The sequence below is a fragment of the Dulcicalothrix desertica PCC 7102 genome, assembly GCF_003991905.1.
In the GTDB taxonomy this organism is placed as follows: Bacteria; Cyanobacteriota; Cyanobacteriia; order Cyanobacteriales; family Nostocaceae; genus Dulcicalothrix; species Dulcicalothrix desertica.
In genome coordinates, this window is the sequence record NZ_RSCL01000003.1 from 264,106 (window position 1) to 321,776 (window position 57,671).

The 57,671-nt window shown below is 38.9% G+C and carries 54 protein-coding genes and 1 pseudogene (2 of these 55 only partly in view); 29 read left to right on the forward strand and 26 right to left on the reverse strand.

What is annotated here, in order from left to right; genetic code table 11:
- Positions 1-31: the final stretch of a hypothetical protein gene (locus DSM106972_RS07835; protein ID WP_127080171.1), read on the forward strand. Its footprint begins 329 nt before the window's first position; 31 of the gene's 360 nt are visible here — the last part of the coding sequence; the start codon falls outside the window, past its left edge; the stop codon is at positions 29-31.
- A 123-nt stretch (positions 32-154) separates the two neighbouring features.
- Here the strand turns inward: DSM106972_RS07835 and DSM106972_RS07840 are convergent, their stop codons facing one another.
- The 5 genes from DSM106972_RS07840 to DSM106972_RS07860 form a co-directional block, all read right to left on the reverse strand.
- Positions 155-337 carry a type II toxin-antitoxin system HicB family antitoxin gene (locus DSM106972_RS07840; RefSeq protein ID WP_127080172.1) on the reverse strand — a complete coding sequence of 61 codons (183 nt, stop codon included), beginning with the start codon at positions 335-337 and terminating at the stop codon, positions 155-157.
- A 27-nt stretch (positions 338-364) separates the two neighbouring features.
- Positions 365-526 carry a hypothetical protein gene (locus tag DSM106972_RS07845; protein WP_233787736.1) on the reverse strand — a complete coding sequence of 54 codons (162 nt, stop codon included), beginning with the start codon at positions 524-526 and terminating at the stop codon, positions 365-367.
- A gap of 60 nt (positions 527-586) precedes the next feature.
- Positions 587-877: a nucleotidyltransferase family protein gene (locus tag DSM106972_RS07850; RefSeq protein WP_127080414.1), complete on the reverse strand. Its 291-nt coding sequence runs from the start codon at positions 875-877 to the stop codon at positions 587-589.
- Positions 878-958: 81 nt separating this feature from the next.
- Positions 959-1,300 carry a type II toxin-antitoxin system PemK/MazF family toxin gene (locus DSM106972_RS07855; protein WP_127080173.1) on the reverse strand — a complete coding sequence of 114 codons (342 nt, stop codon included), beginning with the start codon at positions 1,298-1,300 and terminating at the stop codon, positions 959-961.
- Positions 1,287-1,511: a ribbon-helix-helix domain-containing protein gene (locus DSM106972_RS07860; RefSeq protein WP_096691085.1), complete on the reverse strand. Its 225-nt coding sequence runs from the start codon at positions 1,509-1,511 to the stop codon at positions 1,287-1,289. Before DSM106972_RS07860 ends, DSM106972_RS07855 begins: the two co-directional genes overlap by 14 nt.
- Positions 1,512-1,894: 383 nt before the next feature.
- Between DSM106972_RS07860 and DSM106972_RS55695 the strand changes: the two genes are divergently transcribed.
- Both DSM106972_RS55695 and DSM106972_RS07870 read left to right on the forward strand, forming a co-directional pair.
- Positions 1,895-2,149, forward strand: coding sequence for an element excision factor XisH family protein (locus DSM106972_RS55695; protein ID WP_233787798.1), 255 nt, complete (start codon positions 1,895-1,897; stop codon positions 2,147-2,149).
- Positions 2,134-2,472, forward strand: coding sequence for a XisI protein (locus tag DSM106972_RS07870; protein ID WP_096691087.1), 339 nt, complete (start codon positions 2,134-2,136; stop codon positions 2,470-2,472). The genes DSM106972_RS55695 and DSM106972_RS07870 overlap by 16 nt, the downstream gene beginning before the upstream one ends.
- A 476-nt stretch (positions 2,473-2,948) precedes the next feature.
- Here the strand turns inward: DSM106972_RS07870 and DSM106972_RS07875 are convergent, their stop codons facing one another.
- The gene (locus tag DSM106972_RS07875; protein WP_127080174.1) at positions 2,949-3,290 is read right to left on the reverse strand and encodes a type II toxin-antitoxin system PemK/MazF family toxin; all 342 of its coding nucleotides are present in this window, start codon (positions 3,288-3,290) and stop codon (positions 2,949-2,951) included.
- The gene (locus tag DSM106972_RS07880; RefSeq protein ID WP_096691088.1) at positions 3,277-3,501 is read right to left on the reverse strand and encodes a ribbon-helix-helix domain-containing protein; all 225 of its coding nucleotides are present in this window, start codon (positions 3,499-3,501) and stop codon (positions 3,277-3,279) included. The genes DSM106972_RS07875 and DSM106972_RS07880 overlap by 14 nt, the downstream gene beginning before the upstream one ends.
- 464 nt (positions 3,502-3,965) lie before the next feature.
- Here DSM106972_RS07880 and DSM106972_RS07885 point away from each other — a divergent pair, with 464 nt between their 5' ends.
- On the forward strand, positions 3,966-5,165 hold the full coding sequence (locus DSM106972_RS07885) for a type I restriction endonuclease (RefSeq protein WP_127080175.1): 1,200 nt from the start codon (positions 3,966-3,968) through the stop codon (positions 5,163-5,165).
- Positions 5,166-5,686: 521 nt separating this feature from the next.
- On the opposite strand, the gene ahcY is transcribed toward DSM106972_RS07885, so the two are convergent.
- Positions 5,687-6,964, reverse strand: a complete 1,278-nt coding sequence (ahcY, locus tag DSM106972_RS07890; RefSeq protein WP_127080176.1) for an adenosylhomocysteinase — start codon at positions 6,962-6,964, stop codon at positions 5,687-5,689.
- A 473-nt stretch (positions 6,965-7,437) separates the two neighbouring features.
- On the opposite strand from ahcY, the gene DSM106972_RS07895 reads away from it, so the two are divergent.
- The 4 genes from DSM106972_RS07895 to DSM106972_RS07910 all read left to right on the forward strand — a co-directional run bounded on the left by DSM106972_RS07895 (position 7,438) and on the right by DSM106972_RS07910 (position 11,323).
- The gene (locus DSM106972_RS07895) at positions 7,438-8,658 is read left to right on the forward strand and encodes a mechanosensitive ion channel family protein (protein WP_127080177.1); all 1,221 of its coding nucleotides are present in this window, start codon (positions 7,438-7,440) and stop codon (positions 8,656-8,658) included.
- Positions 8,659-8,763: 105 nt separating this feature from the next.
- Positions 8,764-10,359 (forward strand): mechanosensitive ion channel family protein, encoded by a 1,596-nt coding sequence (locus DSM106972_RS07900; RefSeq protein ID WP_127080178.1) that lies wholly within the window; start codon positions 8,764-8,766, stop codon positions 10,357-10,359.
- Positions 10,360-10,590: 231 nt separating this feature from the next.
- The gene (locus DSM106972_RS07905; protein WP_127080179.1) at positions 10,591-10,854 is read left to right on the forward strand and encodes a hypothetical protein; all 264 of its coding nucleotides are present in this window, start codon (positions 10,591-10,593) and stop codon (positions 10,852-10,854) included.
- Between the two features lie 97 nt (positions 10,855-10,951).
- Positions 10,952-11,323, forward strand: a complete 372-nt coding sequence (locus DSM106972_RS07910; protein WP_127080180.1) for a hypothetical protein — start codon at positions 10,952-10,954, stop codon at positions 11,321-11,323.
- 69 nt (positions 11,324-11,392) lie between these two features.
- Here the strand turns inward: DSM106972_RS07910 and DSM106972_RS07915 are convergent, their stop codons facing one another.
- The 6 genes from DSM106972_RS07915 to DSM106972_RS07940 form a co-directional block, all read right to left on the reverse strand.
- Entirely contained in the window at positions 11,393-12,943 is a 1,551-nt protein-coding gene (locus tag DSM106972_RS07915; protein WP_127080181.1) for an ATP-binding protein, read from the reverse strand.
- 152 nt (positions 12,944-13,095) lie between these two features.
- Positions 13,096-13,548 (reverse strand): hypothetical protein, encoded by a 453-nt coding sequence (locus DSM106972_RS07920; protein WP_127080182.1) that lies wholly within the window; start codon positions 13,546-13,548, stop codon positions 13,096-13,098.
- A gap of 144 nt (positions 13,549-13,692) precedes the next feature.
- Positions 13,693-14,829 (reverse strand): glycosyltransferase family 4 protein, encoded by a 1,137-nt coding sequence (locus tag DSM106972_RS07925; RefSeq protein WP_127080183.1) that lies wholly within the window; start codon positions 14,827-14,829, stop codon positions 13,693-13,695.
- Between the two features lie 211 nt (positions 14,830-15,040).
- Positions 15,041-16,177 (reverse strand): CO2 hydration protein CupB, encoded by a 1,137-nt coding sequence (cupB, locus tag DSM106972_RS07930; RefSeq protein WP_127080184.1) that lies wholly within the window; start codon positions 16,175-16,177, stop codon positions 15,041-15,043.
- 108 nt (positions 16,178-16,285) lie between these two features.
- The gene (locus DSM106972_RS07935) at positions 16,286-17,767 is read right to left on the reverse strand and encodes an NADH-quinone oxidoreductase subunit M (protein ID WP_127080185.1); all 1,482 of its coding nucleotides are present in this window, start codon (positions 17,765-17,767) and stop codon (positions 16,286-16,288) included.
- Between the two features lie 128 nt (positions 17,768-17,895).
- The gene (locus DSM106972_RS07940) at positions 17,896-19,752 is read right to left on the reverse strand and encodes an NAD(P)H-quinone oxidoreductase subunit F (protein WP_127080186.1); all 1,857 of its coding nucleotides are present in this window, start codon (positions 19,750-19,752) and stop codon (positions 17,896-17,898) included.
- Between the two features lie 647 nt (positions 19,753-20,399).
- Here DSM106972_RS07940 and DSM106972_RS07945 point away from each other — a divergent pair.
- From DSM106972_RS07945 to DSM106972_RS07980, 8 genes are all read left to right on the forward strand, one after another.
- Positions 20,400-20,708, forward strand: a complete 309-nt coding sequence (locus DSM106972_RS07945) for a carbon dioxide-concentrating mechanism protein CcmK (RefSeq protein ID WP_010995042.1) — start codon at positions 20,400-20,402, stop codon at positions 20,706-20,708.
- A gap of 204 nt (positions 20,709-20,912) precedes the next feature.
- On the forward strand, positions 20,913-21,257 hold the full coding sequence (locus tag DSM106972_RS07950) for a carbon dioxide-concentrating mechanism protein CcmK (protein ID WP_019494518.1): 345 nt from the start codon (positions 20,913-20,915) through the stop codon (positions 21,255-21,257).
- Positions 21,258-21,288: 31 nt separating this feature from the next.
- Positions 21,289-21,591, forward strand: a complete 303-nt coding sequence (gene ccmL, locus DSM106972_RS07955; protein ID WP_019494517.1) for a beta-carboxysome shell vertex protein CcmL — start codon at positions 21,289-21,291, stop codon at positions 21,589-21,591.
- 70 nt (positions 21,592-21,661) lie between these two features.
- Positions 21,662-23,416, forward strand: coding sequence for a beta-carboxysome scaffolding protein CcmM (ccmM, locus tag DSM106972_RS07960; RefSeq protein ID WP_127080187.1), 1,755 nt, complete (start codon positions 21,662-21,664; stop codon positions 23,414-23,416).
- Between the two features lie 233 nt (positions 23,417-23,649).
- Positions 23,650-24,474, forward strand: coding sequence for a beta-carboxysome scaffolding protein CcmN (gene ccmN, locus DSM106972_RS07965; RefSeq protein WP_127080188.1), 825 nt, complete (start codon positions 23,650-23,652; stop codon positions 24,472-24,474).
- Positions 24,475-24,527: 53 nt separating this feature from the next.
- Positions 24,528-25,292 (forward strand): beta-carboxysome assembly protein CcmO, encoded by a 765-nt coding sequence (ccmO, locus tag DSM106972_RS07970; RefSeq protein ID WP_127080189.1) that lies wholly within the window; start codon positions 24,528-24,530, stop codon positions 25,290-25,292.
- A gap of 862 nt (positions 25,293-26,154) precedes the next feature.
- Positions 26,155-27,084 (forward strand): LysR family transcriptional regulator, encoded by a 930-nt coding sequence (locus tag DSM106972_RS07975; protein ID WP_127080190.1) that lies wholly within the window; start codon positions 26,155-26,157, stop codon positions 27,082-27,084.
- Between the two features lie 149 nt (positions 27,085-27,233).
- A complete protein-coding gene (locus tag DSM106972_RS07980) occupies positions 27,234-28,841 on the forward strand; it encodes a mucoidy inhibitor MuiA family protein (protein WP_127080191.1) in 1,608 nt (535 codons plus the stop codon).
- 96 nt (positions 28,842-28,937) lie between these two features.
- On the opposite strand, the gene DSM106972_RS07985 is transcribed toward DSM106972_RS07980, so the two are convergent.
- The gene (locus DSM106972_RS07985) at positions 28,938-30,287 is read right to left on the reverse strand and encodes an alkaline phosphatase family protein (protein WP_127080192.1); all 1,350 of its coding nucleotides are present in this window, start codon (positions 30,285-30,287) and stop codon (positions 28,938-28,940) included.
- Between the two features lie 76 nt (positions 30,288-30,363).
- Between DSM106972_RS07985 and DSM106972_RS07990 the strand changes: the two genes are divergently transcribed.
- The 3 genes from DSM106972_RS07990 (at position 30,364) to DSM106972_RS08000 (ending at position 32,677) form a co-directional block, all read left to right on the forward strand.
- A complete protein-coding gene (locus DSM106972_RS07990) occupies positions 30,364-30,930 on the forward strand; it encodes a YdcF family protein (RefSeq protein WP_127080193.1) in 567 nt (188 codons plus the stop codon).
- A gap of 174 nt (positions 30,931-31,104) precedes the next feature.
- Positions 31,105-31,581, forward strand: coding sequence for a hypothetical protein (locus DSM106972_RS07995; protein ID WP_127080194.1), 477 nt, complete (start codon positions 31,105-31,107; stop codon positions 31,579-31,581).
- 58 nt (positions 31,582-31,639) lie between these two features.
- Positions 31,640-32,677, forward strand: coding sequence for an aldo/keto reductase (locus tag DSM106972_RS08000; RefSeq protein WP_127080415.1), 1,038 nt, complete (start codon positions 31,640-31,642; stop codon positions 32,675-32,677).
- A gap of 22 nt (positions 32,678-32,699) precedes the next feature.
- Here the strand turns inward: DSM106972_RS08000 and DSM106972_RS08005 are convergent, their stop codons facing one another.
- From DSM106972_RS08005 to DSM106972_RS08040, 8 genes are all read right to left on the reverse strand, one after another.
- Positions 32,700-33,563 carry a hypothetical protein gene (locus DSM106972_RS08005; RefSeq protein WP_127080195.1) on the reverse strand — a complete coding sequence of 288 codons (864 nt, stop codon included), beginning with the start codon at positions 33,561-33,563 and terminating at the stop codon, positions 32,700-32,702.
- A gap of 2 nt (positions 33,564-33,565) precedes the next feature.
- Positions 33,566-34,627, reverse strand: coding sequence for an AAA family ATPase (locus DSM106972_RS08010; RefSeq protein WP_127080196.1), 1,062 nt, complete (start codon positions 34,625-34,627; stop codon positions 33,566-33,568).
- Positions 34,628-34,741: 114 nt separating this feature from the next.
- Positions 34,742-35,029 (reverse strand): hypothetical protein, encoded by a 288-nt coding sequence (locus DSM106972_RS08015; protein WP_127080197.1) that lies wholly within the window; start codon positions 35,027-35,029, stop codon positions 34,742-34,744.
- 51 nt (positions 35,030-35,080) lie between these two features.
- Entirely contained in the window at positions 35,081-35,980 is a 900-nt protein-coding gene (locus DSM106972_RS08020; protein ID WP_127080198.1) for an ADP-ribosylglycohydrolase family protein, read from the reverse strand.
- Between the two features lie 198 nt (positions 35,981-36,178).
- Entirely contained in the window at positions 36,179-37,636 is a 1,458-nt protein-coding gene (locus DSM106972_RS08025) for a TolC family protein (protein WP_127080199.1), read from the reverse strand.
- Positions 37,633-40,107, reverse strand: coding sequence for a metallophosphoesterase family protein (locus tag DSM106972_RS08030; RefSeq protein ID WP_127080200.1), 2,475 nt, complete (start codon positions 40,105-40,107; stop codon positions 37,633-37,635). Before DSM106972_RS08030 ends, DSM106972_RS08025 begins: the two co-directional genes overlap by 4 nt.
- A 135-nt stretch (positions 40,108-40,242) precedes the next feature.
- Complete coding sequence (locus DSM106972_RS08035; protein WP_127080201.1) at positions 40,243-42,132, reverse strand: serine/threonine-protein kinase; 1,890 nt, start codon at positions 42,130-42,132, stop codon at positions 40,243-40,245.
- Between the two features lie 153 nt (positions 42,133-42,285).
- Positions 42,286-43,779 carry a multicopper oxidase family protein gene (locus DSM106972_RS08040; RefSeq protein WP_127080202.1) on the reverse strand — a complete coding sequence of 498 codons (1,494 nt, stop codon included), beginning with the start codon at positions 43,777-43,779 and terminating at the stop codon, positions 42,286-42,288.
- Between the two features lie 866 nt (positions 43,780-44,645).
- On the opposite strand from DSM106972_RS08040, the gene DSM106972_RS08045 reads away from it, so the two are divergent.
- Positions 44,646-44,861: a hypothetical protein gene (locus tag DSM106972_RS08045; protein WP_127080203.1), complete on the forward strand. Its 216-nt coding sequence runs from the start codon at positions 44,646-44,648 to the stop codon at positions 44,859-44,861.
- On the forward strand, positions 44,858-45,142 hold the full coding sequence (locus DSM106972_RS08050) for a type II toxin-antitoxin system RelE/ParE family toxin (protein WP_127080204.1): 285 nt from the start codon (positions 44,858-44,860) through the stop codon (positions 45,140-45,142). The genes DSM106972_RS08045 and DSM106972_RS08050 overlap by 4 nt, the downstream gene beginning before the upstream one ends.
- 48 nt (positions 45,143-45,190) lie before the next feature.
- Here the strand turns inward: DSM106972_RS08050 and DSM106972_RS08055 are convergent, their stop codons facing one another.
- Both DSM106972_RS08055 and DSM106972_RS08060 read right to left on the reverse strand, forming a co-directional pair.
- Positions 45,191-46,219: an ABC transporter permease gene (locus tag DSM106972_RS08055; RefSeq protein WP_127080205.1), complete on the reverse strand. Its 1,029-nt coding sequence runs from the start codon at positions 46,217-46,219 to the stop codon at positions 45,191-45,193.
- On the reverse strand, positions 46,219-47,850 hold the full coding sequence (locus tag DSM106972_RS08060; protein WP_127080206.1) for an ABC transporter substrate-binding protein: 1,632 nt from the start codon (positions 47,848-47,850) through the stop codon (positions 46,219-46,221). The genes DSM106972_RS08055 and DSM106972_RS08060 overlap by 1 nt, the downstream gene beginning before the upstream one ends.
- A gap of 504 nt (positions 47,851-48,354) precedes the next feature.
- Between DSM106972_RS08060 and DSM106972_RS08065 the strand changes: the two genes are divergently transcribed.
- Entirely contained in the window at positions 48,355-50,340 is a 1,986-nt protein-coding gene (locus DSM106972_RS08065) for an SdrD B-like domain-containing protein (protein WP_127080207.1), read from the forward strand.
- Between the two features lie 147 nt (positions 50,341-50,487).
- On the opposite strand, the pseudogene DSM106972_RS55700 reads toward DSM106972_RS08065, so the two are convergent.
- Positions 50,488-50,559, reverse strand: a pseudogene (locus tag DSM106972_RS55700) (hypothetical protein); the annotation flags it as partial.
- Positions 50,560-50,626: 67 nt separating this feature from the next.
- Between DSM106972_RS55700 and DSM106972_RS08075 the strand changes: the two are divergent.
- The 7 genes from DSM106972_RS08075 to DSM106972_RS08105 form a co-directional block, all read left to right on the forward strand.
- The gene (locus tag DSM106972_RS08075; RefSeq protein WP_127080208.1) at positions 50,627-51,337 is read left to right on the forward strand and encodes a DUF4058 family protein; all 711 of its coding nucleotides are present in this window, start codon (positions 50,627-50,629) and stop codon (positions 51,335-51,337) included.
- Between the two features lie 256 nt (positions 51,338-51,593).
- Positions 51,594-51,917 (forward strand): hypothetical protein, encoded by a 324-nt coding sequence (locus DSM106972_RS08080; protein WP_127080209.1) that lies wholly within the window; start codon positions 51,594-51,596, stop codon positions 51,915-51,917.
- A 432-nt stretch (positions 51,918-52,349) separates the two neighbouring features.
- Complete coding sequence (gene psbB, locus DSM106972_RS08085) at positions 52,350-53,879, forward strand: photosystem II chlorophyll-binding protein CP47 (protein WP_127080210.1); 1,530 nt, start codon at positions 52,350-52,352, stop codon at positions 53,877-53,879.
- A gap of 109 nt (positions 53,880-53,988) precedes the next feature.
- Complete coding sequence (locus DSM106972_RS08090) at positions 53,989-54,096, forward strand: photosystem II reaction center protein T (RefSeq protein ID WP_073617404.1); 108 nt, start codon at positions 53,989-53,991, stop codon at positions 54,094-54,096.
- A gap of 349 nt (positions 54,097-54,445) precedes the next feature.
- On the forward strand, positions 54,446-55,540 hold the full coding sequence (locus DSM106972_RS08095; protein ID WP_127080211.1) for a 30S ribosomal protein S1: 1,095 nt from the start codon (positions 54,446-54,448) through the stop codon (positions 55,538-55,540).
- Between the two features lie 682 nt (positions 55,541-56,222).
- Positions 56,223-56,903 (forward strand): hypothetical protein, encoded by a 681-nt coding sequence (locus tag DSM106972_RS08100; protein ID WP_127080212.1) that lies wholly within the window; start codon positions 56,223-56,225, stop codon positions 56,901-56,903.
- 192 nt (positions 56,904-57,095) lie between these two features.
- On the forward strand, positions 57,096-57,671 hold the 5' portion of the coding sequence (locus tag DSM106972_RS08105; protein ID WP_127080213.1) for a hypothetical protein. The gene runs 102 nt beyond the window's last position; the window shows 576 of its 678 coding nt (coding positions 1-576); it begins with the start codon at positions 57,096-57,098; the stop codon falls past the right edge of the window.

The following is a 57,671-nucleotide window of genomic DNA, read 5'->3' on the forward strand; positions in this document are numbered from 1 at the left end:
AGTTACTCTCGCGCGTAAACGAGTATCTTAATGCATTTGCCCTTTTACTTTACCTGTTAATCCATACGTCCCTAAATAAACCCGTCACGTAAGCTGTGCTGTACTTACATTATAGCCTTTTACAAAATGGCAGCAGTCGAAACTCAACAAACAGTCACAATATATAAGGCGCCTCTTCTAAATACATTTCTATTACTTCTTCTCCGTCACCAATGGCTTCTTCACGAGTTTTTCCGTGGGTACAAGGCATAACGACGCGCTCGTTAAACTCTGGGATAGTAACTAGAAAAAGCTCATCTTCATCACTCCACTGAATAATCATACTATATTGATTCATAAATCTTCTCTAAGTTCAGGCAGGGAATCATCGTGACTCAAAAGCATCAGCTTGAAAGATTTTTAATGCTTGACCTAGTTCGTGTATTGCCATCTCTTCTTTTAATTGTGCTTTTTTCTCTGCTATTTTTGCAATTCTTGCAGCAGAAAAATCTTGAGTAAGACGTGAAAATTTATGATGTCCTGCCATATTAAGCCTAACTCTCTTTAATACAACTAGAAAAAATACCTTCGCGCAGACAGCTTGAGATTACATGACATAAATTAGCTCTTTCTTTACAGACTCACGGATTTGAGGCTTTAAGGTTTTCCAGGTTACTAAATCTACCCTACTTCCCAGTTGTTCCTCCAAGTAAAACTTTATATCCATGTAACGGTCAAAAGTTATAGGTGGTTCTAAATCAATTAATATATCGATATCGCTATCTGTAGTTGCTTCATCCCTAGCAGCAGAACCGAATACAGCTAGAGAGTGAACGCCTAAGCTTTTCAAATTTGCTTTTATGCTGACTAATATATCGATTACTTGGTCGCACGGCATAAAGTTTATCGATAATCTTACGCGCTTCGTCAATGTTACCACAATACATAAGGGAGAATGTGGCGCCACAAGTCGCGCATATTATAAACCGAGTCCCAAGTGTAATTTTAGCGCAGCATCAACTAAAACCATCAACTCTTCGCTTAAGCTACCTACAACCTCACCAGTTATACGTTCTTTAGAAATTGTCCGCACTTGTTGCGCTTGTACTTTAGAAGGTCTGGATAAATTGCTATCTTCTGAGGAAATCAAAACTTCAAATGGATAAACGCGCGTTACGTTAGAAGTAAGCGGCAAAATTGTTACTGTGGTGGAAGTACGATTATTTGCATTATTGCTTACTATCAAGACCGGACGACGTTTACCCATTTCTGAACCCACCACAGGACTAAGGTCGGCGTAAAAAATATCACCACGTTTCATCTGCCAATCCATCCGCAACTGTCACATCCCAAGCACTGTCAACCTCAGCAGAAGCTAATCGTAATCGCTCTTCTAGTTCCCGGTTTCGCAGTAACTCCAATGCTTCCTCAATTACTTGAGAACGGGACTTACATCCTTTGCTCAGTTTATAGTTTTCAATAAACTCTACTAAAGATGGTGGCAAGGATATAGATAATTTCTCTACGTTCATATTCCTACTATTGGTAGTAAAACTTTTCCTACCAACATAGTAGCTTAGTTTTTGACCCTGAAGTCAAAATAGGTTAGCTAGTATATCAACTTCAGCTTAAGAATTGGAAGCTCATCTACTACGGCACTATGCTATTCTCCTACAGTGAGGTTAGCCAAGCGACCTTAACGTAGTACAACTGAAGATAAATGTATATAATAATGAATATTTGAAACCCATATGCCAAGAAAAGATATCTACCATGATACAGTCAAAGTAGCTTTACAAAAAGCAGGCTGAACAGTTACCCGTGAGCAGTTTCCTCTTAAAATAGGTAATAAGCGTTTATCTATTGATTTAGGAGCAGAACGTTTAATTAGTGTGGAAAGAGGAATTAAAAAATTCTGGTTGAAGTCAAGAGTTTTGTTGGTGAATCAGATGTTAAAGATTTAGAGCAAGCTCTAGGGCAATATGTTTTATATCGTCAAGTTTTAAATGAGATGGGTGATAATAGAGAATTATATCTAGCCGTAACTGCAACAATTTTTAATAGTGTATTTAATATAGAGTTAGGACAAGTACTATTAAGGAATAAAATTATCAAATTAGTTGTATTCGATGACATAACGGAGGAAATAGTTCAATGGATACCAGATTGAAGTACCAAGAGATAATCAAAAAAATATTAATAGAAAACGCCGAATATCGCGCATCAATACCAGATTGCTATGATTCTCAAGTTTTATTTGACGATGAGCGAGGGCGTTATTTAGTTTTAGATATTGGTTGGGATAAAGATAGTTACTTACACACCACTCCTATACATATTGATTTAATTGGTAATAAAGTTTGGATTCAATATGATGATACGGAGGAAGGTGTTGCTAATGATTTACTAGCAGCAGGAATTCCAAAAAACGATATTGTACTTGGTTTCCGCAATCCTAGAGTCAGGGAATATACAGGTTTTGCAACGAAATAGTGTTTAGTATAAGTATTGTGTGGCGCCCTTCAAAATGGAAGGGTGAAAAATTATTCAAACAAGCTTTTGAAGCAGACATGACACTAACTATATTAATCTTATGCACTCTTTAACAAGTTTACTAGAGTAGCCAGTTCAATTTTGCCGTCTTTATAAATTCCTTCAATGGTTTGTAGCATTATTGTTAAACTCCTGTCTAAATTGCAGGCTTATTATATTTTAGGCTATTAACCAATATCTCAAAGTAAAATTTTATATTTATGTATTAGTCAAAAGTTACCTGTAACTGCATCATTGCTAGCAACAGAACTAAATACAGCTAGAGAATAAACACAATCGCTATTCAAATTTGCTTTTATGCTGACTAAACATATCGAGTACTTAATCGCGCGGCATAAAGTTTATCGATAATCATATGCACTTCGTCAATGTTACCACAATTTATAAGGGAGAAGCGGCGCCACAAGTCGCGCATATTATAAACCGAGTCCTAAGTGTAATTTTAACGCGGCATCAATTGATGACATCAACTCTTCACTTAAACTACCCACAACGTCGCTGGTTAAACGTTCTTTAGAAATTGTTCGCACTTGTTGCGCTTGTGCTTTAGATGGTCTAGATAAATTGCTATCCTCTGGCATAATCAAAACTTCAAATGGATAAACGCGCGTTACGTTGGAAGTAAGCGGCAAAATCGTTACTGTGGTGGAAGTACGATTATTTGCATTATTGCTTACTATTAAGACCGGACGACGTTTACCCATTTCTGAACCTACCACAGGACTAAGGTCGGCGTAAAAAATATCACCACGTTTCATCTGCCAATCCATCCGCGACTGTCACATCCCAAGCACTGTCAACCTCAGCAGAAGCTAGTCGGTAAGCTTCTTCTAGTTCCCGGTTTCGCAGTAATTCCAATGCTTCCTCAATTACTTGAGAACGAGATTTACATCCTTTGTTCAGTTTGTAGTTTTCAATAAACTCCACTAAGGATGGTGGCAAGGAAATAGATAATTTCTCTACGTTCATGTTCTTACCATTGGTAGTAAAACTCTTCCTACCAATATATTAGCTTAGTTTTTGACCCTGAAGCCAAAATGCTTTAGGTCAAAAATAATGATGTGGGAAACTGTCTTCACATCCGCACTTGCGGCATAAAAACTCAGCTTCTCCCTAAAATACCAATTTCTAAGTAGCTAAATATACACAACTAGGCAGTGATATAACTGAAATTTTATAAATAGTGTTGCTGATGTCTTTAAATTGGGAATCTTGAAATTAGAGCAACTTTTTCAAATTTGAGTTTGCTAGCCATGACACAGCAAAATGTTTTGGAGCTTGTGAACTAGAGTGATGCTGTAGTACATAAATATATGCTGGCTATATATTTTTTCATGGTTATAATTGACACAATTATTTCTAGGCATTTAAGTTTTTCTCTTAATGCCTGAAAGCTAATGTACTTATATTTCAATTATATATTAGGGTTTAAAATGGGATTCACAGAAGATATTGCTAAGTTGTCAGAAAGAGTCCGTAATAGAGCGGAGCAGGTTGTAGGAGAAGAAGCGACAAAAATGGCGCTTATCGTACCTTTTTTAAGCACTCTTGGTTACGATGTTTATGACCCAAGCGAAGTTAAGCCTGAATATATAGCAGATTTTGCTATTAAAAAGGCAGGACAATTTGAGAAGGTTGATTATGCAATAGCCATTAACGGTAGTATTGTAATGCTTGTAGAAGCAAAAGCTCGCGGACAAAAAGCAGAAGCTCATGATGGTCAGCTTAGTCGTTATTTCAATGGTCTTATAACTACTAAGGTTGCTATAGTAACGAATGGTGTTGAATATCGCTTCTTTACAGACTTGCGTGACAAAAATGTCATGGACAAGGAACCATTTTTTACTTTTAATATTCTTGAATATGATACTAAAGATATAGAAAATCTTAAGTTATTCCATAGAGATAATTTTGATGTTGCATCGATTAATCAGTATGCAGAAGAAATGGTTTACGTTAAAGGAATGACCCAGTTAGTTGGTCATCTTTTACGTTCTCCATCTGAAGAATTTATTCGTTTCTTAGTCGCTGAACTAGGTAAGGTGGCGCCTAACTATCAGATTCAAGGTAAAATTACCAATAAAGTGATTGAAAAGTTTAAGCCGATTGTTAAAAAATCTATTCAAGGTAGCTTAGTGGAATTAATGACACGCTCATTAAGTCAAGAAATTATTCAATTGAGCGAAGTAGCTAACACAGAAGAAGTCGAGGAGTTAGATGCTTTAGAAGCGAATGATACTAAAGTTACCGAAGAATCGAAAATTATAACAACAGAAGAAGAACTCAAAGCTTTTGATAAAATTAGGAGTATTGTAACCACCTCCAAAAATTATCACCATGATGTGTACTATAAAGACACTGAGTCTTACTTTAGTATTAATCTTGGTAAAGCTAATTGGTGGTTCCTCCGTTTCTACTTATCTTCTTCTAAAAAGACATTTATCGCTCGATTAAGCCTAGAAGAAGCAAAATATCTAGCACCAGAATTTACAATTCAAGAAGTGCCTTCTTCAGCTTCAGAAGTTATATCTAAAATTACTATTTCTTCTGTAGACGACTTGGATAAATTATCGCAAATTATCATTAAAGCTTATGAAGCAGAAGCTTCTAAGCACTCACTTCAGAAAGTGTAAACACGATGTTGGGTTACAGCAGGTTAATAAACGCAGTTTATGTTAGAAGTAGTGTTGAAATCGTTACCGTAGTAGAAGTACGATTATTTTGCGTTATTACTAACTATCACTACTAAACCGCGTTTATCCATCTCTGAACCCACTGTAGTAACGTGTCTAATCTAAAATGTCGGGTAGAAGTACGACTAATAATTAGTACTATAAATATAAATTAGGAATTTAACTCACTAAAATTATTGATTTTGACTTCACTATCTTTCTTAGTCCTCTTTCAGAGGACTTGCGCCCCGCCGCATAGGGGTTTTCAACCCTATGCGGGTAGGAACGAAGCCAGTAATCTACAAATGCACAATATTATATGTCTAGTTTAATTAATGTTGGGTTTATGTTGGGTTGCGCTGTCGCTCCACCCAACCTACGGATATTACAGATGCTAAAAAAGGATGAGCTGGCGCCCATCCTTAAAATTGCGTATTGTAGAGACGCGATTAATCGCGTCTCTACATTATGTCGTGTGCAAATTATGTTCCTGATGTCCAGGAGTTGGTGTATTCGATTTGGTCGGGGGTGAGGGTGTCTACAGTGATACCCATTGCTTGGAGTTTCAACCGCGCGATTTCTTTGTCTACGTCTGCGGGGATGGAATGGATACCTGGTTGCAGTTTACCTTTGTTTTTAACTAGGTATTCGGCGCCCATTGCTTGGTTTGCGAAGCTCATGTCCATTACAGCGCTGGGGTGTCCTTCTGCTGCTGCTAGGTTGACTAAGCGACCTTCACCTAATACTACTACTGACTTACCGCTCTTTAGTTTGTATTCTTGGGTGAAAGGACGAACGTCTTTAACTTCTGTTGCTTTGCTTGCAAGTGACTTGAGGTCAATTTCAATGTCGAAGTGACCGGAGTTACAAACAATGGCGCCATCTTTCATAGCGTCGAAGTGTTCGCCACGAATGACGTGCTTGTTACCTGTTACGGTGATAAATAAGTCACCCAAGGGAGCAGCTTGTGCCATTGGCATTACACGGAAACCGTCCATTACAGCTTCAATTGCTTTTACTGGGTCGATTTCGGTGACAATTACATTGGCGCCCATTCCGGAAGCGCGTTGTGCTGTACCTTTACCGCACCAACCGTAACCTGCAACTACTACTGTTTTACCAGCTAGTAATACGTTGGTTGCACGGATGATACCGTCTAAGGTAGATTGACCTGTACCGTAACGGTTATCGAAGAAATGCTTTGTGTCAGCGTCGTTGACGTTCATTGCTGGGAAGGTAAGAACGCCATCTTTTAACATCGCTTGTAAACGTACAATACCTGTGGTGGTTTCTTCTGTTGTACCAATCAGGTCAGCGATTTGATGGGGACGCTGTTGAATTAATGTTGCTACTACATCACAACCGTCATCAATAATGATGTTTGGACGGTGGTCTAATGCGATTTGTACGTGACGACTATAGGTTGCTTCATCTTCGCCTTTAATCGCGAATACAGGAATACCATAATCTTCGACTAAGCTCGCTGCTACGTCGTCTTGTGTCGAAAGTGGGTTACTAGCAATAAGTATTGCATCGGCGCCACCTGCTTTTAAGGCAATTGCCAAATGTGCTGTTTCGGTGGTTACGTGGCAACAAGCTGAGATACGAATACCAGCGAAAGGCTTCTCTTTTTCAAAACGGTCGCGAATTTGTTTGAGAACTGGCATTTCACGTCCAGCCCACTCAATGCGCTGTCTTCCCAAGGAAGCGAGGGCGAGGTCTTTAACCTCGTGCTTTAGTCGGGGAGATGTTGCAGTCATTAAAAACTTCCTCAATTAAAAAGTAAAAACAAAGCGTAATAGTTACGCCCTCTACTAGGGTAATCCATGATTGAGAAAGTTAGTAGTACTTCACTCTTTCAGCCAATGGGTTCCTTGCACTAGCTTGACGGGGAGATAGTTGTATTGTCAATGTTATCTAAGCATCTTTTTGATAAATTTAACCTTGTATACGTAATTATACTTAAGATTTCTCGCAACGGATACAACGGATGTAACGGATAGTTGATTTTAGAAAACAAGTAGGCGTTTTGTAACTAATAACTCATCTGTTACATCCGTTCATCATCCGTTGCCATTTTTCATCTTTCTAAAGGTTAATAAAGTATTGACTTGTTGTGAGTATAATTACTAGAGTCGATTTTGAAGTATGGTTAGTTCTGAGGTTATGGGCACGCTACAAACCGAAAGGCGCCACTAGTCATACTCCATAACTCGTTAATCAGGGGGGAGTAATGCGTTTTAGATTTTTGGCAGTTGCGAGTTCAATCGCTGTTGTAATTGGCTTGGTTGTGCCAAAAGCTACAGGTCAACTAAATTTGCTATCTACTTTACAAGCTCCCAGCAATACCCAAACTGATTTTTTGATTCGCCAAGGTCTAATTGCAGTTGGTATTGGAATAAGTGTAATTTGTATTAGCTTGGGGCTTTATAACTGGCAACGTCGCTTAAAGAGGACTTCGGAGTTAACGACGGATGCACCAACTGAGGCGCCGATGCCCGCACAGGTAGAACAACAGCAAATTCAAAATTTCACAGAAATCAAGCTTAAACTGCTGACTGTCGCAATTGCTGGAGTGTGGGGAGGTGGCATAGTTGCTATTTTAGGCTTATTTCCTCAAACACAAACGCTACAAGCAAGTATAATTAAAGCTGCACAAATTCCTTTAATATTGGTTCTTATCGCACTTGGTACTTATATTGCGATTAATTTAACGTATGCTTTTATTGACCGCTTTACTTCAGCTATCGGCAAAAGCGGCAATTTATTAACCCCAGAAAATTCTCAGCGTCTTCATATACGTGTTTCCACTATATCGGCTGTGACTAAAAGTCTTGTCACAATTATTTTGATTGGATTTGGTGTTATCTTAAGTTTAATGTCTTTGGGTATTAATATTCTTCCCTTACTAGCTGTTGTTAGCGTAGCTAGCGTTGGTATATCCCTCGCCTCACAAAATATCATCAAAGACGCAATTAACGGGTTTCTGATTATTTTGGAAGACCAGTATGCTCTGGGCGATATGATTGCATTAAATAATGTGGGTGGTTTGGTAGAAACTTTGAATTTGCGTATTACTCAAGTGCGCGATGCAGAAGGCCGTTTAATTACCATTCCCAACAGTGAAGTAAAAATAGTTGCCAATCTTTCTAGTCGCTGGTCGCGCGCTGACTTAAGTATCCCTGTTCCCTACGAAACCGATATTACTCACGCTATACGGTTAATTGAAACCGTAGCAGTTGAAATGAGCGTTGAACCTACATGGCAATCACGAATCCTTGAAACTCCACAAGTATTAGGTGTTGATAATTTTGGCGAACGTGGTCTAATTATTCGCGCCCAGTTTAAAACACAGCCACTTAAACAAATGGATGTTGCCAGAGAATTTAGGCGCCGTCTTAAAATTGCTTTTGATGAAGCAAAAATATCTATTCCCCATTCTTTAACAAGCTAATATTAAAACACTCAGAAAATATACTATTTCATCTCTCTGAGGGTTGGTGAAGTTTCGACTTGTTATGACTATATTTACTAAAGTCAATTTTGGAGTAGAGGAGTAATGCGGTATAAATTTTTGGCAGTCGCTAGTTCAATTGTTGTTGTAATCGGCTGCACTATACCAAAAGCTACGGGGCAGATCAATTTATTACCTAATTTACAAACTCCTGCTAGCTCGAATAATGATGAAAATAGAATTGTCAATGGCTCAGTTTACTTAGATGGTCGTCGTTTATTTCGATTAGCAGCAACAAGAGCTACTATTACAGAGCGTTTAGATAATGTGCAGCAAAATATCAACGAAGCTAGTCGTAGTTTTTTTGAATCATCCGCAACAGAACCGAAGGTAGAATCTAGGATTCTCAATGGGTTGCCAGTTATTTATGTCAACGACCGCTATTTGATGACCATTACTTCCAATGATGCTGCGTTATTACAGGTAGATGTGATGACGGCAGCAAATCAAATTACTCAAGTATTGGAGAATAATTTTATACGTGCCAAGCAGGAGCGCTCAAGAGATTTCTTGGTTCAACAAGGTTTTATTGCAGTTGGAATTGGCGCCAGTGTAATTATTGTTAGCTGGGGTATTCATTCTTGGCAACGTCGTTTAAACAAAAAAGCTTCATACTCAACGATACCTCCATTAAATGAGGCGCCAATATCTACACAGCTAAAACAGAAACAACATCAAAATCTCCAAGAAGTTAGGCGGCGTTTGTTTCAGTTAGCACAAACAGGAGTATGGGGAAGTGGCGCCTTTGTGATTTTAGGCTTGTTTCCTTACACACGAATGCTACAGGTTATTGTTCTTAGAGTTGCACAAATTCCTTTGGCATTAGGTGTTGTTGCACTTGGCGCCTATGTAGTTACTCGTCTTAGCTATGCTTTAATTGACCGCTTTACTTCAGCTATAGTTAGTACTTCTTTATTAAACCCAGAAACTCCCGAACGTTTACAGCTACGAATTTCTACTATATCTGGTGTTGCCAAAAGTATTATTACCCTTGTTTGGATAAGTGTTGGAATTCTCTTAACTTTAATTTCTTTAGGTATTGATATTGTTCCTTTACTAGCTGGTGTTAGTTTAGTTGGCGTTGCAGTATCCCTTGCCTCTCAAAATTTAATTAAAGACGCAATAAACGGTTTTCTGATTATTCTCGAAGACCAATATGCCTTGGGTGATGTTATTGCCTTAAACAATGTCAGTGGTTTTGTAGAAACTTTGAATTTGCGTATTACTCAGATACGTGATGCAGAAGGTCGTTTGATTACCATTCCCAATAGCGAAGTAAAAATCGTCGCAAATCTTTCCAGTCGTTGGTCGCGTGCGGACTTAAGTGTCCCTGTTGCCTACAACACCGATGTTAGCCAAGCTTTAAAATTAATCGAAACTGTCGCAGTAGACATGGACTTAGACCCAGCATGGCAAGCGCAAATCCTCGAAACTCCCAGAGTCTTGGGTGTCGAGAACTTTGGCGAACGTGGTCTAATTATTCGTGTCTGGATAAAAACACAACCACTCAAACAATGGGACGTTGCTAGAGAATTTCGGCGCCGTCTTAAAATAGCCTTTGACGAAGCAGGAATTTCTATCCCCATTCCACAACAAGCTGTTTGGATTAACGACACCCACACATCAAACGGCAATCATTAATATTGTGGAGCAGGCATCCGAAGCTGCCCCGGAACAGGCAAGGATGCCTATTCCACAAGAGACACCATATGTAACCTTCCCACACTGAAAAAATAATTCTTATTATCCCACACACTAAGGTAATTTTGTACTATAATATAAGAGTAGTGAATATAAAGCCTAAAAACAGCGAAAGCTTTGTAGCAACTGCATTCACAAGCTCTAAGACAAGGTGATGCGAGGGTTAGTCCGATGATAAAGCACTATATTCTTAGCCTCAATCCCATAGCCAAACATGAATGGGATAGATGTATATTACGCGACCCGCTAACTGCTAAACGTCCGGATATAGCCAAACTAATCGCCGATGCAGTTGGTTCAGAAGCGGGAAGTTATTTAGTTAGTGTCAATATAGACGTGCAGGTTTTAGAGCAAGCAAACGCTCCCCAAGTAGAACAATTATCTATCAACCTTGCAGAAGTTACCGAAAAACCACAATTACGCGAAGCAGCTTAAATAGTGCTGAGTTGAAAGTGCTGAGTGCTGAGTTAGTACTTCTTACTCTTAATTAAACTCAGCACTCAGCACTCATTACTTTTTACTTATTATATATATGATGCAACTTAGTCATTATCCATCTGCTATTGCTCAAGCATCTCAACGAGTTAATGAGATAGACTCACAGCTAATGGCAGTACAATTACAAATTAACCGTTTTGAAGGTGGCGCCGATCGAATTTCCTCATTCGATATGGACATGAAAAACGATGCTCAACGTAAAGCACGCCGCTTTGAAGTGTTGCTCGTTAATCAAGAGTATCAAAAAGCACTTGATGCTCAAATTCGGTTAGCAACAGAAAAAGCAAATGCTCTCGCGCATCTAGAATATCTACGAAATCAATTTAGCGTTGCCAAGTTAGAAGCACGTCTAAAGATAGCACAGCAACTTACCGATTTAGAATCGCGCGAGTTTGTTGGTTTGTAAAACTTTAAATTAAATTACCTAGATATTTAGATTCCCGACTTCGCCGAAGTTATCGGGAATTTTCACATTTTAGGCGCGCACAACTGCGATATGGCGCCCGTTTTTTGTGGTTGCAGTTTTAGTTGATAATCGTTCTTGAATTGGGGGTGCCTTTGAGCGTCGGTCAAAAATGACTAACCACCCGGAGTTTTCTTCTATTCGGGCTAAATATGAGTCTATTTGCTCAAGACCTTCTTCTTCAGGGTCGCCTTTTTTATTTCGCCAAACTTTTAATTCTATACCTAATGTTGTGCTTCCATATCTTAAACATAAGTCCATGCGGTCATTTCCTATCGCATACTCGCGTTCTAAGGTTCCACCTCCATTTACAACACGATGTAGAAATGCCATTAGTACTAAATGGGGTGCTACTTCATGATATCCCGTAGTACCAAGTAATGGTTCACCATGCTGGCGCCAAAACTTTAAAAATGCTTTTAGTAAACTTTCGGTGTTTAATTCTCCTTCTTCGGTCAGCCAAGTTGGCGATATGTGAGGCAGTGAAGCCATTGGTGTAATTGTTAGTACTCGCGGTAAGATTTCGCGATAAATTGGATTTGCAATTCTTAATCCGCCTTGTGGGTCAATAGTGCATAAACCTAAGTCTATAACAAATTGAATATCATCTGAAGGTACATTTCCTAGTTCCAATCCAGCTAACATTGGTTCAATAATAGCTTTGACTCTGGGTTCTTGAAGTCTTTCTGCAAGTGAGTCTAAATGGGTATCTTTACGGGCAATTAATATTTCTTTAGCTTTTAAAATATGTTCATGTGTAATTGTAACGCTTGTCTCTTTAACCATGTTTTCAACAATTTCTTTTGCTAACGCATTGACTAACCAAGGTTGCCCTTGAGTTAAATCAAATGCCATTGCTGCCGCATCAGATGTAAAAACTTGTCCTGTATCGTCAGTATGTTGCTGATAAAGTTCTGCAACTTCAGCGGCATTAAAATTTCTTAATGTGATGGAACTAACTTTAATATTAAATGGACTTGATGTGTTTAATCTCTTGCTTCCTCCAGAAGCGTATTTATAATCGCGTACATCTCGTAAACCAATTAGCCCTATAGATTGTGGAAAGTTTTTAGGACGGCCACGATATCCTTCACGTAATTGCCGCAAAAATGATATTAGCGCATCGTTTTCTAAAGAATCAATTTCATCTATTAATAATACTATTGGTCGCTTGCAAGCTTGTGCCCAAGCCCTTAAACTAGCTCTTATTCTTTGCCCAGGCTCTGGGTAATTCCAAGTAGGGGGTTGCAAATCTTGCGGTAGAGTATCTTCAATTGTATCACGCCAGGTTGGAAGAATTGCAATTTCTGCGGCACCTGGGTCATTATTATAAGCACTTCCAACTTCTACTGATACCATTACTGCTGCGTAACGTCCACTGGAAGTCAATTCTTCTGCTAACGATATCATTGCCGTTGTTTTACCCGTTTGTCGGGGTGCATGAATCACAAAATAGTTTCTTTGTTCTATTAATTGCTTCAAGTCTGGCAATCGACTACTAGGCGACAACATGTAGTGAATGTCGGCTTGACAATGACCTGTAGTGTTGAACCAACGACGCATGAGCAATAAACGTGATTGTAAGTTGCACTTAACACTGTTATTGAGTATAGCTTACAAACTAATTTTAAACACACCTGATTTCAGATGTTGTTAAATGTTTTGGTTACGGTTGTAAATGCCTCTACTTTTTAGAGATTCATATGCTTCACAAACTATTTATACTGAACAAATGGAAAATCACCACGTCTTCTGTCTCTGTAACTTTTTTCTTCGAGTAACGCAGCAATCTTTAAAAGTTGGAAATATATTAGTGTAGAAAGTTGTTTCTTCTTTATTTCAAACGTAACTATTACTTTCTCTTTCTCTTTGTCGGCTTTTGTGAAAAAATCTGAAATTTCTGATATTGTAATAATGACTTTATGATGTTGCTTATCATTTATTCTTAGCCACCATCTATATCCACTTGGTTCTCCAGGAAATATAAATTCTGATTCTATGGCGCCTTTGTTTATTAGCATGATGGCTTCTATCATGTCGGCTATTGGGCATGAAAAAGCATGTGTGATTGCAAAATTATAGATATCACCGTTGATATAAAGTAAATATGTACTCCAACCATGTGGTTGTAAATTGTACAGAAAATCAATATCATCACCGTCGTACATTTCTTTACTGTGAGCTTTAGTATTGTGGGATGGGCATCCTTGCCCGTCCTTTTATATAAGGTTATATGAGGCGGGCAGGGATGCCCGCTCCACAAGAACAAGAACAAGAACAAGAACAAGAACAAGAATAAGAGCAAGAATGAATTATATTTTACTGAGTACTTGGGTAATTTGCTGATTAATTACTTCTACATCAAATCTTGAGCGCGCGCTACGAAGTGCGTTGTCTGCTAATGTGGCGGTTTTTGATGGTTCTTTAAAACAGGTTTTAATAATTTGGGCAAGTTCTTGGGGTTCTCCTGGTGTGACGAGATAGCCATTTATATTATTTTCGACTATTTCTATGGCACCACCTGCCGATGCTGCAACTACTGGTTTTCCACATAACATTGCTTCTACTATAACTCTACCAAATGGTTCGGCGGCAATTGAGGTGTGTGCTACTAGGTCACATGCTGACATTAGTTGCGGTATGTCGGAACGGAAACCTAGAAATTTGACACGGTTTTGAAGTTGATGTTTTTCTACTTGTTCGTGTAGTTGTTTGACGTATTCTTGTTCTCCGAATAATGCATCACCGACTAAGATGGCTGTAACTTCTTGGGATGACTGTGCTATTGCTTCTATTAATATATGTTGTCCTTTCCACGGTGACAAACGGCTAAAGTGTCCTATTACAAATTTGTCTTCAAGTTGTAATTCTTGACGGAGTTGTTTTATTTGAGCTTCATTAACTTGATATGATGTTGAGTCAAAGCCGTTATATACTACTTCTACTATATCCGCGCGTCCACCTGCTTCAATAAAAGCGGTTTTGCTTGCTTGCGAGTTGGCTATAATTAATTTGGCAAAGCGGTTTGCTAAGGTTACGGCAATAGTACGGTTCGTTTTGCTGAAGTGTTCGGGAGATAATATATCGTGAAGATGATACACTAATGGGCGCCGACTCAGAAAACTCGCAATGGCGCCGATAACTAGTGCTTTTTGTGTGTTAGCGTAAATTAAATCATAGTCACTGGCAATTTTTGCTACTTTGTTAATTAAGGGTAATAACTGAGTTAAACTTGCTAAACCTTGTATTAATGTGCTTTCTTTACGAACTTGAATTGCTTGGTTTGTTAAAATTTTTACGGGTATTTGATTTTTTTCTAGTAAGTCGCGAAATGAACCGTCAGCAAATAAGCCTACTAAGCAGTTAGAGCGATATGGTTTTGCTATGTCTATTAAACATAATTCGGCGCCGCCCGGTTTGCCGCTTTGGTCTAAAAATAATATTTTCATATATATAAAGCATGAATGTATCGTGCCCCTACAATATCCTATTGTTTTATCTAGATTTACCTAATTACAATATTTAAATGAAAAATTTACAGTAAAAAAATATTAATTGTCATTCTGAGCGTAGCGAAGAATCTCGTTTAACTTGATGTCTCGCGAGATGCTACCCTTCGGGAAAACTGCGCCCTTCGTTCCTCAGCATGACATTATTCGCTTATGAGTCTTTGTTTACGTCTAGTAAGCGTGAGTTTTGTAATCTATCGAGCCATTTTTGGAAATAGACTTGGTTAGCCATTTGCTCGTTGGGGTTTTGGGTATCGGCATGATGGGGCATTAGTCCTAATATTGTTGCTGAGGTTACACAAAACATCGATTTTTGGAAGCTGATACATATTTGTACCCGCAGGTCGTCTTCTCCTCTGAGACTTTTACGGTATATTTCGTGCAGGTATTCGGGTAAGAAGTGCCGCATGTCTTGCATTAGCAATGTTGGTGGTATACCGGCGCCTCCTATGGGTAACGGGTCTGCGTATAAGGCGCCGTATTGAAAGCGCGCTTGGTCTGCGGGTATTTGATATGCTTGAGCGTTATATGAAACTGTACCTGGGAAGGGTGTTCCTCTAAAGAATACTGCTTCGACGTAGGGTATAGCGGTGTCTACTAAGAAGGTTAAACCTAATGATTTGGGTAGAATGCTGTAAGTTTTATCTTTGATTTTGACTGAGTAAGTAATTGGTCTTGCGGCATCAAAAACTAAACCGTCTTTTATATGGTTGACGACTTCTGGAATTGTTTTTATCATTCCCATGTCGTAGTAGTCTGATAATGATAGGAATATATCAGCCATGACGCGCCAAAATTGTCCTAAACCACTGTAGTATGCAGAAACTCGCAGTTGTTCGGTTAAAAAATCAGGAAATAAGCTATTTAAACCTAAGACAAAAGGATTATTTCCAAATTTTGCTTGTATTATAGCGTTGGCTCGCTCTTGAAATTCTAGAGTGTCTAAATAACTATCTAAACCGCCGCCACCGTGCCAATACATTGCTTTCATGCAATATTCGGCATATTCAAAGTTTATACGGTCGTGCCACCAATGTTTAAATAGTTTTTTTCTATTGATGTCACCGTTGAAGTATTTGAAAAAGGGGAAAAATACTAAGAATTGATTTTCTGCAATGTAAATGAGGTTTTTAGAATATTCGTCTAAAACAACTCCGTAGCTTTTTAATATACCTACTACTTCGCGGACGTTTTCTGGTGTATCTGGAAGTAGTGAATCACCATTTTGTAATCTTTTTAGGTATTCTATTAAAGGATAGTTATCAAGTGTTTTTGCTTTCGTTACCATATTTTTGTAGTAGGGGTAGGTTGGGAGTTGGGACGGGTGTATGGGCGGGTTTACTTATATCTTGGTAAATAATTAAATTTTGGGTTAACCCGCCCTTACTGACCTCTGCTATTTAGTTGTGGTTGCAACTACGTTTTCAATGTGAACCATTGCGGTGGTAGTTGGTTCTGTCCAGTGTATTAACCATGCGGGTTGAATACCGAAAATGATAATCAACATTGCTAAGGCAAAAGCTGGAAGACGGTCACTCCAGTACACCCTTGGTAAATTCATTACCTGTGTAGATAATCTACCGAAGAATGCTCGGTTCATTAATATTAGGAAGTAAACTGCTGTTAACCCTGTTCCTATCATTGATATTAGGGTTTGCACTGGGAAAACGGCGAAGCTGCCCCGAAAGACGATAAATTCGGAAATAAACCCAACCATTCCGGGTATTCCAGCACTTGCCATTATCGCAACTACCATTAAGCTACCAATTACTGGCATTCCGCGTTCGGGGTTGAAGAGTCCTTGAACTACGTCTAAGTCACGACTGCCTGCTTTTTTATATACAACACCTACTAGCAAGAACAGTAGTGCTGATATTAAACCATGACTAATCATTTGTAGTACTGCTCCTAACACACTCAATGGTGTTGCAGCAGCAGCGGCAAGTAGTACATAACCCATGTGCCCAACTGAACTATATGCCACCATTTTCTTCATGTCTTTTTGAGCGATGGCACAAGATGAACCATATAGTACGCTTATTACTGACCATGTTGCTAAAAACGGCGCCAATGTTGCCCAAGCATTGGGTAGTAAATCCATGCCAAACCGCAGTAAACCATAAGTACCTAGTTTCAACAGTACCCCTGCTAATAATACCGATATTGGTGTGGAAGCTTCAACGTGAGCATCGGGTAGCCAAGTATGAAAAGGTACTAAAGGCATTTTGATGCCAAAACCAATTAAGATTCCTACCAGCAAGATGATTTGTGTAACCAGTGGTAGACTTTCGGTATTCAAATTTTCCAACGCAAAACTGTGTGAACCACTTAGCAGTACCATACCAAGGAAACTTGCTAATATCAAAAATCCTGATACTGCTGTGTATATCAAAAATTTCGTTGCTGCATAACCTCGACGTTCACCACCCCAAATTGCTATTAGTAAGTACAGGGGAATCAATTCGATTTCGTAAAACAGGAAGAATAATAGCAAGTCCTGCGATAGAAAGGCGCCTGTTACCCCGATATTTAACAGCAGTAATAATGAATAATAAAATCGCGGTCGATTTATAGATTCATCTGAACTGTAAATCGCAATACAAGTCAACAGCGCATTTAGCACCAACAATGGTAATGATAATCCATCAATACCAAGACTGTAATTCAAGCCCAATACATCTATCCAGGGCAAGAATTCTGTAAATTGTTGTGAGACATTACTTGGATTAAATAAAAATGCCAAAACAATCGTCCATACAAAAGCAACGCTAGCAAAAACCAAAGCAATTTTACGTGTTAGCTTTGGAGTTATTTCGACGGGCAAAAACCCTATCAATGCGGCGCCAAAAAACGGCAACAGAAGTAATACAGTAAGCATAATTTAAGTGGAAAGTGATGAGTGATGAGTGCTGAGTGCTGAGTGTTGAGTTCTGAGTAGAATTAACAGTAAAGAGTTAGAAGTCATAATTACAAACTCAGCACTCAGCACTTTCTACTCAGCACTTTTTAAAACGGGAGGTTATTAAGAAGACCTAATGACCAGCTAATAAAGAAACCTAGTATACTGATACCAATAACGATGGTCAGCATGTAACCTTGTGATTGTCCGGATACACTGTATTTCAAACTTTGTCCGCTGAATATTGCCGCAAACCCAACTAAGTTAACTAACCCGTCAATAATGTAGCGGTCACTCCATGCTGATATTTTGGAAAGTATTGCGACTATACTTACTACCGTTGATTTGTATATACGGTCGATGTAAAAGTCATATCCTAATAAATCTTGTATGAATCGCCATGCCAGTACAGTTGAACGTGACCATGCTTTGTGTAGATGAATTGTTGAACCGAGTAATACCCCGAATGCTGTAGATGATACTAGTAGGGATAATACTGTTAAATTTATACTTTCCCAAGTCGGTAGTAAATACCACTGTTGAAGCATTAATGGTACTAACAAGTTCACAATTGTTAATGAAACCATTGGTACTGACATTTGCCAACCAACTTCCGGCGCCCGTCGAGTTTTTTGCTGTGGTTTACCCCAAAAAACTAACCGAAACACTCTGGTCAAATTTAATGCCGTTAACCCGTTGACTAGTACTAATACAACAACTACCCACGGTGAAATATTCGCTAAACCATCTGCCCAAGACAGCATTGCCCAAAAGCTACCAAGCGGTAACATTGTCACCAAACTTGCCGCACCCACTACAAATGCAGTGGTTGTTGCTGGCATTCGCGACCATAGTCCACCCATTTCGGTTAAGTCTTGGCTGCTGGTTGTAAAAATGACTGAGCCAGAACTCATAAATAACAGTGCTTTGGCTATGGCATGAGTTAATAGCAGCATCAACGCAACACCACCCTGTTCCATACCGACAGCTAAGAATACCAAGCCCATATACGCACTTGTTGAATGTGATAATGCGCGCTTAATGTCAGTTTGGGCTATTGAAACTAGTGTTGCACCAATTGCTGTCACCAAACCCATCACTACTAATGCATCTAACGCTATGGGTGAAAGTGCTAGTACAGGCTGAAGTTTGTAAAGTAAATAGGCGCCACCAGCTACTACCATCGAGTTTCGTAAAATCGACGCTGGGTTGGGACCCTCCATTGCTTCATCTAGCCATAAATGAAACGGAAACTGCGCGCACTTACCCGCAGGTCCAGCAATTAAAGCAAGTCCTAATAAACTTGATACTACACTCGAAAGTTCCGCCGTCTGTGCCCACTCGTACAAGTCTGAAAAATTTAAACTGCCTGCTATCACAGAAAGCGCAACAACAGCCATTAAAAGCATTAAGTCTCCAACGCGCTTCGTCCAAAACGCATCACGTGCGGCAGTTACAACTAAAGGTTGCGCGTACCAAAAACCAACGAGTAAATACGTTGATAATGTCAGAACTTCCAAAAGCGCGTAACTTAAAAACAACGAATCACTAATTGCTAAACCGCTTAACGCTGCTTCAAAAAATCCCATTAAGGCGAAAAAGCGAGCTAATGCCCAGTCTTTTTCCATATATCCCAAGGCATAAATTTGCGCCAGCAAACTCAAACCAGTTATTAATACTGATGCTCCAACACTAATAGTTGAAATTTCAATTGCAAATGATAAATCAAAATCGGCAGCTTTAAACCAAGTTAGAAGTAAACTTTGTTGTTCACTGTTCCAAATCACTCTAAAAATAAGTAAACTGTGAACAAAAGCTAATACTGTGGTTGACAAATTCAAGTACGCCGCTGGTCTTGGGCCCGTTCGTCTAATTAGTCCTATCGCCCAAGGTAGCGTCAATATTGCTCCAATTAAGCCATAGAAAGGAACCCACCAACTTGTTGATAGCAGAAACTGATTCATTTAAACTTCCCGATTTACCGTAATTTAAAGAAATTATTAACGATGAAACTAGGTTAACTAAAAGCCATGTCCTAAAATTGTGTTCAATGTATGAATTGCACGGTTAAGGCTTTTTATTACTTAGATTTTCTCGGAAATATGTCAAAAATACTACTATGCTTCGCATAAATAAACATTTATCCTTTCACGTCCAAACTCCTACCTGCTAAGATTTTCTTTATCTCAAAAATCCAGCTTATAGGTTTTATAACAAAAACTTATATTTGGGAAAAAATAAGTGGTTGCCACACGCTTGCAGCAAAACACTGGCAAAGAGGCGCCATATACGCTCTCGCTCGACTACTCGCACACGGTAGATTTGTCACTGTTACGTTTATTCATAAACTAACAGTATAAAGAAATTATAAATCATAAGGCATGGAGAAGGAATCCGTAGTCTGTGACGACTGGAAATACACTGATATTAAGTTGGTTAAGTTTTTCAAAACCATTTTATTATAAAGTATTATAGTAATTTATCTTGCCAGGGGTGCCAACCTTTTCTATGCTTAAGAACGAGAGTGCTTTTTGAGTTGGACTAAGATGAGCATCCCCGTCAAAAAATTCAGTAAGCAAAGTGTCGCGTAAATTTTTGTAGGAGTCTAGAAGTGCCAATTGCAGTTGGAATGATTGAGACTAAGGGTTTTCCGGCAGTTGTAGAAGCTGCGGATGCGATGGTTAAGGCTGCACGTGTAACCTTAGTTGGATATGAAAAAATAGGTAGCGCTCGCGTTACCGTTATTGTCCGAGGTGACGTATCTGAAGTACAAGCTTCGGTAGCTGCTGGAATTGAAGCTGCGCGTCGTGTAAATGGTGGTGAAGTCGTATCTACACACATTATTGCACGTCCACATGAGAACCTAGAGTATGTACTACCAATTCGATATACCGAAGCGGTGGAACAATTCCGGACATAACGTAATAAGCACTTCAGTGCTTACTTGTAATGCTTACTTGTGATGCTTGGGTTTTAGATTTTGGATTGAGTCTGTAGCTGTTTCTAAGTATAAACTAAATTCGGTAAATATTTGATACAAGTACAATTAAAATTCAGAATTTGAGATCCGACTTCACCTTTAAAGATCAAAAACGTTTTCCTAACCCCCATTAAGGATAAAAAAATGTCGATTGCAGTCGGAATGGTAGAAACATTGGGCTTTCCAGCAGTTGTAGAAGCTGCGGATGCAATGGTCAAAGCTGCGCGTGTAACTTTGGTTGGATATGAGAAAATTGGAAGCGGACGTGTAACAGTAATAGTCCGTGGAGATGTGTCAGAAGTGCAAGCCTCTGTAGCAGCCGGTGTTGAAAACGTGAAGCGCGTTAATGGTGGACAAGTTTTATCCACACACATTATTGCTCGTCCTCACGAAAACTTAGAGTACGTTTTACCTATTCGCTACACCGAAGATGTAGAACAGTTCCGCGAAAACGTTAACGCTATTCGTCCTTTTGGTAGAAGACCGTAATTAAAACCCAAATTAAATAGCGTCCGGAATAATGCAAATTGCCAAGGTTCGCGGAACAGTAGTTAGCACCCAAAAAGACCCAAGTCTTCGAGGTGTAAAACTGCTTCTATTACAATTTGTTGACGAAGAAGGACAACTCTTGCAATCGTATGAAGTGGCTGCTGATAGCGTGGGTGCAGGAGTTGATGAGTGGGTGCTAGTAAGTCGTGGTAGTGCCGCACGTCAAGTTCAGGGTTCTGAACAACGTCCTTTAGATGCAGCAGTTATAGCGATTATCGACACAGTTTATGTCGAAGACCGCATGATTTACAGCAAAAAAGATCAATATCGATAAATCAAGTTACGAGTGCTGAGTACTGAGTGCTGAGTATAACTCTTAACTTTAATCCAGGAGGCAGAAAGTAATGGCAGTCCGTAGCGCGGTGGAGGCGGCGCCCCCAACCCCGTGGTCAAAGAATTTGGCTGAACCAAACATCGATGCAACGGCGTTTGTACACTCATTTTCCCATATCATCGGGGATGTAGAAATTGGCGCCAATGTAATTATTGCACCGGGTACTTCAGTGCGAGCTGACGAAGGTACGCCGTTTTATATAGGTGAAAATACTAATCTCCAAGATGGTGTAGTAATGCACGGCTTGGAGCAAGGTCGCGTAATTGGCGACAATAAGAAAGAATATTCGGTATGGGTAGGTAAAGACACCTGTATCACTCACATGGCTTTGATTCATGGCCCTTGTTATGTGGGAAATAATTGTTTTATCGGCTTTCGCTCGACGGTATTTAATGCCAGAATCGGTGACGGTTGTATTGTAATGATGCACGCGCTTATTCAGGATGTAGAAATTCCGCCGGGTAAGTACGTACCATCAGGAGCAATAATTACTAGCCAGCAACAAGCCGACCGCTTGCCAGATGTGCAATCTGAGGATAAAGAGTTTGCTCACCACGTAGTTGGTATCAATCAATCTCTTCGCGCTGGTTATCTCTGTGCTGCGGACACAAAATGTATTACGACGATTCGGAATGAGTCTAAATCGTCGAGTCAGAGTCAAAATAACGGTTTTAGTTTTGCTTTTGAGAGGGACAACGAGGTGTTAGGTAATAAGTTAGGCGCCGAAACAGTAGAGCAACTACGCTATTTGTTAGAGCAAGGATTCAAAATTGGAACCGAACATGTAGACCAGCGTCGATTCCGCACTGGTTCATGGGCTAGCTGTTCTCCAATTGAAGCCCGCTCAATACAAGATGCTATTGCAGCATTAGAATTGTGTTTAGTTGAACATAGTGGCGAGTACGTCCGTTTGTTTGGTATTGATAAAGGTAGACGTCGCGTTCTCGAAACAATTATCCAACGTCCAGATGGTGCCGCTACCCCATCAGCTACAACAGTTGGATTCAAGGCGCCAGCTACAGGTTACGGTAGCAATGGTGGTAGCCATAGCAACGTTAGTAGTACTTATGGAAATGCAGGCGCCAGCTACAGTAATGGTAACGGCAGCGGTCGCATCAACAGCGAAACTGTAGAGCAAATTCGCTCCTTACTTAGTAGTGGATACAGAATTGGTACGGAACACGTAGACGAGAGACGCTTCCGTACAGGTTCATGGCAAAGCTGTCAACCAATCGAATCAACCTCCGCAAATGACGTAATTTCCGCTTTGGAAGATTGTATGGTAAATCACCAAGGCGATTACGTGCGTTTAATTGGTATCGACCCGAAAGCCAAGCGCCGCATTCTCGAAACAATAATCCAGCGTCCAGGTGGTGCAGTTGCACCAAGTAGCAATGGTGCCTCCAAATCTTTTGCAGCACCCGCAGTATCGGCACCCGCTACAAGTTATTCTTCTAGCTATTCTTCGTCGAGCAAATCTTCGAGTTACTCCTCTTCTAGTTCACGCTTAAGTCCAGAGGTCATCGACCATCTGCGCCAACTCACTGCTGGAGGGTATAAAATTAGCGCAGAACACGTAGACGAACGCCGTTTCCGCACTGGTTCATGGCAAACCTGCGGGCAAATTCAAGCAAACTCTGAACGTGACGCTGCTGCTGCACTCGAAGGATTCCTCTCGGAATATCAAGGTGAATACGTGCGTTTAATTGGTATTGACCCCAAAGCCAAGCGTCGCATCTTAGAATTAATCATCCAACGTCCTTAAATAGTGCTGAGTAGAAAGTGCTGAGTGCTGAGTAAAGTTAGAATAAGAGTTAGGAGTTAGGAGTTAGGAGTTAGGAGTTAGGAATTAAAAGTATTACTCAGCACTCAGCACTCAACACTCAGCACTCAGCACTCAGCACTCAACACTCAGCACTCAACACTCAGCACTCAACACTCAACACTCAACACTCAACACTCAGCACTCGTCACTCATTATTTTGGTAACGTTTTATTATGTCAGTGCCGCCACTGCTGCGACTTAGTAGTAGCTTTGAATCTTATATCGGTGGCGAGGTGATAATTCACGAAAGTGCAGTAATTGCACCCGGTGTAATTTTAAACGCAGCTCCAAACAGCAAGATTCTAATTGGTGCTGGGGTATGTATTGGTATGGGTTCAGTAATCCAAGTTGATACAGGTACCCTGGAAATCGAAGCTGGAGCAAGCTTAGGCGCCGGATTTTTGATGGTTGGTGAAGGTAAAATTGGAGCAAATGCTTGTATTGGTGCAGCTACAACTGTCTTTAGATGTTCTGTGGAGGCATTCCAAGTTGTGGCGCCAGGTTCAATACTAGGAGATAAAAGTCGTAATACTATTGATATTGAAAAGGGCTTAGAGAATCAACCTACAAGTCAACCTACAAGTCAAGATAGTTCAAGTCAAGATGCTTTGAATTCAACTCAAAATACACAGCAAGAACTAGAGGATGTATGGTCAGAGGGTAGTAATAGTAACAGCACTTACAGCAACAATAGATATAAGTTTAATAATGGATATTATTCTGCGAGTAAAATAAAGCACGAGACTGCGAGCTTGAGTTCAATGCCAACAGCGAATAACCCTGACGCGGTTTCATCACAGTCTGATACTTCCAATAGCTCTAGTTTAATTCCCCAACAACCATCATCAAATTCTATCCAACCTCAAGCCAATGTTGATCAAAACACTTTTGGTACCCATATTTCTGGACAAACGAGTATCCAGCGACTATTAGTAACTTTATTCCCCCATCGACAAGCGTTAAATAAACCTTTGTTAGATGACGGCGAGTCAGAATAAGTGTTAATCCTTAAGTACCGTATTATCAAGTCGAGTATCCAGGAGTTAGGAGAATGGACGCATACAATCAACGCTCGATTGGCGCGAATCAGCCTCGACGAGATATACTCAAGGATACAGCCTTGGGAATGGTATCAACGCGCAGTTTTCCTGCAATAGTTGGCACGGCGGATATGATGCTCAAGTCGGCAGGTGTACACTTAATCGGCTATGAAAAAATAGGTGATGGTTATTGCACTGCTGTTATACGCGGTGGAATTGCCGATATTCGTTTGGCTGTTCAAACTGGTGAAGATACTGCCAAACAATTTAATGAGTTTGTCTCAAGTTTAGTAATTCCTCGTCCATATCCTAACTTAGAAGTTATATTGCCTATTAATAGCCGTTTAAGTCAGCTTGCAGAGGGAGACTCCTACAGTCGTTTGAGCAATTTGGCTATCGGCTTAATAGAAACACGGGGTTTTCCCGCATTGGTCGGCGCCGCCGATGCTATGCTCAAAGCTGCCGATGTACAATTAGCAGCTTATGAAAAAATAGGAGCTGGTTTGTGTACCGCAATAATTCGCGGTTCAGTAGCAAATGTCGCTGTTGCAGTCGAAGCTGGAATGAATGAAGCTGAACGTATTGGTGAACTTAATGCTGTAATGGTTATTCCACGACCACTTGACGAACTCGAACAAACATTGCCCGTCGCAAGTTGTTGGGTAGAAGAACGTCAACCGTTGAATATACCACTCAATATTAGACAACCAGTTGCAGAAGCTCAAGAATTACCAGAATTAGCAAAACTCCCAATGAAAATTACAGAAGAACTGTAATAAATTACTTCAGTAATTTACTATTAAAAAAAACGTTGTACACACCTAATAGATTAGAGGTTAGTACAACGCTAAATACTATCCCCCAAGATTTATTTCTTTAAGGTGTGTAACGCGGTGTCAGCGCTATGAACAAAGTTCACTATAAGCCTCTTTATACTCATAACAAATCGATAGTAGTGAGACTTTGATTTCCTAGTGCTGTGGCTGGAAGGCATCTTACGCTTTGCTTGTTTTTTCGATGATAGCCGTTCTAGCTCATAAAGAAAAGACGAATATTCTGATAAACAGGATAGATAAATACCTATTAAACTAATTACCTACGGTACACTCCGTGAACGCAATTTACTCTACACATAAACATACGATTACATTTGTCTTCAACTGCGGAATATTACTGAGATTTTACTGGAATTCTTAGAATGGCACCGAAACTTGATGAAAGAAAAAGTTAACGTTACATAAGCTTTTTACTATCGTTTTAATTTAATTTATGATTAAATTCATAGACTCTAATCTATGGTGCAAAAAAAATTTTAGGGTTTCGCCATTATTTTCTGCACTATTTCTTAGTGTTCTGTGATACTAGAGTTATATAGTGATGTCAATTGAGCTGTAATATTGCTCGATATAGTTGTTAAATGGTTAATCAAAGGACTATTCGTTTATTTATAGCTTTTCAAAGAAAAGACCCTTTAAAAACGAGCTAGAACACAGGAAACGGTAATGTACCATCCGAGCATCTGGCAAAAAAGTAGTCCTTTGTGTAATAAACGGTTAATAACATGCGTGTAATAACGCTTTCTCAAAAAGAATCGCTAATTGCTATGCCGTATGAACTGCTATTAGAGGAGAATCACCTTTGAACCAAGCCACCCTACACCAGTTAAAGGTGTTCGAGGCAGCGGCACGTCACGGTAGCTTTACCCGTGCTGCTGAAGAACTATTTTTGACGCAACCTACTGTTTCGATGCAAATAAAACAACTTACCAAATCGGTTGGGTTGCCTTTATTTGAGCAGGTTGGCAAACGTTTGTATCTGACTGAGGCAGGAAGAGAGTTATTTGCGACTTGCCGTCAAATTTTTGATACTATAGCTCAATTTGAGATGAAGGTCGCGGACTTAAAAGGTCTGAAACAAGGGCAATTGCGCTTGGCTGTAATTACTACTGCAAAGTATTTTATACCCCGCCTTCTTGGCCCATTTTGTCAATTATACCCAGGTATAGATATTGCATTACAGGTAACAAATCACGAGGGTATTCTCGAACGCATGAGCGCGAACCTCGATGATTTATACATTTTGAGCCAAGTACCTGAGCATATGGACGTTAACTACCAACCATTCTTAGAAAATCCAATGGTTGTTGTGGCGCCAATAAATCATCGACTAGCGAAGGAGAAAAAGATTTCCATCCAGCAGCTAGAAGACGAACCGTTTATTATGCGTGAACCAGGTTCGGGAACTCGTCGTTCTATCCAAAAGTTATTTGACGAACACAATATCACCGTGAAAGTCAAATTAGAGTTGGGAAGTAACGAAGCGATAAAACAAGCAATTGCAGGTGGTTTAGGAATCTCAGTACTATCGCGTCACACTTTGCTACCAGAACTAGCAGACTTGACGATTTTAGATGTTGAGCATTTCCCTATTAAACGTGATTGGTATATGGTTTACCCCAATGGTAAACAGCTTTCAATCGTCGCGCGCACTTATTGCGAGTACCTTTTGGATGCAGCCAAGCAATTTAATCAAAAAACTATTGGAGTTTATGCCGAAGCCGAAAGATAAACTTTAATTGGCACTGCTTGATAATGGTACACATGTCGCTATATATCGTCATGCGGATGGCGCCGTATGAAGTACTATAAAAGCAATAATTGCCTGAAGTACACAGAAAAACGCCATCCAACCGTTAAATCCTATTTCAGCGGAATAAAATGCGATACCCAAGCCAAATTATCGACACTGAAATTATTGCAGTTACAGTTTACACAGACCAAGCTCTGGTAACACGTCAAGGAAAAATCGAACTATTCGGAGAAGAGCGAGAATTAGTTATTAATAACGTACCAGTTACGCTCGACACCGAATCAGTACGAGTTGGAGGTAGAGGTCGAATAGTCGTAAAAGTTGGCAATGTGAATGTAGAGCGTGTTTACGCGACTGAACCATTAGTTGCGCGCGTTGCCCAAATTACGACTCATATTGAACAATTAGAATCAGAATTGAGTTATGTACAAGCGCAACTCGATGGTTTAGCATTGCAAGCGCGATTTATTGAAGGATTACGCGAAAAAACCGAAGAACCATTTGCCCAAAGTCTATCGCGAAAAAATTTAAGTTTAAGCGAAACCCTAGATTTTGTAAATTTTCTCGGTAGTCAATATACCGAATATGGTATTGCCACAAAAGACAGTCAAAACCGCAAACAAGAAATTGACAAAGAATTACAAGCATTAAAGCAACAACTTCGTCAAATTCAAACCCCACTACCAAAAGAAAGTTTTAAATTAACAGTGGATATTGAACCTGCGGGTGCAGGAGAATTTGAGTTAGAAGTAACTTATGTAGTTAAACGTGCTGCATGGGCGCCATTGTACGACATGCGTGTTAACAGTACAAATAAAACCCTTAGTCTTAACTACATCGCCGAAGTTACACAAAACACAGGTGAAGATTGGAATAATGTCGCACTAACTTTATCAACAGCCAAACCAGGACTAGGAACACTGCCACCAAAATTAGAACCCTGGTATGTAGGAATACGTGAACCACGAATAATGCCAAGTCCAGCAATGAGCGCACCAGAGAATGCCAGAATGGTAAGGCGCCGTGCGTATAATCTAGAGTTTAGAGACCAGGACGACGATGAGCAAGAAGATAATTATATAGAAGCTGAAATACAACAAGCCGAAGTATCAAAAGAAGGAAGCGTTGTTTCGTTTAAATTAAATACCAGTACAAATATACCAAATGATGGAGCGCCACACAAAGCAACAATTTTTAATAATGATTTTCCTATTCATTTTAGTTATATAGCAATGCCACGTTTGGTCAGCTTTGCTTATTTACAAGCTACCGTTAGGAATCCTACGGGAGGCGCCACCTTATTACCAGGTAAAGCCAATATCTTTCGTGATAATGTATTTGTAGGCACAACGCAATTAACAAATGTGGTGCCGGGACAAGAATTTCAACTCAACTTAGGTATTGACGAAAGCATAAAAATAGAGCGTGACTTGGTAGAACGGCAAGTAGATAAAAAGCTAATTGGCAGTAACCGTAAAATTACTTATGCCTATCGGCTAATTCTGACTAACTTACTTAGTCAAGAAGCAAATTTAAAACTAAGTGAGCAAATCCCAAAAAGTAAACACGAACAAATTAAGATTTATCTCAACCGTTGTAACCCACAAATTCAGCTTGGCGAAATGGGTATATTAGAATGGGAATTCAGAATGGCGCCGCAATCTAAGCAAGAATTATATTACCAATTTATTATCGAGTATCCACCAAATTTAGATATTGTAGGATTAAATATTTAAATCTTGTAGTATAAAATCTTGTGGAACGGGCATCCTTGCCCGTCCTTTTAACCTACAATGAAACAGGCAAGATGCCTGTTCCACAAGAGACATAAACTACAATCTATAAGCCAAAAAGGGAATCAACATTTCCGCATGACTCAAACCACCATGAATTCCAACAGGATAATGTTGTGTATCATTCTCAAAACTAACCCAATCACCTCTGGGAATAATTATCGCATCACCCAAACGGTTATAACTTAATTGACTTAACTCATTTCCTGGCAGTCCCAATAAACCTAATTCTATAGCTTCAGCTTTCGACAATAGCAAAAATTCTTCAGCTAAATTTTCTTGCACATAATCATAAACTTCTTTTTCTTTACCTTTGTGAATATATAAATAGCGTGCTTGAGTTCCCCCTGTAAACGGAGCAGACAAGTTTTTATTTAAAATTGGGTGATGGTTTAACCAAGTTATTTTATCTGGATGAACCGCACGCTGACCGTGGTCTGCTGTAATAAGTAATACAGTATCATTACGTCCTGCTAACGGCGCCAAAACTTCGCGGTAAAGTGAAAAATCAATACTAGCTACTTCTGCTCGGTAGTTCTGACTTAGCGGTTGATAACAATGGGCAAAAGTATCAATTTCAGGAATATATAAATAAGTAAAGCTTTTAACATTAGGTGTTTTGCTTGTTAAACGCTGACGCAACTGAGAAAAAGCATCAGCAGGAGTTCGATAACCAAAAAAGCTATTGAGCAGAGCATTACTGCCAGCACTAGTAAAACGACTAATACTTGTGTTTTTAAATTTATGGAAATTAATAATTTCAACATCTACACCTGACTTTTCCATCAACACGTAGATATTAGGCATTGGTAAAAGTGTATCAGGGTTAAGTTGAGAGTCTAAATAAGGCGCCGATGTTGGTGTAAAGCTAGGACGAAAACCAATTAAATTTACTAAACTACCAACTTCTTGAAAGTATATATGAGTATTAATTAAACCATGTAGAGCAGGCGCCTGTGCGGTTGCAGCAGAAGTTAATGCTGTAACAGTTGTACTAGGAAACACAGAAGTAGCGGGCATAAAAAAAGCCTGCGGTGAATTGCAGGCTTGGGTTAAGCTTGGTATTACACCTTCACTGCTCAACGTTCGGAACTGTTCGTAACCAAAAGCATCTAAGATAATTAATACTACATGATTGATAGGCGCCTGTTGTTGCCAGCTATGCCAAGCATCTGTTAATGATTTAATCGCTAAAAGTTCAGGATTAAAAGGTGTTACAGTTTTGTGTGCGTTTAGTACATAAGGTTCACACAACCATTCAAGCGTTAAAGCTGCAATATTAGAAAGTCCTAGTCCATCGTAACTAGGTTTTAACATTGCAGGCGCCAGTGCTTCTGGTATTTGTTGTCGTTGTATAAGAGCTTGTTCTACCGCAGTTATATTATTCATGGTTGTTTACTCTACCCTGCACCGTATATTCTAACTTCTATACATTTGTATTATGCGCTATACGCGAGTTATTAAAATGACTTGTTTATTTTTAATAGGGTTGCTGCTAGTAATATTGTTTACTGCTAGTCATATATATATTTACGGTAATACACCAAGTTTAATTAAAGCTGATGCAGCTATAGTGTTAGGCGCCGAAGTTTGGAATAATAAACCATCACCAGTATTTCGTGAACGTATTAATCATGCAGTTAATCTTTATAAAGCTCGTGATGTTAGTAAATTAATTTTTACAGGTGGAGTTGGTGTAGGTAAACCAATATCAGAGGCAGAAGCAGGAAAATTATATGCGGTTAACAATGGAGTTGATGAGCTAGATATATTAACTGAAACAAAATCACGTACTACTAATCAAAACCTTAAGTATGCTAAGGAAATTGCTCAACAGCATAATTTGAGTAAATTTCTGGTTGTAAGTGACCCGTTACACATGAAGCGCGCGGTCGAGATGGCAAGAAATTTAGGTTTAGACGCATTTCCTTCTCCGACACCTACTACTCGCTATCGTAGCTTTGAAAGTCAGTTACAGTTTTTATCGCGCGAGACATACTTTTATTTTGTTTATTTGATTTTTAGAGCTTAAAGATTAATTAACCATCTTGTAGAATGTCTTGTGGAACGGGCGTCCTTGCCCTGTCTTAATAATAGAATAGTACTAGGACGGGCAAGGATGCCCGTTCCACAAGAAAAGTTTGAAATAATCTGAAATACCTCTTTGTGAAACTGTAGTCAAAGCTACTAAACATAGAGGTACATTATGATTCATCATATTTCAATTTCCGCTCGTAACCCTGAACGTGTCGCACAAGCTTTAGCTGAGGTCATGAAAGCAATAGTTGCACCGTTCCCACCTCATCCAGGTAGTTATTTTGTTCTACCACAAGATAATTATGGAACGGGGATTGAAGTTTATCCTAATGGTTCTGAGCTTTTGCCAGGTGAAGGAAGTTCATCATGTCAGTTTGCGATGAATGATAACGCTTCTCAATTTACCGCTACCCATGCGGCAATTTCTGTACCTACGAGTATTGAAGAAATTGAGCAGATTGCAGAACGCGAAGGATGGCGTGCAGTACGTTGTAATCGAGATGATATATTTGATGTGATGGAGTTTTGGGTAGAAAATCGCTTGATGATAGAATTTTTGACTCCAGAAATGGCATCTCAATATTTAGCGTTTGTAACAAATCCAGAAATGATTAAGTCATTTATGCAGGCGCCTGCACTAGCGTAAGTGTTATTGGGTTAATATGAGCGATGGTTACGTTTACCGTCGATTATCTACAACGCTTATGAAGTATAATAAACTGGGTGACAGCGACCTGAAGGTTTCTGAAATTTGCCTCGGTACAATGACCTTTGGACAACAGAATACTTTAGAAGAAGCACATCAGCAGTTAGATTTTGCAGTTTCACAAGGTGTAAACTTTATTGATACTGCTGAGATGTACCCAGTTCCACCACGCAAAGAAACTTACAGTAAAACAGAAGCTTACATTGGGGAGTGGTTAAAAAATCAACAACGTGACAAACTAATTATTGCCACAAAAATGGTCGGAAGAGGAAGACGTTTTAAGTGGGTGCGCGATGGTAATGTTGGTGTAGACCGTAAAAATATCACTGAGGCAATTGAAGCGAGTCTCAAAAGACTACAAACCGATTACATTGACCTTTACCAAATCCACTGGCCCGACCGTTATGTACCTACATTCGGGCAAACTGTCTTTGATTATAAACAAGAGCGTGCCTCTACTCCAATTGCAGAACAGTTAGAAGTTTTTGCCGAAGTCATTAAAGCAGGTAAAATTCGTTATTTAGGTTTGAGTAACGAAACACCGTGGGGAGTATGCGAATTTAGTCATGCAGCCAAACAACTTAATTTACCTAAAGTAGTTTCCATACAAAACGCTTATAATCTTATCAACCGAGTGTTTGATTCAGCACTAGCAGAAGCATGTTACCGCGAAAATGTTGGCTTGCTTGCGTATAGTCCACTTGGTTTTGGAATGCTATCGGGTAAATATATAGATAAAAAACCTGAAAATTCTCGTCTTGCTTTATTTGAAGGGTTTGGACAGCGTTACAACAAACCAAATGTCAAGGAGGCAGTAAGCAAATATATAAAGATAGCTAAAAAGTATAATTTAACTCCCGTCAACTTAGCATTAGCCTTTGTAAGTAATCGCTGGTTTGTTAGCAGTACAATTATAGGCGCCACCACATTAAAACAACTAAAAGAAAATCTAGCAAGCGTCGATATTAACTTAACTCCAGAAATTTTAGCAGAAATCGACGCAGTTCATACCCGTTATCCTAATCCGGCGCCGTAACACACCATTATATAATCAGCGCCTACAACAAAGCAATCCTATTTTGTAACTCAATCAAATCGGGATGTTCATTTACATTTATTTGGTTAAGTGCCCAATCAAAGAAAGGATTAAGAGAAATATATTGAGATTGCTGTTGCTGCATGGCTTTTTGAATATCTTTGCCATGAAACCAAATCAAATATTGTCTATCAGACCAAAAGTTTGGTTGAGAAAAGTGTTGCTGGTAAGCAGCGATACTTTCTAAAAACCTATCTTGTGTCACGATGCTAGTAGCTTGTTGGAACTGGTTAATTAGTGTCAAAGCTTCAGATTGACAGTGTTGTAAAGTTAATAAGGACGGAAGTTTACCACTACCACCTGTCCATGTCGTCCTTAGTTGCTGTCGGGAAGCACTTAATTGTATCAAATCAGCTAACGCCCATCTTACCACTTGATAATCTTGTAAACTTTTTGCTGCTTGTTCTATCCATGTCGAAATAGCTGCAATTCCTGGGGAATCCCCATGTCCCCATCTAGAAATAGGATTATTTTGTTTTTCTATATACCTTGTGACCCAATAATTATGGATTAAATTGGAGTCTAATAAATAATTCTCGACGCAAGCACGGTGAGTAAGTAACATCGAACCGATTGGAATTAGTTGAATATTATCTGTTGGTTTGACATCAAAATCACGGTCACGAAAAACTATATATTTTTTATTTATAGTCTCACTTCTTGAAAAATAGCCTTCAACAAAAACTGAGAATGTGAATTTACTGCCAGAAGGAACTATAGTAGGTTTATTTATAGAAAGGTTTTCAAGAACTCTATTTATTAATCTAAAATCTAAACTAGTTTGCTTACCTTCACAAAAAATAACTTTATCACCAACGACGCTCACAACTACACCCCTAACCGTATAATATAACCTTCTGGCACTAATTGCTCAATATAATTAGAGTGGGTTGTAATTATAAACTGATTATTATTTCCTAGTTTAGGCAAAGCGCGTAAAAAAGCTTGTTGCATCGGTGGATGTAGATGTAATTCAATCTCATCGATTAAAATTACTGAGTTATGAATATTCCAGCTAGCAAAATCCATCAACATCGGAAATATAGCACGTTCACCTCCAGACATCTCAGATATTTCATACTGGTTTTTACTATCATGTAAATAAAACCAAGGTTCGCTAAGAATATCATCTAGATTTTCTCGTAAAACTGGACCAGAGAAACTCCGTTCTGGAAATACCGTTTTGTAAGTACGTTCAATTTCAGCGTATAAATCCTTTCGTCCATTACGCGATGAGTGAATTTTAGCATTTTCTACATCTTGATGAAACAGGCGCCATTTTGACAAACGGTCACGTAAAAGGTCTTCTGTAATTTCTAGCTTTAGTCCTGGGTCTTCGGTCGTTAAACTTGTAGAAGTTCTTTGTTCTGTGTACCAAAGAATTGTACCCACCTGCTCAAAAACTTCAAACCCTTCAGTACGACGAAGTTGTTTCGCGTATTCTCGTCCTCTAAATTGCAATAATTCAGCATTACTTGTTGCTTGCACTTTTCCATCATGCCATTTGAGAGTAACAATATGATTTTTAGCAGCACTCTCTATATTACGTCCCAATTCTAATAATTTATGTTGTAGATTATGTATAGCTTGGAGTTCGGGAGAAGAAAACTGTACTTTTACAGTTACTTCTGGTTCAAAGTTTCCCCAGTTACTACTAAGCAGTTCATAATTAAACCCTGTCCACTCTAAATCAGAAATGTTTTGTAACCGTCCAGTTGCAGTACCTAATGTTGCAGCGATAGCTTGTAAAAGACTCGTTTTTCCAGCACCGTTCATTCCCACTAAAATAATCATATCTCTCGCCAACCCAGTTTCTGGGTCAGTAAAATCAAATTCTGGTGAGGAGAGAAACTTTTTGAAGCGTTTTAGTTGAACAGATTGAACTTTCATATAATAAGTTAAGAATTTTTCTCTTCTTTCTTTCCTTTGCGCCCTTTGCGTCCTTTGCGGTTCATTAAATAAACGTCATTTTAATTAATTATTGCACGAACCACTATATTACAATTAGGGATAGTTATCGTAGATGCTCTCACGACTTAAAGCATAATCCGAAAGTGTCGGTATCAAGCCATTACGATGTTCAACCTCATCAAGAAATTTATCTAAATCAGCTTCTAACTCGTCTTCATTTTCAAGCTGATTATAGTTAGTTTTTTTACCCAGTAATGCTTCGACTGTAGGCGCCAATGCATCAGCTAGCAATTGTCGAATACTGAATGCGCCTTGACGCGCGATACTTTCTTGAAGCTTTTGTTCTAATTCGGGTGTCAATTGCAGTGTAATAGTAGTCATTTTTATAAAGTCAGAGTAATGAGCGTTTTGTTCTTATATTAACAGGGCAAGCTAATCGTAAGCAGGAAGGGACAAAGCTTCGCGTGCTTGCAACCACTCGGTAGGTATACTTTCGGCGCCCGCAGAACATGCTACAATTCCACCAACAATTGCACAAGTTGTATCTCTATCACCCAATCCCCTAACGGTTGTCCAAATTGCCTCTGTATAATTATCAAGATGTTGTGCTGCACACCATAATGCAAATGGTACAGTATCTTGTGCAGAAATTTTGGCACCTGAACCAAGTATTGCCGCAGCATTTTCTATAGATATATTTTCACTTAAATTACTCGCACGCTCAATTTTTGATTTTACTTCGCTTTCAGGAATATAACTAATTACTTGGTTCAGAAACTGTTGTTTTGTAACTTTAGAATTAGAAGCAATACCAGCAGCTACTGCAACTGCAACTGCACCAGAAGAAGCTTCGGGATGTGCATGAGTAATTTCTGCACTTTTTATAGCTTGGTCAACTAATAAATCTATATTATCAGCAAAATATGCTCCCAATGGCGCCACTCGCATTGCTGCACCATTGCCGTATGAACCTTGTCCATTAAATAAACTTGTAGCTAGCTGGCGCCAGTTTTTATTATTATCACGAATATGTGTGAGTAACTTATGCATTGCAGGGCCATAACCGCGTTCTGTATCATAGCGTTCTGCAAAGTCTCTTGCTAGGGCGTCTTGATTTATTTCTTGATATTGTCGCAATATAGAAACGATTGATAATGCCATTTGTGTATCGTCTGTATAATACCATACTCCACTTGGCAACGCGCGTAAATTAATTAAGTTTTCTGCCACATCTGGATGCACGAAGAATTTTTCTCCAAATGCATCTCCTACTGATAATCCTTGTAATGAGTTTATTGCGCGAGTTAAGCGCGCTTCTTTTGTAGATTCCATAGATTATATATATACTAAGAACTGGTTAGGGCTTTACTTTTAAATAAAGTTAAAATCTTTAAGATGCTACCCTACCCTTCGGGATATCCTCCGGATAACGTGAAAACTGCGTTAACGTTCCTCAGCATGACGTGATAGAGATGCTTCGTTCCTCAGCATGACGTGATAGAGATGCTTCGTTCCTCAGCATGACATGATTTACAGTATACTTACTTCCCAGGTCTTAAATGTAGTACCTAACAATTGGTCTAAATTAGCCAAAGCGTTTAAATATCTTATATTTATTTCAACTTCATTATTCTGTGCCTGTGCTAGTTCATTTATTCTATTAATTAATTCAGATTGAGAAGCTTTACTGAGTTTAAACTTTTCTTGTTCTACATTGAGTTGCTGTTCTGATAGTTTGACGGCTTGTCTGGCGCCTTGTATTTGCTTCCAAATCGAATTAATATAGTTTATACTGTTTTGTAAGTGCGTATCTAATTGCAATGTGGTATTTTTAAGTGTCTCAGCTTTGATTTCTTTATTTTTATCTAGAAGTTGACTTATTTCAAAGTTAAAACGGTTACGCAAGTAATTTGGCTGATAAGTAAAGGCAATTTTTTGTAAATTCTCGAATTCTAAAGATATTGGCTCAATCCCAGGAATTTCACCTGCTGTTATTTCTATATTATTTATTTCTAATACAGATGCTAATTCTAAGCTTCTTGCTTTTACTTCATTTTGGGCAGCTAATAAAGAAATGCGATAGTTTGTATTTTTTAACTCTTCGGCATTTTTCAATGATAATTGAACTATTTTAACTTTTTCTTGCGCTTGGAGTAATTTATTATACGTTAAAACTACGTTTGTAATTTTGCTGTTCAATGCGTTTCTTGAGTCTTGTCTGTTAATGAGTTCGTTTAAACGTGCGATTTTTTTATCTGTGTCTTTCGTTAAAGATAATTTTATATCTAATTGCTTAGATTGATTAATATTATTTACATCATTCCATTTATATGTTGGCTTTAATTTACTTGGTTTTGTTTGAATATTTACTAAGTAAGCATTTTTATCGGCGCCTTGAGCTAATGCTAAGTATACAGCATCTCCTACTGTCATGTAAATTTGTTGAATTGGCTTTGTTTCTGGTGTATTAGTTTTATGAGATGATTGACTATAAAGTTCGTATGTACCTTGAAATATTCCAGAAGAAATAGTTAGAGTTTTTTGAGGTTGTATTTTCGGTATAACTGGTATATAAAGATTGTTAATTTTATTTAATTTTTCTAGTTTATCGAATTTATAGGATTTGATATCAGAACTTATATAACGATAATTTTCTTTTCGTAAATCTTCATTATTTAAATTATCTTGTGGTGTGTTTAAATCATTGAAAGGGTTAGGGGGTAAACAAGTAAATACGTCACACTTTTGAGTTTCAGCATTGGGAAGAGGAAGTAAGCTGAGTCGAAAGTCAGGATTCTTTGACTTATTTGATTTATATGGGTCAAAAGATAAATTAAATGGTTCTTTAACAGGTTGGGGTGGTGTTTTAACGGGTGATGCTGGTTGAATAGGTACAATTGTTTGGATAGTACCAAAGGTCGCAACAATAAAGGCAACACTGTTTAAACTCCAGTACCATATCGAAGTGAGCGAATATTGTTGTTTCATTTTCCTTTCATTCTAACTTCCCTTAACACATCAGTTATTGGACAGTCTTTGTCATCAAAACTTAATGAAACTTCATAGCGAGTTAATGGGAACGGTTCTAGAAGTTTACCTTTTTCGTGACTTTCCAGGCGCCACCATAACGTTTGGACAGCTATTTGTTTGGTATCATCGAATTCAAAGGTGATTTCGGCAAGATTGTTAACACCGACAACTTCTTTACCATGTCCCCATAGTCCTTTATACTCGTGATGGTTTTTTGCCATTGATAAATATTGGTTTAATGGTTTTAAACGGTCTTGTCGAGGTAAGGGAGCTACAATTGATTGCGTGTTATGTGAGTTATGATTAGATGAATAATGAATATTCTCTAAGAGTGCTGGCAAAAAATCTATACGATACCACCATTCAGGTTTTTTAGTAATATCAGGTAGTCTAAACCAGCTACGTTCTTCAACTATATTAATTAGTGCAGGACTTTTTTCGATGTGCAAAGGTAGACATTGCATAAAAGCATCAGCGTATGTACATACTACTCCAACTTCTTGCTTCTTCGCTTCTGGGTTAGACCATCCTAATATTTCAGCTTTGGGGTGATAGTCTATTAATTGGAATGGCACAAAACCTTTGAGGTGTAACGAGTAGCTTCCACCTGGTTCGCGTTTCTCGTTTCGCAATGAACTACTGGTAAACTGAGCTATAACTAGTTGTGGGTTTGCGGGTAGTGGAAACTCGAATGGTTGATTTGCTGAATATTGTAAGCGTGCGGAGAAACTATAGTGAACATCACCACTAAGCATGACGATGCGACTACTTTGTCTTGATGTTCGTAGTGCTAAACGTGCGATAAATTTTTCAAATGAAGAAGCTTGTAGTCCCCACGCTTCTGGGTCAAACCCCCAAGCAGCAGTACCTAATTTTTCAGCAACTGCTTTCGCTGACTTTTGAATACCTTCGAGAAAAGGTAAACCGACAACGGGACTGGGTGAGATAACTATTGTAACTTTATTGTCGTCGGATATTTCGGGGAGTTGTTTTTCTAAAGCTTCGTCGCTTAAAAGTTCTGGAAAGTCAAAGTCTTCACCAGGAAAACCTCTTAAAGTGCGGGTGTCGAGAAATACGACTTCGTAACCAGGGCCAGTAACTGTGTAATTCCAATTTATACTATTATCGAAATAGGGCAGGCGCCTGGGGTTAGTTTTTCTAATTTCTGTAACAGTGGGTAAACCAAGTCGTTTGGAAATTTCGGTTTCGGAGTCAGGGTCATTACCTTTACTTTTCGACCAAGTTTGTAATGCTGAAAGAAGTGCTGCACCAGGTTTATCGTTGCTAAACTCCAATGGAGTGTTACCCCAAGCTTGGCAAATGCTATATCCTAGTAAACCATTTTGAATGATACGGCGCCCAAGTGGTTTAGAAAGAACACGGTCGCACCATGCCATATTCAAATTCCAGTCGTCAGTAATTTCATGGTCATCAAATATCATATATGTAGGGATATTCGCTAACGCACGTCGTACTTGTTTAATAGTTGAAATAAATTCCTTGAGATAAGTAACTTCTTTATCAAAATCTGATTCTTTTTGTTTATCCTGACTTGTTGCTTCGATTGAGTAAATATCCTGGTACTGTGGAAAATCTTCTTCGTTGACCCAAAGTACATCACTCCAAGCAAACAAATACATTGCCATAAATTCGCCAAATGTAAACAAATGGCTTTTAGCAATATCAGTAATTCGATTCAATTTATCTAAACTAGCTGTTAACCCAGCAACATTTGTAGCTAAATTATTACGTTGACCAGGTTTAAGCTCATCTAAATTTGTCACACCTGGTAAAGGTTCTGACCATCCTAAAAGTGTTTCTGCTGCATCCATAAGCATAAATAACAAAGCATCGGCAACATCATCTACATAAATTTGGTCACCTGTAAGAAAAAGCTGATGTGGACGCTTTTCTACTGATATAGCTAAAGCTTCACGTATCATTTTATCCAAGGAAGCCATTGCATCCAAGCTCTCACCGTGCAGCTTGCGACAAGAACCATGAACAATACGTAAATCATTTATATCATTAGGAGGAAGTGCAAAAGAAGGTAAATTATATTCAGAATGTACATCTGGATATGCAATTTCTAAAATAGAACCTTCAGAATTTAAAATCCCAGGAGTATTTAAACTTTCACCTGGATTAAAAGCTATATTATATAAATAATTTTCACCATCTCGAAGTACGGAATAATTAGATTGTGCAGTAATCGCGACAATATGTAAATTATCGCCAACTTGCGTAGTATTTTGTCTAGCAGTAATTAAAGCATTTTTATTAGTATCTAAAATTACTAAAGTCACCGTGCGACTTTCTTTTAAAGCAATCCACACAGTCACCGAATAGTTGTCAGTTCGTCGTAGAATAGGTCCAGCGAGAACCAAGGGTAATGTATTAATTCGTTCTCGTAACGGAATCCAGTTCATACATCATTGATTAGGGGTACACTTCGAGTATATTTCGGGTTCCCTAAAAAGTGTCAACCGTGAATTCTCTACTCTCTGAGCACCTGGCAAATCATCCCCTATTGTAGGTGGGCACTGCCCACCATACTTAGTATTTTATATTGCAACAAAACCTGCCTCTTCAATCAATTTCCGACGTGGCGCCGTTTTAAGTAGTTTAATGTAGGCAGTACCCACTTGCTTTGAAATCGGATTATTTTGATTATAAATGACAAAAAGTCGGTTTGTAAGCGGGTATGTCTCATTTTTAAATGCAGTAACATTCGGTTTATTTCGATTTGTAGGTGTACATTTTGCCAAGGGTACTTGTGGATTTTTATAGGGGGATACTAAATTTGAAGAGTCAGTATCAATAGCTAAAGCTTTTCCTTGACATTGGCGAGCTAAATGTGCAGACGAAACTAGAAAAATACCGTTTTCATCACGAAATACCTTTCTCATTCCTTCAGTAATACCTGGAGCATTATCTATTTTATTAACATCTTCACGAAGTTTATTACCTCCCAAAACCTTTAGTTTTAATATTTCATTAACACTAGAATTGCTTCCTTCGTAAACGTTTATTTTATTGATTTTTGAACTGTTTGTCACTCCTAATTGATTCCAATCATTAATTTTACCTGTAAGAAGATTACGAAGTTGATTAATGGTTAAAGCATCAATTGGTAAATTCTGATTCACCCCAATAGCAATTCCATCAATTGCTACAGGTTCTTCTACTAACATCGCTCCCTGACTTTGAGCTTGTTTATTTTCTTCATCTGAAACATTACGAGAAGAAATGGCAAAATTAACCTGTTTTTTCAATAATAATTGAATTCCATATCCTGAACCTGGGCCATTGCCCGGACGAGGCGAAAAATTTAATTGAAACTGAGGACAAGTATTTTCAATACTTTTTTCTACATCATCTCTAAAAAGTTGCCAAGTAGTACTGCCACTATAGCTAAAGTTACCTTCTGGAACGCTGTTTAATATACAAACTAAAGGAGAATTATTTATGAAAACTGATAACATCGAAAATAAACTTACAATCGCGAAACCAGCTACAATGCATTTAAAAAACTTTAAAAACTTTTTGTTTGCTTTTGTAGGTGAAATTTGGGTATCAGGAATTTGCGTTAATCGTTGCTGAAGATTATACTGATTATTATAATCAATTTGCTGCGGTTTAGATTCAAGCTCTTTCAGTGCTTTTAATACTTCAAATGCAGATTCATATCTTTGGCTTGACTGAGTACGAACCATATTATTTAAAACATTTTTCAATCCAGTCGAAGCATTTGTATTAACCAATTCATTTATATTATCATCAATATTTCTCGTTAATTTTCCGGGATGCACACCAGTTAAAGCTTGAATGGCAACAATACCCAAAGCATAAATATCACTACAAGGCAAAGGTCTTTTTTGGAGTTGTTCTAATGGCATGTAGTCAGGAGTGCCAATAGCTACCGTGCTTAGGTCATTTAAAGCTTCTTGAAATTTTTCTTTAACGGCGCCAAAATCAATTACAACGATTTTATTATCTTTACTGCGTCTAATTAAATTTGCTGGTTTAATATCACGATGAATCACCCGATTATTATGATTATGAATAAAATCTAAAACTTTCAAAACTTGCTTTAACAAGTCTATAACTTCAAATTCCGACAGCGTTATTTCTAAAAGAATGTCTGTTAAAGTAGCACCTTCAATATACTCTTGAACTAAATAAAATTCTTGATTCTCTTCAAAATAAGCATATAATTGGGGTATCTGCTCGTGTTCATCACCCAATTCGCGAAGCGTTCTAGCTTCACGGTCAAACAATCTTCTTGTTATCTCTAAAACAGAAAAGTTGATTTGTGGTCTAAGCCTTTTAACAACACACAAACAGTTGAAACGTTTTAAATCCTCTGCTTCATAAGTTTCGCCAAATCCTCCAATACCTAAAAGCCGAATGATTTTATAACATCCACCCAAAACAGTTCCAGGTACAAGCATGAGTTAAGAGTTAAGCCTAATTATATAAAAAAGTATACACGCATAGACTCATTTTACACTTAATTAAGAGGTAAAACTAGGCTTAACCATACGTTAACTAAGCGTTACGCACCAACACTTAATAATGCCATTCTAAACGTAATGTAGTGGACATTATAACGGTGGCGCCGGAAGTGGTTTTGGTGGCGCCGACATTGGGTCTATACCACCTTGTCCGACTTCAAACTGGCTCATCATATCGTGGTCTTCGTGAACCATATTATGGCAATGATACATATACTTGCCTATGTTCGGTTTAAACTTGCCAATTATTCGCACAGTCTCGTTTTCGCCAACGTAGAAGACATCCTTCAAGCCACGCTCGTAAACAAAAGGAGGCTGACCATTACGGTCAAGAATTTGACCCTCAATGAGGTGAACGTGAACTGGATGAAACCATAATCCTGAAGTGTTTCGTAGCCTCCAAATTTCCACCTCTTCCAGTTGTGGGTTAGCGTCTACTCTATTTTTATCCCATCCCTTATCGTTGATAAGCCACATTCGATTACTCCGATCAAATACAAACTCGCGCGTTCTTACAGCGTCTGATTCTGAAAGAAATTGAATATTACGTAATGTGCTGGGAATAGAACTGTTATCAACTTCAGAACGCACAACATCAAAACGCATAATCTTGTTCGTGTTGCCAGTATTATCGTTATTGGGGAGTCCTAGATTTTGTAGTTCTACTTGAGTACCTATGGAGTATTTGGAAAAGTCAATAATCAAGTCATATCGCTCTGCCATTCCAAGACGCATATCTTTAGTATTCATTGGTCTAGGCATTAACCCATCATCTGTACCAATGACAGTTATGTCATTACCTGTACTCAGAGCCAGTTTGTAAGAGCGAGAAATTGATGTGTTTAACACACGAAAGCGGTACTTACGGTTAGCAACTTCCATACGAGGCCAAGGGACACCATTGACTGTAATTACCTCCCCCATCACACTATGTTGAGCTTGGTCATCAAAAATTAGTGAACCATTAGCAGCGAATGTCTTATCGTGAATAATCAGAGGGATATCATAATCTCCGGACGGGAGCGGCAAATTTAGTTCCTCATCATCCTGAACAATATACATCCCAGCCAAACCCATGTAGGCATTGAAAGAAGTCTTTCCAATAGCATGGTCGTGGTACCACATAATAGAAGCAACGCTGTTGGGATAGACATAATCTTTGTAGAATCCCGGAGATATCAAATCTTCAGCGTAGCCATCATACTGGGGTAGAGATGGCATTCCATGCAAATGAACTGATGTATTTATACTAAGATTATTAATAAATCTGACAACAGATTGCCGATGTTTACGTTGTTTAATCGTGGGTCCAGGGAAGATACCGTTATAGCCCCAAATCTGAGTTCTTCGTCCTGGTAAAATCTCTACCTGAGCTATCTGCATTGCTATCTCATAGTAGTCAGTGTTAGAATCGCTACGCACAGGGTTCAATACTGGCGGTTTACGGAAGGCAAGTGTAAAAGGTTCTACTCGCTCATCAGTTCTTTGAGCATATCCCCGATATTGAATTCCTATAGGTAGCAAAATACCACCACCCGCAAGCGCTGCAATCTTTAATAATTCACGCCTAGTGACTTTCTTCATGATTAACCTCCTTGATAAGGAAGCTGTATAAATTTGATTAGTTTAATTACTGTGAAAAACTTTTAACAGTGTATTTTTTTTCACAGTGTAATTATTACAGAAATAAAATCATGCCTTATTGTACTTTTGTCAACAAATCCAAATAAATGTAAAGTTATAAAAAACAGTAGTTAAAAATAAATTTTAAGAAAAGTTACATTTTCTCATTAATACCTTTTTAACTACACTTATTAATGAGATGTAAGGGTGTAAGGAAAAATAGTCTTTTTTCATCCGTAAAGACAGATTTATGGAGTATATTGATGGTAAAAAGCTGAAAATGTTTATTTAAAACCATTTTTGATTAAATATGTACTAAATACTCAATAATTTATACTTTTTATCAAAAATAACCTTAGTTACAGTAAAAGCTCACTATTAAGAAAACGAGCAAAAATTTAATCAAAGTTTATTTTCTCAAACCACTATTGTTAATTTTATTGAATAAAAACAAATGTATTTAATTTTTAAATTTTGTAAAGATTTTATTTTTTAAGAAAAAAATATCAAAAAACAACGAAAAATGTGGCAATAAAATTGCGGAAAGGTAGAGTACACGTGCTGAGGCAGGAAATAGTTGAGTCGTATCAATTCTGGCATAGCCGTACAATAGTATTAAATTAAGACAAACCCTTATAAAATTGTTCGGCTTTTTTCTAAATTGATTTTAAATGGGCGAACCGGGAGTTATAACTCTGTTTTGTACATTACGAGCGTGACTGTTAATGTCTTAATTACAGTATAAAATGCTCTAAGTAGGTGTGCAATGCGAAGTTTCTGACTTTTTTATAGAATTAGAATGTAAAAAATAGCAAGTGATGATACCAATGACACAGACTTCTAGATTAGAACAAGCGATAGAAAGTGTAGAAGCTTTATCAGCAGAAGAGCAAGAAACATTAATTAACGTGGTAAAGCGAAGATTAATAGAAAAGCGCCGCGATGAAATTGCATCTAATATTGCTGAGGCACAGGCAGAATATGACTCAGGTAAAGTGTTTCGTGGCACAGTTGACCAAATAATCGATGAGTTAAGCAAGTGAAAAGCCTAGTTTTTGCATCTTCCTTTAACCGAGCATTTAAGCGGTTGATAAAGAGACAGCCGGAATTGCTACAAAGAATTAGAGAACGGCTCGCACTTTTGGCGACTGACCCATTTGAACCCCTGTTGGAAACCCACAAGCTTAAAGGAAAATTAGCTGGTTCTTGGTCATGTTCGGTTGATTATGACTGTCGAATAGTGTTCAAGTTTGTAGAAAATTTAGAAAATGAAGAAGAAGAAATTCTACTAATTGATATTGGTAGTCATGACGAGGTGTATTAAATGTAAAGACGTTACATGTAACGTCTCTACAACAACGTATGTTAATTATTAGTAGCGGATACGGGGGTCTACGTAGGCGTTGAGGATGTCGATGGTGATGCTTGCCATTACTACTATGGTGCCGAAGAATACCATGATTCCTTGTACGGTTGGGTAGTCGCGTTCGTTGATGGCTTCAAATAGGCGGTTTGCTAGACCGGGCCATGAGAATGTGACTTCGGTGAGAACGGCGCCACCTAGTAGGGAAGCGAAGGTTAAGCCTAGAACGGTGATGACTGGAATTAAGGCGTTTTTTAGTGCGTGGGAGAAGAGGATTTTGTTTTCGGGGATACCTCTTGCTCTTGCGGCTTCTACGTAGTCTGATTGTAAGGTTTGTTTGAGGTTGACTCTAACGATGCGCTCGAAGATGCCGCTTAATAGTATTCCTAGGGTACAGCTTGGTAGTATCAAATATTTGATTGCTGTAAAGAATTCAATAAATTTACCACGAAGCAAACTATCTATAGTATATAAACCTGTGAGTTTTGCAGGCGCCTCTAAGGTTACGGGAAAGCGACTTCCTAGGGGTAGTATATCAAAACTAACGGCAAAGATTAATTGTAATAACATCCCTGCCCAAAACATTGGCAGCGCATAAGTAATGATGCCAAATAATCTACCACCAATATCAAGTGAGGTACCAGGACGTGAAGCAGAAAGTGTACCAACGGCAATACCAACTACTAGTGCCACGATAATACTAAATACTGCTAACTCAGCAGTTGCGGGGAAGTGTTCACCAATAATATCCCAGACGCTTTTACCGCGACTTGATATAGATTTACCCATGTCCAACTTGAAAATCAAGTTCCCCAAGTAGTTGAGATACTGCAACGGCAAAGGTAAATCTAATCCTAGTTGTTTCCGCATTGCTTCTTTGGCACTATCAGGCGCCCGACCACCAAGAATAGCATCAACAGGGTCGCCAGGTGTTGCACGCAGTAACAAAAACACCATTGTGACAATTGTTAGTATTTGTAGTGGCGCCAGTAGTAACCGCGTCACCACATAATATGTAAGAGCTTTTGAACGTGACATTAGTTTTTTGTAATTCCGCTGTAAATTAATAATTGGCTTGCGTCTTGTTTGACTCCTTTGACTCCGTTTTGGGCGAACAAATAATCTTGTTCTTGCCATAGGGGAATATATGGTACGTCTTTGGCAAGGATTTCTTGAATTTGGGCGAATATTTGTTTACGTTTTGCTGGGTCTTGTTCTTTGCGTTGCGCTTCGATAAGTTGGTTCATGTTTTCGTTATAGTAAAATGAACCTTGAGAAACACTACCGCCTTTTTCACAACCTTTTTCGGGTGTACCTTTTTCACACTGTAGGAATGGTTGTACATAATTGTCTGGGTCGAGAAAGTCTGGATACCATTCAACTAAACTCAACGGATAAACTCCTTGAGGTGCATTTTTATAAAAGCTGGTTGAGTCAATACCGTTCGTTTGAATTTGTAATAAACCATCCATTGTTTTATTCGCAATGGCTTTGATTACTACTGCCGTTAATCCTGTTGTGGGAATATTAGAACGGTACCAAAGTTCTACTTTTGCGGGGTTTTCTCTTGTAAAACCAGCTTGTTTGAGCAGTTTTTGGGCTTTTTCTACATTTCCATTGGCGCCATACTCTTCTCTAAATACGGGTTTATAAACATCAAAGGTATTGGGAACCATGCTAAATAGCGCTTGTCCTTGCCCGTATAATACCCGCTCTAACACTATGCTACGGTCAAGCATTGCAGCTATTGCTTGTCTTACCAGTGGGTTATCGAGAGGTTTTTGGTTACGGTTGACTGCCATAAATGATATAACGCTACCGTTATTTGCAATTGCCTGCCAATCACCTTTTTCAACATTTTTTTGCAAGCTACGAATTTGGTCTGCATCCATAGACATACCAGCTACGTCAATCGATTTTTTCCGAAACGCATTATATATATTGACGCCACTACTCAATATTTGAACTGTTACACCTTGATTTAATGGCTTTTTGCCCCAATATCTATCAAAAACATCAAACTGGATTTTATCGGTAGCAAAGTTCACTAATTTATAAGGACCAGTACCAATAAAAACATTCGGAGTAAATTTACCTTCACCAATTTCATAAGCTTTAGGAGAAACAGCACATACCCCGGCAAAAGCAAGCAACGAAGGAAAAGCCGCAAATTGTTTTTTTAACTTAATAGTTAACTCATACTCACCTGTAGCTGTGGCAGATTCAACAATATCCCCTAGTAAAAAAGCTGGTTTACCTCCATTCTTAATAAACCGTTCTAAACTAAACGCCATAGCTTTGGCATTAAACGGTGTACCATCATGGAATACAACACCCTGACGTAGAGGCATAGTATACGTCAAACCATCTGCGCTAATTTTGGGTAAAGCTGTTGCAAGCTGTGGTTCAATCTCTGTACTTCCAACTTTATACGTATAAAGCCTATCACTCATGTTATAAATTAAACCTAGTGACCCGGTTTCATAAGCATCTGCTGGGTCAAGAGTTCGAGGTTTATTCGTCGTACCAATCGTAATACGACTATCATTCGCTGACACAGGAGTCGTAAATTGCGGACTGAACGCACTACCCACAGCTAAAAGTAAACATAAACAAAACAAACTGATAACTAATTTGGCTCGACCAAAACGTCGCATAAAAGGCGCCATCCTATACATATACTTAATATCGATACTTTTTAAACTAGATGGTGAGACATTTTACTACAAAGTTGCTTTTATAGCTTGCTAAATTCCTGCAATGTATAAATGTACGTTTCACAGTAAGCACGCAATTAATTTCAACAACATTAATCTATATACGTACAAAAATAACTACAGTCTTTAATGGTATCGCACTAATTCTCAATAAGTCTGGCGCCGACATTGAATTGTTCCAAACTTCAAAAAGGTTTTAACTAATTTTCAATAAAGCTTTATTGCTTTTGCGTAATATCACTGATATATTAATAACTGAGGTCGCTAAATACACTAATAATTCACGGGTGATAATTATTAATTGGTGAGCCTAAAGCTTAAAATTACATAAAAATTAGCTTTTAGGATATATCTGTGTCTGCAAAAAATGATACAAGTCTTCATGAAGTAAGGAAAGTATTTAGGTCTTCAGTATTTACACTGTTTTAAGTCCATTAATAAATTATTTAGGAGTTAATGATGTCTACCCCTTCGTTTTCTGCTGCTGTAATCGCAGAAGGAACTGTGAACATTAACAATGGTGGTGACTTTGATGGTAATCCCATTGACACTACTGATGATGCGTTTATATACGCTGGTTCAGGATTGACTTTCAATTTCAACAATGGACCGATTTTACCTGTTCAACGCAATGCAGCAGGTATTCCACTACTAGATGCAACAGGTCGCCAAATCTTAGTGGATAATGCGGTAACAGTTGCAGCAGGTTTTAACACACTCAATACTCCTAATAATCCTTACAGTGGTTTAGTTCCTCCCAAGGTTGTCAATAAGCAAACTGTAGATGTACCTTCGTTTGCGACTATTAAACAACAATTAACAAATTTAATTCCAAGTAGTTCCACAACTATTTCTTTTAACCCTTACAGCAATCCAATTAATAGTCTCTCCGATTGGAACGCACTATTTCCTGGTGGTGGAACAGCAACTAATCCTGTTGTTGTGCGTGTGTCTGGATGGGGGTTGAATATTCCTGATGGAGTCAACATTGAGAACACAATTATTATAGTTGATAACGGGGATATTAACTTCAATGGCAATAGCCAGAAGTTGAAAAATGTAGCGTTAATTGCTGCCAACGGTAGCATAAATTTAGGTAATGTTCAAGCAACAGATGTAACAGTACTTGCTGAACGTTCCATCAATATGAATGGAGGTGCAAGTTTTAGTGGTCAAAGCCTACTAGCCAACGGAGATAGCAATGGCTTAAATTTCAACGGTACAACTAGTACTACTGACAAAGACTTGCTGACTGTGATTTCTCAAGGACGGATTAATTTTAATGCGTCTTCTAAAGTTCGCGCTGAGTTCTTAAGTGTAGGAGACTTTAGCTACAACGCTAATGCTGAACTGGTGGGTTCCATCAAGACTAAAAGCAACGTCTTTTTCAATAGTCAAGCGACTGTAACAGGAATTGCCACTACCCAACCCCAACCAACTGGTGAAATTGCAGGACTCGTCTGGAATGACTTCAATGCGAATGGAGTTAAAGACTCTGCACTAATTCAAGGCGCCAGTCCAGATGTTGTTTTCGTAATTGACGTATCTGGAAGCACAAGTAGTTCTTTTGGCGGTACACCAGTCGGAGACGTAAACGGAGATAGAGCAGCTAATACAATCTTAGATGCTGAAATCGCTGGCTTTATTGCTCTCAACCAGCAGCTAATTAAACAAGGTTTAGGGCAAACAGCAAGAGTATCTTTGGTGAGATTTGATAGCACAGCTTCTGTAGTAGATTTAAATCCAGGTTTATCTGGACTACAGTTAACGACAAACCCTAGCGCTGATAATAACAACAACGGAACGTTAGATGTCGAAGAAGCTCTCAAGTCACTCCGGATATTAGGTGGTACTAATTTTGAAGCTGCTTTGCAAGCATCTGAAAGTGTCTTCACTAATTTGGGAACGCCTGCTGGTAATGGGAATCTTGTTTTCTTGTCAGATGGCTTTAATGGTGGAGGTACTTTTACCGATGAAGTTACACGTTTGCGAGCACGCGGAGTAAACTTATCTGCTTTTGGTGTTGGAACAGGTGCTTCGCTAACCCAATTGCAACAGATTGACCCAAATGCAATTCGATTCAACAATACAGACCAAATTCTAAATACATTCAGTGGTATAAGTGGAGGAAAGAATACTTTGGAACCAGGTTTAGCTGGTGTGTCAGTTTATTTAGACCTCAACAATAACGGAGTTTTTGACCCAGATGAACCTAATCAAATAACCTCAACCGATAACGCTAGTACAAGCAATATTGATGAAACAGGTTTCTATCGGTTCAGTGGTGTATCTGCTGGAAGTTACACTGTACGTCAAGTAGTACCATCCGGTTTTACACAAACATTCCCCAATGCTGGTAGTGGAACTAACGTTACTCTCACTCCTGGTCAAGTCGTTGAAGGTATTAATTTTGGCGCCCATAACCCAAGCATTACTTTCTAAAATTTAAAAATAGGTAGAAGCAAAAGGGGAAAACAAGAGTATTTATCCTTTTGCTTTTTAGCACTCGTTGTGTTCCAAATAATAATTTTTATAACAATCAGCCTAAAATCGAATTCGCGGTTTTTAAGGTTAAGCCGATTAAAAATACTAGTAATGCTCAGTTGCAATTTCACGATTACTAGCTCCCTTACCAATAAACTGCAATATTTCTATTTCGCGAGAAGTGGTTTATTTTAAATAATTATGATACGCTTGCATTATTAAGGGAATGCAAGAAGAGCGTAAAATGGCACTGAGAGATCACTTTCGTCCTCCTCTAAGCAGCAGGCGCCACTGGCACAGTTTTCACAACGCTTGGTCAACGTATCTTGCTGACGATTTAAATCAATCTCTTCCAGAGGGTTATTTTGCAGAACCAAACGCCCAATTTGGCATTGAAATTGATGTAGCAGCTTTCAGTGAAAGAATTCCGATTAATTCAGAGCGAAAAAATGCAGAAATGTTGGAATGGAAACCAAGCTCTCCCACTGCAACGCTACCGCTTCAACTTACTACAGATATTGTTGAAGTACAAATTTTTAGTACTCAAGCAGGTCCTACACTTGTTGGCGCCATTGAGTTAGTTAGCCCTAGTAATAAAGACCGACCATCACAGCGCTCTGCATTTACTTCCAAATGCCAAACTTATCTTCAGCAAGGTATTGGGGTAATTATAGTTGATATTGTTACAACATTGAATGCGAATTTACATAACGAGTTAATGAATCGTTTAAATTTGCCAATTGCCCCACTTGAGGCACCATTGTATGCTGTTGCATATCAAGTTGCTCAAAACGATGAAACCCCTTACCTAAATTTATGGCAAGAAGCATTTATGGTTGGAGGTAGTCTTCCAATTTTGCCTTTGTTTTTAAAGGGTGGATTTTATTTACCAATAAATCTTGAACAGACTTACAGCTATACCTGTGTTCGGCAACGTATTCCTGAATTTTACTGAGCAACTAGCTCAAGAGTCGGGACTATTTGCTCAACTAATGGCTCGACAAAAAATTTAATATCATTTAGAAATGAAATGATTGTTAATTAAAAGTTATACATTAATAAATGAGTAAGCATCATAGTATATTTGTAGCTGCAATCACATTATAAAAATAATATAAACAAAAATTAAAAAGGAATTTATATACCTGATAGCTGGGAAATATTGCGTTACTATAAACAGCAATTTTAGCTATAAAAAAGAGATACTCACCGTGAAATACTTCTTTTTGTCTGAAGGTTGGGCTGTTGGTAGGGTATGGGGGTCAGATGGACTTTGGCAATTTGCAGCATGGCGCCGCGCTCCACAAATCGAACGTATAAGTATTTGTTTGGTAGAAAAGAGCGAAGTGTTGTGGCTTTACAGTGTTGAAGATGCTGTTATAACTATTGAGGTAAAACCAACCCCAAGCGTAGCAAACCAAAATATCGGTCAAGTTATTATCAAGCGCTTAATCACCGCCGAACAAGTTTTAGAGCGACTTGGAAATGCGGAGACAAGTTGTGCTATGCAAAACTCCCAAGCTGTGCTTGTGTAACATCCCTACATAGCTTTATCATAAACGCTGTAATGTTAAGTAATTGTTACTTATCTTAATATTTCTTAAAAATCACTCGTTCAGAATTTTGGTTATTCTCATTTAACCTTGACTCTTCCGCGTTTTCCCTGTCTCGTGTACCTTATAGGGTGTTGCCTTTCCCCTTCACCCTTTACCCTTTACCGCCATTCTTTATCCCTCCCCCCGCTTGCAAACAGCTCCATCAATAGTTACACTTTTTAAAACATTCTCATTTTTGCACTGGTAATTTTGACCACTAGGAGTACGTCTCCTGGTAGTCTATTTAAAGTTGCCAATTTGTCCACACACTCTACGTTATTAAGACGCGCGGTGTGGAAGAGCGCAAGCTCTAGCAATAACAAAATCTCAAAAATAACTCTGTAAACAAACCTTCGAGGAGGAGCGTAGTCAATGGGACTACCTTGGTACCGGGTACATACAGTTGTTTTGAATGACCCAGGACGACTGATTTCTGTACACTTGATGCACACAGCCCTAGTGGCAGGTTGGGCTGGTTCGATGGCTTTATACGAACTGGCTATTTATGACCCCAGTGACCCTGTTCTTAATCCCATGTGGCGTCAAGGTATGTTCGTGCTACCCTTCATGTCACGCTTGGGTGTAGTAGGTTCTTGGGGTGGTTGGAACGTAGTTGGCGACCCTAGCTATGACCCTGGTTTTTGGTCTTTTGAAGGTGTGGCAGCTGCTCACATCGTTCTTTCTGGTTTGCTGTTCTTGGCAGCAGTTTGGCACTGGGTTTACTGGGACTTAGAACTTTTCCAAGACCCTCGCACTGGAGAACCCGCGCTTGATTTGCCAAAAATGTTTGGTATTCACTTGTTCTTATCTGGTTTACTCTGCTTCGGTTTTGGTGCGTTCCACCTGACCGGATTGTTTGGACCAGGTATGTGGGTTTCTGACGCTTTTGGAGTGACGGGTCACGTTGCACCAGTGGCGCCGGAATGGGGACCCGATGGGTTTAACCCGTTTAATCCTGGTGGTGTAGTTGCTCACCACATCGCAGCGGGTGTAGTAGGTATTATTGCTGGTTTATTCCACTTGACAGTACGTCCACCCGAAAGGCTTTACAAAGCGTTACGGATGGGTAACATTGAAACCGTACTTTCATCGAGTATCGCCGCAGTATTCTTTGCTGCATTTGTAGTAGCTGGTACAATGTGGTACGGTAACGCCACAACTCCAATTGAATTATTTGGACCAACCCGCTATCAGTGGGATCAAGGATATTTCAAACAAGAAATTAACCGTCGTGTTCAAGCTTCAGTCGCTTCGGGCGCCAGTTTGAATGCAGCATGGTCGCAAATACCAGAAAAACTAGCGTTTTATGACTACGTAGGAAACAGCCCCGCAAAAGGTGGTTTGTTCCGTGTAGGTCCAATGGACAAAGGTGACGGTATTGCACAATCATGGCAAGGTCACGCAGTATTCAAAGACGGTGAAGGTCGCGAATTGACAGTACGTCGTCTCCCTAACTTCTTTGAAACCTTCCCAGTATTGTTAACAGACAAAGATAATATTGTGCGTGCGGACATTCCATTCCGTCGTGCAGAATCTAGAAGCAGCTTTGAACAAGCAGGTGTCACCGTTAGTTTCTACGGTGGTAACTTAGGTGGTCAAAGCTTTGATGACCCCGCTGACGTTAAGAAATATGCTCGTAAAGCTCAAGGTGGCGAAATCTTTGAATTCGACCGTGAAACCTTGAACTCTGACGGTGTATTCCGTACCAGTCCACGTGGTTGGTTTACCTTTGGACACGCAGTATTCGCACTATTGTTCTTCTTCGGTCACATTTGGCACGGTTCTCGGACAATTTACCGAGATGTATTTGCTGGTGTCGAAGCTGACATGGAAGAGCAAGTCGAATGGGGCAGATTCCAGAAAGTGGGTGACAAATCAACCCGCCGTAAAGAAGCCGTATAATTATGTAGGGGCGGGTTAACGAAATATCCAGTTATTCATTAGGATATAACTAAACCCGCCCCGCTCGTACCATATAATTTGGCAAAATTACCAAACAAAAAATTTTGATATGGAAGCAATTGCGTACATCCTAATTCTCACCCTCGCAATCGGAACATTGTTCTTTGCGATTGCATTCCGCGAACCTCCCCGCATTGAGACGAAAAAAGAAGATTAATTTTGATCTCAATCTATACTATTGAGTCAAATAGAAAAGCACTTCTTGGAAAGCTTGGTAAAAATCCACATTACAGCCGCTGGTACCATAATAGGTAGTGGCGGTTGTTTGATTTAAGCTTACTTACAACGCCTGACTGAGAGTTTTTGTACTCATTTAACTCATAACCACTGTTACCTAGGCGCCAGATATCTGATATAATCTGTTATTTGGAAGTTGATGAGTAAAAAAATCAACTTTTCTGCGCTAGCATAAAAAAGATGTAGGTGTGGACTGTCAGGCAGGCGCTTGCATGTACATCGCTAGGAGGCATGAAAATTACGGAGACTAACACCAGGAAACAATTAGCATGGTCAATCAGAAATCAACCGCTACTGCTGAAATAGGATTTACTCACGACGATTTTGCCGCATTATTAGACAAATACGATTACCACTTTAGCCCTGGTGACATCGTACCCGGTACAGTATTCAGTATCGAGCCACGTGGCGCTCTGATTGACATCGGTGCAAAAACAGCAGCATATATACCGATTCAGGAAATGTCAATTAACCGGGTTGATGCCCCGGAAGAAGTTTTACAATCGAACGAAACTAGAGAATTTTTTATTCTAACCGACGAAAACGAAGACGGACAACTAACGCTTTCGATTCGTCGTATTGAATACATGCGCGCTTGGGAGCGGGTACGACAGTTACAAGCTGAAGATGCAACTGTTCGTTCCGGAGTATTTGCTACCAACCGTGGTGGAGCTTTAGTGCGAATAGAAGGACTACGTGGATTTATCCCAGGTTCTCACATTAGCACTCGTAAACCTAAAGAAGAGTTGGTAGGAGAAGATCTACCATTAAAATTCCTCGAAGTAGACGAAGAACGTAATCGTTTAGTACTATCGCATCGTCGTGCGCTGGTTGAGCGTAAGATGAACCGTCTGGAAGTTGGCGAAGTCGTCATCGGTACAGTACGTGGTATCAAGCCATACGGTGCTTTTATAGATATTGGTGGTGTGAGCGGGTTGCTACACATCTCAGAAATTTCACACGAGCATATCGATACACCGCATAGCGTCTTCAACGTCAATGATGAAGTTAAAGTCATGATTATTGACTTGGATGCAGAGCGTGGCAGAATTTCGCTATCAACGAAGCAACTCGAACCAGAACCCGGTGACATGATAAAAAATAGGGATTTGGTATACGACAAAGCTGAGGAAATGGCAGCCAAATACCGCGAGCAAATGCTTGCTAAACAGCAAGGGTTAGCTAACGGCAATGGTAATGGCGCCGCAACCGCTGTAGCTCAAGAAATTATAACTGAAGAAATTCCACCCGCAATTGAAGAGGATGAAATTCCACCCGCAATTGAGGAAGACATTCCATCAGCGATTGAGGAAGACATTCCATCAGCTATTGAGGAAGAAATTCCAGCAGCTATTGATGAATAGTTAAAATAATCAGTTTTATCGATAAAAGTTAACAAGGGGGTAGACCCCTTTTTTATTGCCCCTTGTAGGTTGGGTCGAGGAACGAGACCCAACATTTCACTTATTTATTACGTTTCCTTTTCTATCCCTTCGGCATAACGAAAGTTAACACCACCACAGAGACCACGAGAGAGCAGAGAGAAGAGTAAAAGAACTCTGAGTAAAGTAGGCGCCGAACTACTCGATTGCAAATAAGGCGCCTCCACGTTTTATAACCCAGAAAATTAAGTATTTAAACGAGAATGATAACGCTTTTCACTTCTTTGTAGCACTTGTATTAGTATTCGCTCCACTCTTTTTACCTTGTAAAATTTATTACTTTAGTAATCTAAAATTTTGGGGCTGACGCGCTCGTCGATTGCGTAACTGTATATATTATTTCCATAAAAATTCGTCTAGAAAAAAATATATGATAAATGTACAAAAAAATCGGTCAAATTTATTTGTCTTCGCGTATAAATAACAACATAATAGCTTCATATAAAAAACTTCAACTTTACTCAGTATTAATACTAAATAGCTTTTAAAAAAAAGCTACTGAAGATATAGTAGAAATAACGAATCGATGGACAGAGAAAGCCTTGCTTCATTAAGTTGATTTTTCTCTAATCCAGATTTTTTCACTAATTTTCTAAAAATGTATATGCACAAGCAAAAAATTTCTCTTGCTGCAGTAGGGGCATTTATCGCTGTTGGAACTGCAATAGTACCTGCTCAAGCTGCTCTACTTGACTTCAGCTTTACTAGCATAAGCGGTGTAACAGGTTCGTTTACCTTGAATACGGATATTCCTCCTTCTCCTATACCATCTTTTGGTACTGGTCCTAGCAATCCAGGAGTTATATATCCAAATGCTGTTTCTAACTTGATTTTTTCATCACCACAAATAAATGTTAGTGGTGAAAGTGCTGATTGGGGAATTGTCCCATCTATTGTTCTAGGCCCACCTGGTAGTCCGGTTCTTAGTTCTATTCTTTATCCACGTGGATGTTCAACAACAACTGGCTTCGTCTGTACAATCAATGTAGGAGTAGGCTACTCAGGCGCTCTTTCAAAACTTTCCGATGACCCTAATTCATACCGTACAGGTCTTGGTATTGAGCTATTTGACCCAACAAATAATTTTCAGTCGCTTGGGCGTGAGCCGTTCATCAACTACCAAGTTGTGAAGAGACAAGCTGTGAGCGAGCCGAACACTTACTTGGGTACCTTGGCTTTGGGTATTGGGGGTGTAGCTTTGCTTGTGAAACGCAAGATGAAAATAAAAGGGTATCGAGATAACGCTAAAGATGTGCTTCGTAATCCTATAAGTATAAAAGGCTGAAATCAACAGAAATTGTCAAACTAAGAGGTCAAGCAATAAAATATCATTACTGTACATCTACATTCTCTTGAGTATTTGTATATAATTAAGTACAAAATTATATACACTTAATAAAGTGTAAAGGTGGTAAATGAAGCTAACTCTTTGATTTTCATCTACTACCACAATTTTCATGAATTTATCAGGAGATATATGTACAAGCAACAATTGTCTATCGCTATTGCATCTGCTGCATTTATAGCTGTGGGAGATGTAGCTGTAAATCCAGTACAAGCTGCTCTTATAGACTTTAACTTTACTACCCAAAGGGGCGCAACAGGAACATTCACCTTAAACACGAACACTCCCCCCTCTCCTGAGCCAGCTATATTTAGATTTGGGATTAGAGGGATTTCATACTCTAATGCTGTTTCTAACTTCTCTATCTCGGCACCTTATCTAAACCTGAGCAGTGTTACTGCCGACTATAATGTTGCCCCATCTATTACTTCTAATGTTCTTGGTTTTCCTGCTAATTTGGGGGTTATTAGCGGTGTTAGTTATCCATCAGGATGTATAACAGCACCTGGTTTCACCTGTTTATTTAATGTTAGTCAATTATACTCAGGCAACCTTTCAGAACTTCCCGTACTTTCTGATAACCCACTTTTCTACCTTCAAGGTGCTGGTATTGATTTCATCGATCCCATAACAAGAGAATCGCTGCGTGACGATATTACCAATCTTCAAGCTATTCGCAGACAGGCTGTAAGAGAACCGAACACTTAC

Coding starts and splice junctions, on each gene's coding strand:
- DSM106972_RS07840 (WP_127080172.1), bottom strand. CDS start 337: ATGAATCAATATAGTATGATTATTCAGTGGAGTGATGAAGATGAGCTT.
- DSM106972_RS07845 (WP_233787736.1), bottom strand. CDS start 526: ATGGCAGGACATCATAAATTTTCACGTCTTACTCAAGATTTTTCTGCT.
- DSM106972_RS07850 (WP_127080414.1), bottom strand. CDS start 877: ATGCCGTGCGACCAAGTAATCGATATATTAGTCAGCATAAAAGCAAAT.
- DSM106972_RS07855 (WP_127080173.1), bottom strand. CDS start 1,300: ATGAAACGTGGTGATATTTTTTACGCCGACCTTAGTCCTGTGGTGGGT.
- DSM106972_RS07860 (WP_096691085.1), bottom strand. CDS start 1,511: ATGAACGTAGAGAAATTATCTATATCCTTGCCACCATCTTTAGTAGAG.
- DSM106972_RS07870 (WP_096691087.1), top strand. CDS start 2,134: ATGGATACCAGATTGAAGTACCAAGAGATAATCAAAAAAATATTAATA.
- DSM106972_RS07875 (WP_127080174.1), bottom strand. CDS start 3,290: ATGAAACGTGGTGATATTTTTTACGCCGACCTTAGTCCTGTGGTAGGT.
- DSM106972_RS07880 (WP_096691088.1), bottom strand. CDS start 3,501: ATGAACGTAGAGAAATTATCTATTTCCTTGCCACCATCCTTAGTGGAG.
- DSM106972_RS07885 (WP_127080175.1), top strand. CDS start 3,966: ATGGGATTCACAGAAGATATTGCTAAGTTGTCAGAAAGAGTCCGTAAT.
- ahcY (WP_127080176.1), bottom strand. CDS start 6,964: ATGACTGCAACATCTCCCCGACTAAAGCACGAGGTTAAAGACCTCGCC.
- DSM106972_RS07895 (WP_127080177.1), top strand. CDS start 7,438: ATGCGTTTTAGATTTTTGGCAGTTGCGAGTTCAATCGCTGTTGTAATT.
- DSM106972_RS07900 (WP_127080178.1), top strand. CDS start 8,764: ATGCGGTATAAATTTTTGGCAGTCGCTAGTTCAATTGTTGTTGTAATC.
- DSM106972_RS07905 (WP_127080179.1), top strand. CDS start 10,591: ATGATAAAGCACTATATTCTTAGCCTCAATCCCATAGCCAAACATGAA.
- DSM106972_RS07910 (WP_127080180.1), top strand. CDS start 10,952: ATGATGCAACTTAGTCATTATCCATCTGCTATTGCTCAAGCATCTCAA.
- DSM106972_RS07915 (WP_127080181.1), bottom strand. CDS start 12,943: ATGCGTCGTTGGTTCAACACTACAGGTCATTGTCAAGCCGACATTCAC.
- DSM106972_RS07920 (WP_127080182.1), bottom strand. CDS start 13,548: ATGTACGACGGTGATGATATTGATTTTCTGTACAATTTACAACCACAT.
- DSM106972_RS07925 (WP_127080183.1), bottom strand. CDS start 14,829: ATGAAAATATTATTTTTAGACCAAAGCGGCAAACCGGGCGGCGCCGAA.
- cupB (WP_127080184.1), bottom strand. CDS start 16,177: ATGGTAACGAAAGCAAAAACACTTGATAACTATCCTTTAATAGAATAC.
- DSM106972_RS07935 (WP_127080185.1), bottom strand. CDS start 17,767: ATGCTTACTGTATTACTTCTGTTGCCGTTTTTTGGCGCCGCATTGATA.
- DSM106972_RS07940 (WP_127080186.1), bottom strand. CDS start 19,752: ATGAATCAGTTTCTGCTATCAACAAGTTGGTGGGTTCCTTTCTATGGC.
- DSM106972_RS07950 (WP_019494518.1), top strand. CDS start 20,913: ATGTCGATTGCAGTCGGAATGGTAGAAACATTGGGCTTTCCAGCAGTT.
- ccmL (WP_019494517.1), top strand. CDS start 21,289: ATGCAAATTGCCAAGGTTCGCGGAACAGTAGTTAGCACCCAAAAAGAC.
- ccmM (WP_127080187.1), top strand. CDS start 21,662: ATGGCAGTCCGTAGCGCGGTGGAGGCGGCGCCCCCAACCCCGTGGTCA.
- ccmN (WP_127080188.1), top strand. CDS start 23,650: ATGTCAGTGCCGCCACTGCTGCGACTTAGTAGTAGCTTTGAATCTTAT.
- ccmO (WP_127080189.1), top strand. CDS start 24,528: ATGGACGCATACAATCAACGCTCGATTGGCGCGAATCAGCCTCGACGA.
- DSM106972_RS07980 (WP_127080191.1), top strand. CDS start 27,234: ATGCGATACCCAAGCCAAATTATCGACACTGAAATTATTGCAGTTACA.
- DSM106972_RS07985 (WP_127080192.1), bottom strand. CDS start 30,287: ATGAATAATATAACTGCGGTAGAACAAGCTCTTATACAACGACAACAA.
- DSM106972_RS07990 (WP_127080193.1), top strand. CDS start 30,364: ATGACTTGTTTATTTTTAATAGGGTTGCTGCTAGTAATATTGTTTACT.
- DSM106972_RS07995 (WP_127080194.1), top strand. CDS start 31,105: ATGATTCATCATATTTCAATTTCCGCTCGTAACCCTGAACGTGTCGCA.
- DSM106972_RS08000 (WP_127080415.1), top strand. CDS start 31,640: ATGAAGTATAATAAACTGGGTGACAGCGACCTGAAGGTTTCTGAAATT.
- DSM106972_RS08010 (WP_127080196.1), bottom strand. CDS start 34,627: ATGAAAGTTCAATCTGTTCAACTAAAACGCTTCAAAAAGTTTCTCTCC.
- DSM106972_RS08015 (WP_127080197.1), bottom strand. CDS start 35,029: ATGACTACTATTACACTGCAATTGACACCCGAATTAGAACAAAAGCTT.
- DSM106972_RS08020 (WP_127080198.1), bottom strand. CDS start 35,980: ATGGAATCTACAAAAGAAGCGCGCTTAACTCGCGCAATAAACTCATTA.
- DSM106972_RS08025 (WP_127080199.1), bottom strand. CDS start 37,636: ATGAAACAACAATATTCGCTCACTTCGATATGGTACTGGAGTTTAAAC.
- DSM106972_RS08030 (WP_127080200.1), bottom strand. CDS start 40,107: ATGAACTGGATTCCGTTACGAGAACGAATTAATACATTACCCTTGGTT.
- DSM106972_RS08035 (WP_127080201.1), bottom strand. CDS start 42,132: ATGCTTGTACCTGGAACTGTTTTGGGTGGATGTTATAAAATCATTCGG.
- DSM106972_RS08040 (WP_127080202.1), bottom strand. CDS start 43,779: ATGAAGAAAGTCACTAGGCGTGAATTATTAAAGATTGCAGCGCTTGCG.
- DSM106972_RS08045 (WP_127080203.1), top strand. CDS start 44,646: ATGACACAGACTTCTAGATTAGAACAAGCGATAGAAAGTGTAGAAGCT.
- DSM106972_RS08055 (WP_127080205.1), bottom strand. CDS start 46,219: ATGTCACGTTCAAAAGCTCTTACATATTATGTGGTGACGCGGTTACTA.
- DSM106972_RS08060 (WP_127080206.1), bottom strand. CDS start 47,850: ATGGCGCCTTTTATGCGACGTTTTGGTCGAGCCAAATTAGTTATCAGT.
- DSM106972_RS08065 (WP_127080207.1), top strand. CDS start 48,355: ATGATGTCTACCCCTTCGTTTTCTGCTGCTGTAATCGCAGAAGGAACT.
- DSM106972_RS08075 (WP_127080208.1), top strand. CDS start 50,627: ATGGCACTGAGAGATCACTTTCGTCCTCCTCTAAGCAGCAGGCGCCAC.
- psbB (WP_127080210.1), top strand. CDS start 52,350: ATGGGACTACCTTGGTACCGGGTACATACAGTTGTTTTGAATGACCCA.
- DSM106972_RS08090 (WP_073617404.1), top strand. CDS start 53,989: ATGGAAGCAATTGCGTACATCCTAATTCTCACCCTCGCAATCGGAACA.
- DSM106972_RS08095 (WP_127080211.1), top strand. CDS start 54,446: ATGGTCAATCAGAAATCAACCGCTACTGCTGAAATAGGATTTACTCAC.
- DSM106972_RS08100 (WP_127080212.1), top strand. CDS start 56,223: ATGCACAAGCAAAAAATTTCTCTTGCTGCAGTAGGGGCATTTATCGCT.